The 57,047-nt window shown below is 59.9% G+C and carries 52 protein-coding genes (2 of these 52 running past the window's edge); 25 read left to right on the forward strand and 27 right to left on the reverse strand.

Going from position 1 to position 57,047, the window contains the following annotated elements:
- The 3 genes from recF to KGB25_RS02645 form a co-directional block, all read left to right on the forward strand.
- Nucleotides 1–53, forward strand: partial view of a DNA replication/repair protein RecF gene (gene recF, locus KGB25_RS02635; RefSeq protein ID WP_008041454.1) — the end only. The gene continues 1,051 nt to the left of window position 1, outside the view; 53 of the gene's 1,104 nt are visible here — the last part of the coding sequence; its start codon lies off the left edge, out of view; its stop codon occupies nt 51–53.
- A 5-nt stretch (nt 54–58) separates the two neighbouring features.
- Entirely contained in the window at nt 59–2,476 is a 2,418-nt protein-coding gene (gene gyrB, locus KGB25_RS02640) for a DNA topoisomerase (ATP-hydrolyzing) subunit B (protein ID WP_008027559.1), read from the forward strand.
- Nucleotides 2,477–2,712: 236 nt separating this feature from the next.
- Nucleotides 2,713–3,231, forward strand: coding sequence for an Hcp family type VI secretion system effector (locus tag KGB25_RS02645; protein WP_032832632.1), 519 nt, complete (start codon nt 2,713–2,715; stop codon nt 3,229–3,231).
- 185 nt (nt 3,232–3,416) lie between these two features.
- On the opposite strand, the gene KGB25_RS02650 is transcribed toward KGB25_RS02645, so the two are convergent.
- From KGB25_RS02650 to glyQ, 4 genes are all read right to left on the reverse strand, one after another.
- On the reverse strand, nt 3,417–4,196 hold the full coding sequence (locus KGB25_RS02650; RefSeq protein ID WP_008027562.1) for a lysophospholipid acyltransferase family protein: 780 nt from the start codon (nt 4,194–4,196) through the stop codon (nt 3,417–3,419).
- An 82-nt stretch (nt 4,197–4,278) separates the two neighbouring features.
- On the reverse strand, nt 4,279–4,812 hold the full coding sequence (gene gmhB, locus KGB25_RS02655; protein WP_008027564.1) for a D-glycero-beta-D-manno-heptose 1,7-bisphosphate 7-phosphatase: 534 nt from the start codon (nt 4,810–4,812) through the stop codon (nt 4,279–4,281).
- Nucleotides 4,813–4,818: 6 nt separating this feature from the next.
- On the reverse strand, nt 4,819–6,873 hold the full coding sequence (glyS, locus tag KGB25_RS02660; RefSeq protein WP_008041461.1) for a glycine--tRNA ligase subunit beta: 2,055 nt from the start codon (nt 6,871–6,873) through the stop codon (nt 4,819–4,821).
- Nucleotides 6,870–7,823: a glycine--tRNA ligase subunit alpha gene (gene glyQ, locus KGB25_RS02665; RefSeq protein WP_003213601.1), complete on the reverse strand. Its 954-nt coding sequence runs from the start codon at nt 7,821–7,823 to the stop codon at nt 6,870–6,872. The genes glyS and glyQ overlap by 4 nt, the downstream gene beginning before the upstream one ends.
- Before the next feature lie 81 nt (nt 7,824–7,904).
- On the opposite strand from glyQ, the gene tag reads away from it, so the two are divergent.
- From tag to KGB25_RS02680, 3 genes are all read left to right on the forward strand, one after another.
- Nucleotides 7,905–8,462 (forward strand): DNA-3-methyladenine glycosylase I, encoded by a 558-nt coding sequence (gene tag, locus KGB25_RS02670; RefSeq protein WP_223434177.1) that lies wholly within the window; start codon nt 7,905–7,907, stop codon nt 8,460–8,462.
- A gap of 40 nt (nt 8,463–8,502) precedes the next feature.
- Nucleotides 8,503–9,390 carry a lysophospholipid acyltransferase gene (locus KGB25_RS02675; protein ID WP_223434178.1) on the forward strand — a complete coding sequence of 296 codons (888 nt, stop codon included), beginning with the start codon at nt 8,503–8,505 and terminating at the stop codon, nt 9,388–9,390.
- A 161-nt stretch (nt 9,391–9,551) separates the two neighbouring features.
- On the forward strand, nt 9,552–9,791 hold the full coding sequence (locus KGB25_RS02680; protein WP_008027574.1) for a PilZ domain-containing protein: 240 nt from the start codon (nt 9,552–9,554) through the stop codon (nt 9,789–9,791).
- On the opposite strand, the gene KGB25_RS02685 is transcribed toward KGB25_RS02680, so the two are convergent.
- The 5 genes from KGB25_RS02685 to def all read right to left on the reverse strand — a co-directional run bounded on the left by KGB25_RS02685 (nt 9,792) and on the right by def (nt 14,463).
- Nucleotides 9,792–10,106 (reverse strand): tetratricopeptide repeat protein, encoded by a 315-nt coding sequence (locus KGB25_RS02685; RefSeq protein WP_008027576.1) that lies wholly within the window; start codon nt 10,104–10,106, stop codon nt 9,792–9,794.
- 116 nt (nt 10,107–10,222) lie between these two features.
- A complete protein-coding gene (gene trkA, locus KGB25_RS02690; RefSeq protein WP_008027578.1) occupies nt 10,223–11,596 on the reverse strand; it encodes a Trk system potassium transporter TrkA in 1,374 nt (457 codons plus the stop codon).
- Between the two features lie 22 nt (nt 11,597–11,618).
- Nucleotides 11,619–12,929, reverse strand: coding sequence for a 16S rRNA (cytosine(967)-C(5))-methyltransferase RsmB (gene rsmB, locus KGB25_RS02695; protein WP_008041465.1), 1,311 nt, complete (start codon nt 12,927–12,929; stop codon nt 11,619–11,621).
- Nucleotides 12,926–13,885: a methionyl-tRNA formyltransferase gene (gene fmt, locus KGB25_RS02700; RefSeq protein ID WP_223434179.1), complete on the reverse strand. Its 960-nt coding sequence runs from the start codon at nt 13,883–13,885 to the stop codon at nt 12,926–12,928. Before fmt ends, rsmB begins: the two co-directional genes overlap by 4 nt.
- A 71-nt stretch (nt 13,886–13,956) precedes the next feature.
- Nucleotides 13,957–14,463: a peptide deformylase gene (gene def, locus KGB25_RS02705; RefSeq protein WP_008027583.1), complete on the reverse strand. Its 507-nt coding sequence runs from the start codon at nt 14,461–14,463 to the stop codon at nt 13,957–13,959.
- Nucleotides 14,464–14,634: 171 nt separating this feature from the next.
- Between def and KGB25_RS02710 the strand changes: the two genes are divergently transcribed.
- From KGB25_RS02710 to KGB25_RS02720, 3 genes are all read left to right on the forward strand, one after another.
- Nucleotides 14,635–15,660 (forward strand): LysM peptidoglycan-binding domain-containing protein, encoded by a 1,026-nt coding sequence (locus tag KGB25_RS02710; RefSeq protein WP_192417806.1) that lies wholly within the window; start codon nt 14,635–14,637, stop codon nt 15,658–15,660.
- Between the two features lie 80 nt (nt 15,661–15,740).
- Nucleotides 15,741–16,841 (forward strand): DNA-processing protein DprA, encoded by a 1,101-nt coding sequence (gene dprA, locus KGB25_RS02715; RefSeq protein WP_223434180.1) that lies wholly within the window; start codon nt 15,741–15,743, stop codon nt 16,839–16,841.
- Nucleotides 16,842–16,895: 54 nt separating this feature from the next.
- Nucleotides 16,896–17,453 carry an L-threonylcarbamoyladenylate synthase gene (locus KGB25_RS02720; RefSeq protein WP_223434181.1) on the forward strand — a complete coding sequence of 186 codons (558 nt, stop codon included), beginning with the start codon at nt 16,896–16,898 and terminating at the stop codon, nt 17,451–17,453.
- 111 nt (nt 17,454–17,564) lie between these two features.
- On the opposite strand, the gene KGB25_RS02725 is transcribed toward KGB25_RS02720, so the two are convergent.
- Nucleotides 17,565–18,542, reverse strand: coding sequence for an NADPH:quinone reductase (locus tag KGB25_RS02725; RefSeq protein WP_207285004.1), 978 nt, complete (start codon nt 18,540–18,542; stop codon nt 17,565–17,567).
- Between the two features lie 180 nt (nt 18,543–18,722).
- Between KGB25_RS02725 and hemF the strand changes: the two genes are divergently transcribed.
- Together hemF and aroE are read left to right on the forward strand one after the other, a co-directional pair.
- Entirely contained in the window at nt 18,723–19,637 is a 915-nt protein-coding gene (gene hemF / locus KGB25_RS02730) for an oxygen-dependent coproporphyrinogen oxidase (protein WP_008027593.1), read from the forward strand.
- A 9-nt stretch (nt 19,638–19,646) separates the two neighbouring features.
- Entirely contained in the window at nt 19,647–20,468 is an 822-nt protein-coding gene (gene aroE / locus KGB25_RS02735) for a shikimate dehydrogenase (RefSeq protein ID WP_008044029.1), read from the forward strand.
- 89 nt (nt 20,469–20,557) lie between these two features.
- Here aroE and KGB25_RS02740 read toward each other — a convergent pair whose 3' ends face one another.
- The 3 genes from KGB25_RS02740 to betC form a co-directional block, all read right to left on the reverse strand.
- On the reverse strand, nt 20,558–22,126 hold the full coding sequence (locus tag KGB25_RS02740) for a SulP family inorganic anion transporter (protein ID WP_008044030.1): 1,569 nt from the start codon (nt 22,124–22,126) through the stop codon (nt 20,558–20,560).
- Nucleotides 22,127–22,281: 155 nt separating this feature from the next.
- Nucleotides 22,282–23,202 (reverse strand): choline ABC transporter substrate-binding protein, encoded by a 921-nt coding sequence (gene choX / locus KGB25_RS02745; protein WP_207285006.1) that lies wholly within the window; start codon nt 23,200–23,202, stop codon nt 22,282–22,284.
- 16 nt (nt 23,203–23,218) lie between these two features.
- Nucleotides 23,219–24,733 (reverse strand): choline-sulfatase, encoded by a 1,515-nt coding sequence (gene betC / locus KGB25_RS02750; RefSeq protein WP_223434182.1) that lies wholly within the window; start codon nt 24,731–24,733, stop codon nt 23,219–23,221.
- 114 nt (nt 24,734–24,847) lie between these two features.
- On the opposite strand from betC, the gene KGB25_RS02755 reads away from it, so the two are divergent.
- Nucleotides 24,848–25,798 (forward strand): choline sulfate utilization transcriptional regulator, encoded by a 951-nt coding sequence (locus KGB25_RS02755; RefSeq protein WP_223434183.1) that lies wholly within the window; start codon nt 24,848–24,850, stop codon nt 25,796–25,798.
- A gap of 37 nt (nt 25,799–25,835) precedes the next feature.
- Here KGB25_RS02755 and KGB25_RS02760 read toward each other — a convergent pair whose 3' ends face one another.
- A complete protein-coding gene (locus tag KGB25_RS02760; RefSeq protein WP_008044034.1) occupies nt 25,836–26,498 on the reverse strand; it encodes an NAD(P)-dependent oxidoreductase in 663 nt (220 codons plus the stop codon).
- Between the two features lie 81 nt (nt 26,499–26,579).
- Between KGB25_RS02760 and KGB25_RS02765 the strand changes: the two genes are divergently transcribed.
- Nucleotides 26,580–26,906 carry a DOPA 4,5-dioxygenase family protein gene (locus tag KGB25_RS02765; protein ID WP_192228131.1) on the forward strand — a complete coding sequence of 109 codons (327 nt, stop codon included), beginning with the start codon at nt 26,580–26,582 and terminating at the stop codon, nt 26,904–26,906.
- On the opposite strand, the gene KGB25_RS02770 is transcribed toward KGB25_RS02765, so the two are convergent.
- Nucleotides 26,907–27,308, reverse strand: a complete 402-nt coding sequence (locus KGB25_RS02770) for a GFA family protein (RefSeq protein ID WP_223434184.1) — start codon at nt 27,306–27,308, stop codon at nt 26,907–26,909.
- 434 nt (nt 27,309–27,742) lie between these two features.
- On the opposite strand from KGB25_RS02770, the gene KGB25_RS02775 reads away from it, so the two are divergent.
- The 9 genes from KGB25_RS02775 to KGB25_RS02815 all read left to right on the forward strand — a co-directional run bounded on the left by KGB25_RS02775 (nt 27,743) and on the right by KGB25_RS02815 (nt 38,202).
- On the forward strand, nt 27,743–29,050 hold the full coding sequence (locus tag KGB25_RS02775) for a CitMHS family transporter (RefSeq protein WP_008027613.1): 1,308 nt from the start codon (nt 27,743–27,745) through the stop codon (nt 29,048–29,050).
- 85 nt (nt 29,051–29,135) lie between these two features.
- Nucleotides 29,136–29,903, forward strand: coding sequence for a TerC family protein (locus tag KGB25_RS02780; protein ID WP_192228129.1), 768 nt, complete (start codon nt 29,136–29,138; stop codon nt 29,901–29,903).
- 282 nt (nt 29,904–30,185) lie between these two features.
- The gene (locus KGB25_RS02785; protein WP_008044735.1) at nt 30,186–31,844 is read left to right on the forward strand and encodes a Na/Pi cotransporter family protein; all 1,659 of its coding nucleotides are present in this window, start codon (nt 30,186–30,188) and stop codon (nt 31,842–31,844) included.
- Nucleotides 31,845–32,025: 181 nt separating this feature from the next.
- The gene (locus KGB25_RS02790) at nt 32,026–33,414 is read left to right on the forward strand and encodes a M16 family metallopeptidase (protein ID WP_223434185.1); all 1,389 of its coding nucleotides are present in this window, start codon (nt 32,026–32,028) and stop codon (nt 33,412–33,414) included.
- A gap of 193 nt (nt 33,415–33,607) precedes the next feature.
- Nucleotides 33,608–34,636: a DUF5924 family protein gene (locus KGB25_RS02795; protein WP_192228126.1), complete on the forward strand. Its 1,029-nt coding sequence runs from the start codon at nt 33,608–33,610 to the stop codon at nt 34,634–34,636.
- Between the two features lie 54 nt (nt 34,637–34,690).
- Entirely contained in the window at nt 34,691–35,839 is a 1,149-nt protein-coding gene (locus KGB25_RS02800; RefSeq protein ID WP_032828683.1) for an ABC transporter permease, read from the forward strand.
- Nucleotides 35,836–36,639 carry an ABC transporter ATP-binding protein gene (locus tag KGB25_RS02805; RefSeq protein ID WP_008044731.1) on the forward strand — a complete coding sequence of 268 codons (804 nt, stop codon included), beginning with the start codon at nt 35,836–35,838 and terminating at the stop codon, nt 36,637–36,639. Before KGB25_RS02800 ends, KGB25_RS02805 begins: the two co-directional genes overlap by 4 nt.
- A gap of 1 nt (nt 36,640) precedes the next feature.
- A complete protein-coding gene (locus KGB25_RS02810) occupies nt 36,641–37,579 on the forward strand; it encodes an MlaD family protein (protein WP_192228125.1) in 939 nt (312 codons plus the stop codon).
- The gene (locus KGB25_RS02815) at nt 37,576–38,202 is read left to right on the forward strand and encodes an ABC-type transport auxiliary lipoprotein family protein (protein WP_223434186.1); all 627 of its coding nucleotides are present in this window, start codon (nt 37,576–37,578) and stop codon (nt 38,200–38,202) included. Before KGB25_RS02810 ends, KGB25_RS02815 begins: the two co-directional genes overlap by 4 nt.
- Before the next feature lie 115 nt (nt 38,203–38,317).
- Here the strand turns inward: KGB25_RS02815 and KGB25_RS02820 are convergent, their stop codons facing one another.
- The 4 genes from KGB25_RS02820 to KGB25_RS02835 all read right to left on the reverse strand — a co-directional run bounded on the left by KGB25_RS02820 (nt 38,318) and on the right by KGB25_RS02835 (nt 42,469).
- Complete coding sequence (locus KGB25_RS02820) at nt 38,318–39,547, reverse strand: nucleoside recognition domain-containing protein (RefSeq protein ID WP_008027633.1); 1,230 nt, start codon at nt 39,545–39,547, stop codon at nt 38,318–38,320.
- A 223-nt stretch (nt 39,548–39,770) separates the two neighbouring features.
- Nucleotides 39,771–41,102, reverse strand: a complete 1,332-nt coding sequence (gene gltP, locus KGB25_RS02825) for a glutamate/aspartate:proton symporter GltP (protein ID WP_008044718.1) — start codon at nt 41,100–41,102, stop codon at nt 39,771–39,773.
- 833 nt (nt 41,103–41,935) lie between these two features.
- Entirely contained in the window at nt 41,936–42,100 is a 165-nt protein-coding gene (locus KGB25_RS02830; protein WP_003177151.1) for a DUF1328 domain-containing protein, read from the reverse strand.
- Nucleotides 42,101–42,181: 81 nt separating this feature from the next.
- Nucleotides 42,182–42,469, reverse strand: coding sequence for a hypothetical protein (locus KGB25_RS02835; protein WP_008044713.1), 288 nt, complete (start codon nt 42,467–42,469; stop codon nt 42,182–42,184).
- A 437-nt stretch (nt 42,470–42,906) separates the two neighbouring features.
- Here KGB25_RS02835 and algB point away from each other — a divergent pair, with 437 nt between their 5' ends.
- Together algB and KGB25_RS02845 are read left to right on the forward strand one after the other, a co-directional pair.
- The gene (gene algB, locus KGB25_RS02840; protein ID WP_008044712.1) at nt 42,907–44,253 is read left to right on the forward strand and encodes a sigma-54-dependent response regulator transcription factor AlgB; all 1,347 of its coding nucleotides are present in this window, start codon (nt 42,907–42,909) and stop codon (nt 44,251–44,253) included.
- Nucleotides 44,254–44,263: 10 nt separating this feature from the next.
- Complete coding sequence (locus KGB25_RS02845; RefSeq protein WP_207285015.1) at nt 44,264–46,054, forward strand: ATP-binding protein; 1,791 nt, start codon at nt 44,264–44,266, stop codon at nt 46,052–46,054.
- A gap of 7 nt (nt 46,055–46,061) precedes the next feature.
- Here the strand turns inward: KGB25_RS02845 and KGB25_RS02850 are convergent, their stop codons facing one another.
- The 7 genes from KGB25_RS02850 to KGB25_RS02880 all read right to left on the reverse strand — a co-directional run bounded on the left by KGB25_RS02850 (nt 46,062) and on the right by KGB25_RS02880 (nt 53,397).
- Entirely contained in the window at nt 46,062–47,675 is a 1,614-nt protein-coding gene (locus KGB25_RS02850) for an EAL domain-containing protein (RefSeq protein ID WP_008044710.1), read from the reverse strand.
- A 76-nt stretch (nt 47,676–47,751) separates the two neighbouring features.
- Complete coding sequence (locus tag KGB25_RS02855; protein WP_223434187.1) at nt 47,752–48,534, reverse strand: N-acetylmuramoyl-L-alanine amidase; 783 nt, start codon at nt 48,532–48,534, stop codon at nt 47,752–47,754.
- A gap of 102 nt (nt 48,535–48,636) precedes the next feature.
- Complete coding sequence (locus KGB25_RS02860; RefSeq protein WP_223434188.1) at nt 48,637–50,700, reverse strand: GGDEF domain-containing protein; 2,064 nt, start codon at nt 50,698–50,700, stop codon at nt 48,637–48,639.
- The gene (locus KGB25_RS02865; protein ID WP_008027651.1) at nt 50,697–51,575 is read right to left on the reverse strand and encodes an endonuclease/exonuclease/phosphatase family protein; all 879 of its coding nucleotides are present in this window, start codon (nt 51,573–51,575) and stop codon (nt 50,697–50,699) included. Before KGB25_RS02865 ends, KGB25_RS02860 begins: the two co-directional genes overlap by 4 nt.
- Nucleotides 51,576–51,589: 14 nt before the next feature.
- Nucleotides 51,590–52,231 (reverse strand): thiol:disulfide interchange protein DsbA, encoded by a 642-nt coding sequence (dsbA, locus tag KGB25_RS02870; protein ID WP_223434189.1) that lies wholly within the window; start codon nt 52,229–52,231, stop codon nt 51,590–51,592.
- Between the two features lie 199 nt (nt 52,232–52,430).
- Nucleotides 52,431–53,060, reverse strand: a complete 630-nt coding sequence (locus KGB25_RS02875; RefSeq protein ID WP_008044706.1) for a c-type cytochrome — start codon at nt 53,058–53,060, stop codon at nt 52,431–52,433.
- 46 nt (nt 53,061–53,106) lie between these two features.
- The gene (locus KGB25_RS02880; protein WP_008027657.1) at nt 53,107–53,397 is read right to left on the reverse strand and encodes a c-type cytochrome; all 291 of its coding nucleotides are present in this window, start codon (nt 53,395–53,397) and stop codon (nt 53,107–53,109) included.
- Between the two features lie 191 nt (nt 53,398–53,588).
- On the opposite strand from KGB25_RS02880, the gene yihA reads away from it, so the two are divergent.
- A complete protein-coding gene (gene yihA / locus KGB25_RS02885) occupies nt 53,589–54,233 on the forward strand; it encodes a ribosome biogenesis GTP-binding protein YihA/YsxC (RefSeq protein WP_008044703.1) in 645 nt (214 codons plus the stop codon).
- Between the two features lie 378 nt (nt 54,234–54,611).
- Here yihA and polA read toward each other — a convergent pair whose 3' ends face one another.
- Nucleotides 54,612–57,047, reverse strand: partial view of a DNA polymerase I gene (gene polA / locus KGB25_RS02890; protein WP_192228119.1) — the 3' portion only. The gene runs 336 nt beyond the window's last position; 2,436 of the gene's 2,772 nt are visible here — the last part of the coding sequence; the start codon falls outside the window, past its right edge; it ends in the stop codon at nt 54,612–54,614.

Raw genomic sequence — 57,047 nt, forward strand, 5'->3', positions numbered from 1 at the left:
TGTTCCACGTGGAACAGGGCCGTATCACCCAGACCCACGACCATCGGGAGTGAAGGCATTGAGCGAAGAAAATACGTACGACTCAACGAGCATTAAAGTGCTGAAAGGCCTGGATGCCGTACGCAAACGTCCCGGTATGTACATTGGTGACACCGACGATGGCAGCGGTCTGCACCACATGGTGTTCGAGGTGGTCGATAACTCGATCGACGAAGCTTTGGCCGGCCATTGCGACGACATCAGCATCATCATCCACCCGGACGAATCCATCACCGTTCGCGACAACGGTCGTGGCATCCCGGTAGACGTACACAAAGAAGAAGGCGTCTCGGCAGCTGAGGTCATCATGACCGTGCTGCACGCCGGCGGTAAGTTCGACGACAACTCCTACAAAGTATCCGGCGGTCTGCACGGTGTAGGTGTTTCGGTAGTGAACGCACTGTCCAAGGAACTGGTCCTGACCGTTCGCCGCAGCGGCAAGATCTGGGAACAGACTTACGTCCATGGCGTCCCGCAAGAGCCGATGAAAATCGTTGGTGAGAGCGAAACCACGGGCACCCAGATTCACTTCAAGCCATCGGCTGAAACCTTCAAGAACATCCACTTCAGCTGGGACATCCTGGCCAAGCGGATTCGTGAACTGTCCTTCCTCAACTCCGGTGTCGGCATCGTCCTCAAGGATGAGCGCAGCGGCAAGGAAGAGCTGTTCAAGTACGAAGGCGGCTTGCGTGCGTTCGTTGAATACCTGAACACCAACAAGACTGCGGTCAACCAGGTGTTCCACTTCAACATCCAGCGTGAAGACGGCATCGGCGTGGAAATCGCCCTGCAGTGGAACGACAGCTTCAACGAGAACCTGTTGTGCTTCACCAACAACATCCCGCAGCGTGATGGCGGTACTCACCTGGTGGGTTTCCGTTCCGCACTGACGCGTAACCTGAACACCTACATCGAAGCTGAAGGCCTGGCCAAGAAGCACAAGGTCGCCACCACCGGTGATGACGCCCGTGAAGGCTTGACCGCGATCATCTCGGTGAAGGTGCCGGATCCGAAGTTCAGCTCCCAGACTAAAGACAAGCTGGTTTCTTCCGAAGTGAAGACCGCGGTCGAACAGGAAATGGGCAAGTACTTCTCCGACTTCCTGCTGGAAAACCCGAACGAAGCCAAACTGGTCGTCGGCAAGATGATCGACGCGGCACGTGCGCGTGAAGCAGCACGTAAGGCCCGTGAGATGACCCGCCGCAAAGGCGCGCTGGACATCGCCGGCCTGCCGGGCAAACTGGCTGACTGCCAGGAAAAAGACCCTGCCCTTTCCGAACTGTACCTCGTGGAAGGTGACTCTGCTGGCGGCTCCGCCAAGCAGGGGCGTAACCGTAAAACCCAGGCCATCCTGCCGTTGAAGGGCAAGATCCTCAACGTCGAGAAGGCGCGCTTCGACAAGATGATCTCTTCGCAAGAAGTAGGCACCTTGATCACCGCACTGGGCTGCGGCATCGGCCGCGACGAATACAACATCGACAAGCTGCGCTACCACAACATCATCATCATGACCGATGCTGACGTCGACGGTTCGCACATCCGTACGCTGCTGCTGACGTTCTTCTTCCGTCAGCTGCCAGAGCTGATCGAGCGTGGCTACATCTACATCGCTCAGCCACCGCTGTACAAGGTCAAGAAAGGCAAGCAAGAGCAATACATCAAAGACGACGACGCCATGGAAGAGTACATGACGCAGTCGGCCCTGGAAGATGCGAGCCTGCACCTGAACGAGGAAGCCCCGGGTATCTCCGGCGAAGCCCTTGAGCGTCTGGTGAACGACTTCCGTCTGGTGATGAAGACCCTCAAGCGTCTGTCGCGCCTGTACCCTCAGGAACTGACCGAGCACTTCATCTACCTGCCAGCGGTGAGCATGGAGCAACTGTCCGATCACGCAGCGATGCAGGATTGGCTGGCCAAGTATGAAGTCCGTCTGCGCACCGTCGAGAAGTCCGGCCTGGTCTACAAGGCCAGCCTGCGTGAAGACCGTGAGCGTAACGTCTGGCTGCCAGAGGTCGAGCTGATCTCCCACGGCCTGTCGAACTACGTCACGTTCAACCGCGACTTCTTCGGCAGCAACGATTACAGGACTGTCGTATCCCTGGGCGCTCAGCTGAGCACCCTGCTGGACGACGGCGCGTACATCCAGCGTGGCGAACGCAAGAAGCCGGTCACCGAGTTCAAGGAAGCCCTTGAATGGCTGATGGCTGAAAGCACCAAGCGTCACACCATCCAGCGATACAAAGGTCTGGGTGAGATGAACCCGGATCAGCTGTGGGAAACCACCATGGACCCAAGCCAGCGCCGGATGCTCAAAGTGACCATCGAAGACGCCATTGGCGCGGACCAGATCTTCAACACCCTGATGGGTGATGCGGTCGAACCTCGTCGTGACTTCATCGAAAGCAATGCCTTGGCGGTTTCTAACCTGGACTTCTGATCCAGCGGTTCTGCCAACAATAAAAAGGCCAGCGCATTGCGCTGGCCTTTTTTATTACGCTATTTCGCCCTTCAGCGGCGGTGCCAAATCGTATGGAACGCAGGCGTTTTGCCTCGGATCCTCACAGATAAGTCCTACATACGCTATCCCGAGTGCTCTTTATCCTACAGCCTCTTCGTCAAGTGTATGACTGACGGGAGCTATCATTTTTGGGATATCGAACAGGGAATGCAGTTATGCCAACACCCGCGTATTTAGTTATAAATGGAAATCGGCAAGGGATGATTACTGCCGGGACATTTACTCCGGAGTCGGTTGGTAACGTCTATCAGGAGGGGCACGAAGACCAAATCCTGGTCCAGGCATTCAGTCACCAAATTATCATTCCGAGAGATCCCCAATCGGGTCAGCCAACGGGCCAGCGTGTGCATAAGCCGCTGATGATCTCAAAGGTATTTGATAAATCATCACCGTTGATTTTTAACGCGTTAACGAGCGGAGAAGTGTTGAATAGCTGCCATATCGCTTGGTATCGGACTTCGTCGGCGGGGAAACAGGAACATTACTTCAGCATCGAGCTGGAAGACGCAGTGATCGTCGATGTGCAGACAAGAATGCCAAGCTGCCAGGATCCCAATATGGCCCACTTTACGCATCTCGAAGACGTGTATTTCACCTACCGAAAAATCACCTGGACTCACGAAGCCTGTGGTACTTCCGGTTCTGATGACTGGCGTGCTCCGATTATCAGCTAAGCCTCGCTGCTCAATTCGCAGGCATAAAAAAACCGGCTATATCAGCCGGTTTTTTTACGTCCGAAAAAAACTTATGCACCTTTTTCCATATTTTATGAGCTTAAGAAATATGTATATAAATCATAAGCCTACAAACTAAATACGTTACTTTTCAGCAAAACGGTACACAGGTTATCCACAGAATCTCAGACAGCCATCTGATCATTGGCAGCCGGTGCTTGCGGAGCGGGTGGGAGCGAGCCCATTTCCCGTTGCATCTGCTCGTTCCAGGCCTGAACCCGGTCATTGAGGTTGGCAATCGCGCGGGGGCCACTGCCTTCGGCGTACATCGGCTCGCCGATGATCACAGTGATGACGCCCTGCTTCTTGGCCCAACCGGTTTTCGGCCAGAATTTGCCGGCATTGTGCGCAATCGGCAGCACCGGAAGTTCGGCGTTGACGGCTAACGCCGTACCACCTCGTGAGAATTTTCCGATGGTGCCGTAAGGGACCCGCGTTCCTTCAGGGAATATCAGTACCCAGACGCCATCCTTCAGCAGTTCATCGCCCTGCTTCGCTACATGTTTGAGCGCGGCCTTCGGGTTGTCGCGGTCGATGGCGATCGGCCGCAGCATGGCCATGGCCCAACCGAAGAACGGTACAAACAGCAATGAACGCTTCAGTACCTGGCTCAACGGCTCGAAATAGGCCGAGAGGAAGAACGTCTCCCAGGTGCTCTGGTGGTTCGACTGAATCACGCAGGGCTGGTCTGGCACGTTCTCGGCACCTTTCACTTCGTAGCTGATGCCCAGAAAGACTTTGCTCAGCCACAAGGCGCAACGGCACCAGTACACGTTGATAAAACGATAGCGCGCCTTGAACGGCAGAAAAGGCGCGATAAAAAAGCTCAGGCTGCACCAAAGCAAGGAACTGGTGCCCAGCAGCAGGTAAAAGAGGAAGGTTCTGATGGCCTGCAATATCGACATGGCGACGTTTACCGTGCGGGCTCTGCCCGTCTATATAAAGCGCACTCCCGATCAATCCTTGGTCAGGAATCTCGAAAACGCTCTAATTGTGGATAAGTTCTGCGGCAATCGCCGCGAGATCGTCAAAAATCAAAGTGCCTACCGGTAGGGTTTTGCCCAAAGTCTTTTCGCCTTTCCCGGTCTTTACCAAAACTGGCTGAGAATCGACGGCTTTGGCGGCTTCCAGGTCACCAAGACTGTCGCCGACGAACCATAGATTAGTCAGCGATACGTTGTAATGCGTGGCGATGGTTTTCAGCATCCCGGGTTTTGGCTTGCGGCAATCGCAGCCTTCGTCCGGCCCGTGCGGGCAATAGACGATCAGCCCGACTTCACCGCCCTGCTCCGCCACCAACGAGCGCAAGCGCTCGTGCATGGCGTCCAGGGTGGCGACGTCGTAATAGCCGCGAGCGATGCCGGACTGGTTGGTAGCGACTGCTACCGTCCAGCCGGCTTTGCTCAACTGCGCGATGGCTTCGATCGAACCGGGGAGCGGTTTCCACTCCTCCACCGACTTGATGTAAGCGTCGGAGTCGTAATTGATCACCCCGTCCCGATCGAGAATCAGCAGTTTCAAACAGTCTTACCCCAGCAACGAAATATCGGCGACGCCGAGGAACAAGCCACGCAGACGCGCCAGCAGCGCATAGCGGTTGGCACGGACCTTGGCATCTTCAGCGTTGACCATGACGGCTTCGAAGAAAGCATCCACAGGCTCGCGCAAGGCTGCCAGACGTGCCAGCGACTCACTGTACTGACGCGCAGCTGCCATCGGTTGAACCGCTTGGTCCGCCTGCTGAATCGCCGAGTACAGGGAGAATTCGTTGGCGTTGTCGAAGTACTTGGCTTCAACGACTGTAGGAACAGAACCTTCGACCTTGCTCAGCAAGTTCGAAACGCGCTTGTTCACTGCAGCGAGGGCCGCCGCTTCAGGCAATTTGCGGAACGCTTCCACCGCTTGTACGCGCTGATCGAAGTCCAGCGCAGAACCTGGCTTCAGGGCACGAACCGACAGGTAAGTCGCCACGTCCACGCCTTCATCTTCGTAACGGGCACGCAGACGGTCGAACACGAATTCCAGTACCGAGTCGGCCAGGCCAGCAGCCTTGACCTTGGCGCCGAACGCATTCACGGCAAAGGCCACGGCGTCGTTCAGGTCGAGGTCGAGCTTCTTGTCGATCAGGATGCGCAATACGCCCAGTGCAGCACGGCGCAGGGCATACGGGTCTTTGCTACCGGTTGGCAGCATGCCGATCCCGAAGATACCGACCAGCGTGTCGAGTTTGTCGGCGATGGCCACAGCCGCACCGGTCAGGGTGGTCGGCAGTTCAGCACCGGCACCGCGCGGCATGTATTGCTCGTTCAGCGCCAGCGCGACTTCTTCCGGCTCGCCATCGTTCAGGGCGTAGTAGTAACCGGCGACGCCTTGCATCTCCGGGAACTCACCGACCATCTCGGTCGCCAGGTCGCACTTGGACAGCAGGCCGGCACGGGAAGCCCATGCCGCGTTGCCGCCAATGCGTTGCGCGATGAACGCGGCAAGCTTGGATACGCGCTCGGCCTTGTCGTAGACGCTGCCGAGTTTTTCCTGGAACACCACGTTTTGCAGGCGCAGGTTGAAGTCTTCGAGTTTCTGCTTCTTGTCTTGCTTGAAGAAGAACTCGGCGTCGGTCAGGCGTGGGCGAACCACTTTCTCGTTACCGGCGATGATTTGCTGCGGGTCTTTGCTTTCGATGTTGGCCACGGTAATGAAACGAGGCAGCAACTTGCCGTCGGCATCCAGCAGGCAGAAATACTTCTGGTTGTCCTGCATGGTGGTGATCAGCGCTTCTTGCGGCACGTCGAGGAAACGCTCTTCGAACGAGCACACCAGCGGCACCGGCCATTCAACCAGCGCGGTCACTTCGTCGAGCAGGGCTGGCGGAACGATCGCCGTGCCTTCCTGCATCGTCGCAAGTTCTTCGGTGCGCTTGCTGATAATTGCGCGACGCTCGTTGGCATCGGCCAGAACGTAAGCGGCACGCAAGTCGGTCAGGTAGTTGGCCGGCGAGGTAATGCGTACGCTTTCCGGGTGATGGAAGCGGTGACCACGGGAATCGCGGCCGGCTTTCTGGGCGAGGATCGTGCAATCGATGACCTGGTCACCGAGCAGCATGACCAGCCATTGGGTCGGACGAACGAATTCTTCCTTGCGCGCACCCCAGCGCATGCGCTTCGGGATCGGCAGGTCATTCAGGGAATCTTCGACGATGGTCGGCAGCAGGCTCGCGGTCGGCTTGCCGGCGATGCTCTGGCTGTAACGCAGTTTCGGACCGCTCTGATCGATTTCGCTCAGCTCTACGCCGCACTTCTTGGCGAAACCCAGTGCCGCTTGAGTCGGGTTGCCTTCGGCATCGAACGCCGCCTGACGTGGCGGGCCGTCGAGGTTGATGCTGCGATCCGGTTGCTGGGTAGCCAGCGCGGTGATCAGCACAGCCAGACGACGCGGCGCGGCGTAGACGGTTTTGGTCTCGTAGTTCAGGCCAGCGGCTTGCAGGCCTTTGTCGATACCGGCCAGGAACGCTTCGGCCAAGGTGTTCAGGGCCTTGGGTGGCAGTTCTTCGGTGCCCAGTTCAACCAGGAAATCTTGAGCACTCATTGTGCAGCCTCCAGCTTGGCCAGTACTTCGTCACGCAGGTCCGGGGTCGCCATCGGGAAGCCCAGCTTGGCGCGAGCCAGCAGGTAGGCTTGCGCAACGGAACGCGCCAGGGTGCGCACACGCAGGATGTATTGCTGACGCGCAGTCACCGAGATCGCCCGGCGCGCATCCAGCAGGTTGAAGGTGTGGGACGCCTTCAACACCATTTCGTAGCTCGGCAACGGCAGCGGCTGGTCAAGTTCGATCAGGCGCTTGGCTTCGCTTTCGTAGAAGTCGAACAGTTCGAACAGCTTCTCGACGTTGGCGTGTTCGAAGTTGTAGGTCGATTGCTCCACTTCGTTCTGGTGGAACACGTCGCCGTAGGTCACTTTGCCGAACGGACCGTCAGCCCAGACCAGGTCGTAGACCGAGTCCACGCCTTGCAGGTACATGGCCAGACGCTCGAGGCCGTAAGTGATCTCACCGGTCACCGGATAGCACTCGATGCCGCCCGCCTGCTGGAAGTAAGTGAACTGCGTCACTTCCATGCCGTTCAGCCAGACTTCCCAGCCCAGACCCCAGGCGCCCAGGGTCGGCGATTCCCAGTTGTCTTCGACGAAGCGAATGTCGTGGACCAGCGGGTCCAGGCCGACATGCTTGAGGGAGCCCAGGTACAGTTCCTGGAAGTTGTCCGGGTTCGGCTTCAGAACCACCTGGAACTGATAGTAGTGCTGCAGACGGTTCGGGTTTTCGCCGTAGCGGCCGTCAGTCGGGCGACGACTGGGCTGCACATAAGCGGCGTTCCAGGTTTCCGGGCCGATGGCGCGCAGAAACGTGGCTGTGTGGAAAGTCCCGGCGCCTACTTCCATATCGTAGGGCTGAAGTACCACGCAACCTTGCTCGGCCCAGTATTGCTGGAGGGCGAGGATCAAGTCTTGGAAGGTACGCACGGCTGGCGTAGGCTGGCTCACGAAATTCACCTGTTTCTTGGGCTGCGATTTAAAGAGCGGGAGTATACCCGATTCATTGCTGCGCACGCCCCCTGGAGCCTTATGCCACGCTGCTTTTGGTGTTCCGAAGATCCGCTGTACATGGCTTATCACGACCAGGAGTGGGGCACGCCGCTACGCGATGCGCAGGGTTTGTTCGAGTTGCTTTTGCTCGAAGGGTTCCAGGCCGGCCTTTCCTGGATCACCGTGTTGCGTAAACGCGAGCGATATCGCGAGGTGCTGTTCGGCTTCGATGTACAGCGCGTGGCGCAAATGAGCGACGCCGAAATCGATGAGTTGATGCTCGATCCCGGGATCATCCGCAATCGCCTCAAACTCAACGCCGCCCGGCGCAATGCCCAGGCCTGGCTGGCGCTTGAAGACCCGGTCGAGTTTCTCTGGTCTTTCGTTGGCGGTACGCCTGTGATCAATCATTTCAAGGATCGCACCGAAGTCCCGGCGGTCACGCCAGTCGCCGTGGAAATGAGCAAAGGCCTGAAAAAAGCCGGCTTCACCTTCGTCGGCCCGACCATTTGCTATGCGTTGATGCAGGCCTCGGGGATGGTCATGGACCACACCCAGGATTGCGATCGCTACGCGACCTTGTCGATCGGCGGTTAGAATAGCCGCCTCGCGCACAGCACAAGATCAGGAGTGACCTGTGGATAAGTTGAAAGGCGCCTTGCTGGTAGGCGCTCTGCGGCTGTTTGCCCTGCTTCCCTGGCGAGCAGTGCAGGTGGTTGGCTCGGCCATTGGCTGGGTAATGTGGAAAACCCCTAACCGTTCCCGTGATGTGGTGCGGATCAATCTGGCCAAGTGTTTTCCGGAGATGGACCCTGCCGAGCGCGAGCGCCTGGTCGGCCAGAGCCTGAAAGACATCGGCAAATCGCTGACCGAAAGTGCCTGCGCGTGGATCTGGCCGGCACAGCGTTCCATCGATCTGGTGCGCGAAGTTGAAGGGCTCGACGTCCTGAAAGACGCCCTCGCCTCCGGCAAAGGTGTGGTCGGCATCACCAGCCACCTCGGCAACTGGGAAGTGTTGAACCACTTCTATTGCAGCCAGTGCAAACCGATCATTTTCTATCGCCCGCCAAAGCTCAAGGCTGTGGATGAATTGTTGCGCAAGCAGCGGGTGCAACTGGGTAACAGGGTCGCCGCCTCCACCAAGGAAGGCATCCTCAGCGTCATCAAGGAAGTGCGCAAAGGTGGTGCAGTGGGCATTCCCGCTGACCCGGAACCGGCCGAATCCGCCGGGATCTTCGTGCCGTTCTTCGCTACTCAGGCACTCACCAGCAAGTTTGTGCCGAACATGTTGGCAGGCGGCAAAGCGGTCGGCGTGTTCCTTCACGCGCTGCGGTTACCGGACGGTTCGGGCTACAAAGTGATCCTCGAAGCGGCGCCAGAGGCCATGTACAGCACTGATACCGAGACGTCCTGCGCGGCGATGAGCCAAGTGGTCGAGCGCTATGTGCGTGCTTACCCGAGCCAGTACATGTGGAGCATGAAACGCTTCAAGAAGCGGCCGCCGGGTGAAGAGCGCTGGTATTGAGTTGATTGGCATGATCTGTGGATAACTTGAACCTGTAGGAGCGAGGCTTGCCCGCGAAGGCAATATCACATCCAACCTCAATGTTGAATGTAATGGCCTCTTCGCGAGCAAGCTTCGCTCCTACAAGTTATCCACAACTGTTCATAAAAAGGGCGCAGAAGATGTCCGAACACCGCAAATCGTTTCGCATCAAGATCAGTCACGAAAGCTTCGGCGAATGCCTCGGCCAGACCCGAAATCTCTCGACCACGGGCGTCTACGTCAAGCATCCGGGCTTGTCGGCGTTGCCCAAGGGGGCGGTGGTCTATGGTCAGGTACAGGATTTACCCACAGGCGCGCCGCGGGTTCGCATGGAAGTGGTGCTGGTAGACGCTGACGGCATCGGCCTGCGCTACCTCTGATCAGTGCGCCTGGCGCTCAAGTTTCTTCAGGAACACCGTCATCTCCTTCTCCGCCTGCTTGTCGCCGTGAGCACGAGCAGCTTCCAGACCCTGCTCCCACGCCTGACGCGCGGCCGGATAGTCCGCCAGCGCCAGATGAGCCTTGCCCAACAGCTTCCACGCCGCTGAATACTTAGGGTCGAATTCGACGCAACGCTGGAAATGCTCGGCGGCCTTGGCGTTTTCCCCAAGATCAAGATAACCCTTGCCGAGGCCGAAGCGCAGCAATGAGTTATCCACACCCTTGGCGAGCATTTTTTCCAGGGATTCGATCATGGTGCACCTCGGTTTTTGGGGGAGCTTCGGAATCGCCTTCGCGGGCAAGCCTCGCTCCTACAGGGAATCGCGCAAAACCTGTAGGAGCGAGGCTTGCCCGCGAAGAGGCCTTCGGATCAGAAAAAACTCAGGCCGACATGGAACAACTTCTCCACATCCCGAATATGCTTCTTATCCACAAGGAACAGAATCACATGGTCGCCCGCCGCGATCACCGTGTCATCGTGGGCAATGATCACCTCTTCATCACGAATGATCGCGCCAATCGTGGTGCCCGGCGGCAAACCGATGTTCTCGATGGCCTTGCCAATCACTTTGCTCGACTTCGCATCACCATGGGCAATGGCCTCGATGGCCTCCGCCGCACCACGGCGCAATGAATGCACGCTGACGATGTCACCGCGCCGCACGTGGGCCAGCAAGGTGCCGATGGTCGCCAGTTGCGGGCTGATGGCGATGTCGATGTCGCCACCCTGGATCAAGTCGACGTAAGCCGGGTTGTTGATGATCGTCATCACCTTCTTCGCGCCCAGGCGCTTGGCCAGCAGCGACGACATGATGTTGGCTTCGTCGTCGTTCGTCAGCGCCAGGAAGATGTCGGCGTCGGCGATGTTCTCTTCCATCAGCAAATCGCGGTCGGAGGCACTGCCTTGCAGGACCACGGTGCTGTCGAGGGTGTCCGAGAGATGGCGGCAGCGGGCCGGGTTCATCTCGATGATCTTCACCTGATAACGACTTTCGATGGCCTCGGCCAGACGCTCACCGATCTGCCCGCCCCCGGCGATGACGATGCGCTTGTAGCTCTCATCGAGGCGGCGCATTTCGCTCATCACTGCGCGAATATTCGCCTTGGCGGCGATGAAAAATACTTCGTCGTCCGCTTCGATCACCGTATCGCCCTGAGGCAGGATCGGCCGGTCACGGCGGAAAATCGCGGCTACGCGAGTTTCGACATTCGGCATGTGTTCACGCAACTGACGCAGTTGCTGACCCACCAGCGGTCCGCCGTAGTACGCCTTCACCGCGACTAGCTGCGCTTTGCCTTCGGCGAAATCGATCACCTGCAACGCACCCGGATGCTGGATCAGGCGCTTGATGTAGTTGGTGACCACTTGTTCCGGGCTGATCAGCACATCCACCGGAATCGCTTCGTTATCGAACAGCTCGGAGCGCGTGAGGTACGCCGCTTCGCGTACCCGGGCGATTTTCGTCGGGGTGTGGAACAGGGTGTGGGCGACCTGGCAGGCGACCATGTTGGTTTCGTCACTGTTGGTCACCGCCACCAGCATGTCGGCATCGTCCGCGCCGGCCTGGCGCAGCACCGTCGGCAGCGAGCCGCGGCCTTGCACGGTGCGGATGTCCAGCCGGTCGCCGAGGTCGCGCAGGCGTTCGCCATCGGTGTCGACCACAGTGATGTCGTTGGCCTCGCTGGCCAAGTGTTCCGCCAGCGAACCGCCGACCTGCCCTGCGCCGAGGATGATGATTTTCATCCAGTCACTCCCTTAAAACCGGTTAACCGCGCGCGGCGGCGATCTTGATCAGCTTGGCGTAATAGAACCCGTCGTGGCCGCCTTCCTGTGCCAGCAGCTGGCGACCGTGGGGCTGCTTGATGCCGGCCGTGGTGGCGAGGTCCAGCTCACGGGCGCCCGGCGTGCGGGCGAGGAAGGCTTCGATGACTTCGGTGTTCTCGGTCGGCAACGTGGAACAGGTGGCGTAAAGCAGAATCCCGCCGACCTCCAGAGTTATCCACATGGCATCCAGCAACTCGCCTTGCAGCACTGCCAGCGCGGCGATGTCATCCGGTTGGCGAGTCAGCTTGATGTCCGGGTGACGGCGGATCACGCCGGTGGCCGAGCATGGCGCATCGAGCAGGATGCGTTGGAACGGTTTGCCATCCCACCAGGTGGCCGTGTCGCGGCCGTCGGCGGCGATCAGTTCGGCGCTCAGGCCCAGGCGTGCGAGGTTTTCTCGCACACGCACCAGACGCTTGGCTTCCAGATCCACGGCGACGACGCCCGCGAGTGCGGGTTCGGCTTCGAGGATGTGGCAGGTCTTGCCGCCCGGTGCGCAGCAGGCGTCGAGTACTCGCTGGCCCGGCGCCAGGTCGAGCAGGTCGGCGGCCAGTTGCGCCGCTTCGTCCTGCACGCTGATCCAGCCTTCGGCGAAGCCCGGCAGGCTGCGTACGTCGGCGGCGGCGTCGAGAATGATGCCGTCCCGGCTGTAAACGCACGCCGTGGCGGCGATGCCCGCTTCGGTCAGCAGACCCAAGTACGCATCGCGAGTGTGATGGCGACGGTTGACCCGCAAAATCATCGGCGGATGCGCGTTGTTTGCCGCGCAAATGGCTTCCCACTGCTCAGGCCAAAACGCTTTCAGGGATTTTTGCAGCCAGCGTGGGTGGGCGGTGCGCACCACCGGGTCGTGTTCCAGCTCGGCCAGCAGCGCTTCGCTTTCACGTTGGGCGCGGCGCAGTACGGCGTTGAGCAAGGCTTTGGCCCACGGCTTCTTCAGCTTGTCGGCGCAACCGACGGTTTCGCCGATGGCGGCGTGAGCCGGGACGCGGGTGTAAAGCAGTTGATAGAGACCGACCAGCAGCAACGCCTCGACATCGGCGTCGGCAGCCTTGAACGGCTTCTGCAGCAACTTGGCCGCGAGCGCCGACAAACGCGGCTGCCAGCGCGCGGTGCCGAACGCCAGGTCCTGGGTGAAGCCGCGATCGCGGTCTTCGACCTTGTCCATTTGTGTCGGCAGCGAACTGTTGAGTGAGGCTTTTCCGTTGAGAACTGCAGCAAGTGCCTTGGCGGCGGCCAGACGTGGATTCATTGAGCGTCCGCCGTTTGACCGAGCACGGTGCCGACGGCGAATTTCTCACGACGGCTGTTGAACAAATCGCTGAAGTTCAGCGCCTTGCCGCCGGGCAATTGCAGGCGGGTCAGGCACAGCGCTTGCTCACCGCAAGCGACGATCAGGCCGTCCTTGCTGGCGCTGAGGATTTCACCTGGTGCGCCCTTGCCTTCGGCGAGGCTCGCGGCCAGCACTTTCAGCGCTTCGCCATTCAACGTGCTGTGGGTGATCGGCCATGGATTGAAGGCGCGGACCAGACGTTCCAGCTCAATGGCCGGGCGGCTCCAGTCGATGCGCGCTTCGTCCTTGTTCAATTTGTGTGCGTAGGTGGCGAGGCTGTCGTCCTGCACTTCGCCTTCCAGCGTGCCGGCGGCGAGGCCGGCAATGGCTTGAATCACCGCCGGCGGGCCGAGTTCCGCCAGGCGGTCGTGAAGGCTGCCGCCAGTGTCTTCAGCGCTGATCGGCGTGGTGACCTTGAGCAGCATCGGCCCGGTGTCGAGGCCCAGTTCCATGCGCATCACGGTCACGCCGCTTTCGCTGTCGCCGGCTTCGACGGCGCGCTGGATCGGCGCCGCACCGCGCCAGCGTGGCAGCAACGACGCGTGGCTGTTGATGCAACCCAGGCGCGGAATATCCAGTACCACTTGCGGCAGGATCAGGCCGTAGGCGACCACTACCAGCAAATCCGGCTTCAGCGCGGCCAGTTCGGCTTGAGCGTCTTCGTTGCGCAGGGTTGGCGGTTGCAGCACCGGGATATTGTTTTCCAGGGCCAACTGCTTGACCGGGCTCGGCATCAGCTTTTGCCCGCGACCCGCCGGACGGTCCGGTTGGGTGTAGACCGCGACGATCTCGTAAGGGCTGTCGAGCAGGGCCTTGAGGTGTTCGGCGGCGAATTCCGGGGTGCCGGCAAAGACGATGCGCAGTGGCTCAGTCATGGGAAGCTCTCATTTACAAAGCAGTCGCAAAAGAAAAAGGCTTGCCGCAGCAAGCCTTTGAAAGGAGGGCATCAAGCGTTCTGGCGATGGAGCTTTTCCAGTTTCTTCTTGATTCGGTCACGTTTGAGATTCGACAGGTAGTCGACGAACAATTTGCCGTTGAGGTGGTCGCATTCATGCTGGATGCACACGGCGAGCAGGCCTTCGGCGATCAGTTCGTAAGGCTGGCCGTCGCGGTCCAGGGCCTTGACCTTGACCTTCTGCGGGCGATCGACGTTTTCGTAGAAGCCCGGCACCGAGAGGCAGCCTTCCTGGTATTGCTCCATCTCGTCGGTCAGGGGCTCGAACTCGGGGTTGATGAACACCCGCGGTTCGGTGCGGTCTTCGGAGAGGTCCATCACGACGATACGTTTGTGCACGTTGACCTGGGTCGCGGCGAGGCCGATGCCTGGCGCTTCATACATTGTTTCAAACATATCATCGACCAACTGACGCACTTCGTCGTCCACTACGGCCACAGGTTTGGCGATAGTGCGCAGGCGCGAGTCGGGGAATTCGAGGATGTCTAAAATGGCCATAAGCTTGATTGCTGCACGTGTGAGGTAAAGTCGGGTCGATGGCCTGGCAGGTCCGAAGATGCAGGCTACCGTTGTGAAGCGTAGCTCCTTTTCTTTTTGGCAAAGAGTCGGGAGCGAGCCACGAGGGCTCTGGCGTTTCACGCGAACGCACATAATAAAGGGATTCACCGCATGAGGAAATCACTACTCGCCTTGCTCCTTCTGGCCTCGGCCGGTTTGGCGCATGGGCAAGTGCAACTCAAGGAAGGTTTTCCACAGCAATACACAGTGGCGGCGGGTGACACACTTTGGGACATCTCCGGGAAATTCCTCCGGGAACCGTGGAAGTGGCCCGAGCTCTGGCAGGCCAATCCGCAGATCCAGAACCCCAATCTGATCTACCCCGGCGATTTGCTGTCGCTGGTCTACGTTGACGGTCAGCCGCGTCTGACCCTCAATCGCGGGGCTTCCCGGGGCACCATCAAGCTCTCGCCACGGGTGCACAGTTCGCCGGTGGCCGACGCCATCCCGAGCATTCCGTTGCAGTCGATCAACAGTTTTCTGCTGAGCAACCGCATCGTCGACAAGGTCGAGGATTTCGACAAGGCGCCTTACATCGTCGCCGGCGATGCCGAACGGGTGCTCAGCGGCACCGGCGACCGGATTTTCGCCCGCGGCCATTTCGATCCGAACCAGCCGGTCTACGGCATCTTCCGCCAAGGCAAGGTTTATACCGACCCCGAGAGCAAGGAGTTCCTGGGGATTAATGCCGACGACATCGGCGGCGGTGAAATTGTCGCTACCGAAGGTGATGTCGCGACGCTTGCACTGCAACGCACCACTCAGGAAGTGCGCCTCGGCGATCGCTTGTTCAGCGGCGAGGAACGATCGATCAACTCGACCTTCATGCCCAGTGCGCCAAAAAAACCGATCAACGGCCTGATCATCGACGTACCGCGCGGGGTTACCCAGATCGGCGCGATGGATGTCGTGACGCTGAACCGGGGCCAACGCGACGGCCTCGCCGAAGGCAACGTGCTGGTGGTGATGAAAACCGGCGAAACCGTGCGCGATCGGGTCTCCGGCCAGCCTCTGAAAATTCCCGATGAACGCGCCGGTTTGCTGATGGTGTTCCGCACCTACGACAAACTCAGTTACGGATTGGTGCTCACCGCATCGCGCTCCTTGGCAGTGATGGACAAGGTGCGAAATCCGTAAGCAGGCTCCACAAGTTACCAACAGAGTTATCCACAGCTTATTCCCGTTTGAACGGGGCTCATAACGATCAAGGATGATCCATGTCGCTGTCTGCTGTTACACCGGTTTCCCCTGCGGAACTGGAAGCCCGTTTACGTCTGCATCGTTTGCCGGAGCTCGGTCCTGCGCGTTTCAGGAAGCTGCTCGAAGCCTTCGGCTCGGCGTCCAAAGCCATCAGCGCGCCGGCCAGTGCCTGGCGTTCGCTGGGCTTGCCGTTTGCTTGCGCCGAGGCTCGCCGGGCCGATGATGTCCGGGACGGCGCCAACCACGCATTGGCCTGGCTAGACCGTCCCGGCCAGCATTTACTGATGTGGGACCAGCCTGACTACCCGGCATTGCTGGCGGAAATCAGCGACGCGCCGCCACTGCTATTCGTCGCGGGCGATCCGGGCATACTGGAAAAACCGCAATTGGCGATGGTCGGCAGTCGTCGCGCTTCCCGTCCGGGGATGGACACGGCCGCCGCGTTTTCGCGCAGTCTGGCTGGCGCCGGTTTTGTCATCACCAGCGGTCTGGCGCTGGGGATCGATGCCGCCGCGCATCAAGCCGCTCTGGACGTGGGCGGGCAAACGGTCGGCGTACTTGGCACGGGACTTGAAAAGTTTTATCCACAGCGCAACCGCAGGCTTGCCGATGCCATGATTGCGTCGGGCAGCGCGGTGCTTTCCGAGTTCCCGCTGGACGCCGGGCCTACGGCCAGCAACTTCCCGCGACGCAATCGAATCATCAGTGGTTTGTCCCTCGGCGTGCTGGTGGTCGAGGCCAGTGTCGCCAGCGGTTCCTTGATCACCGCGAGGCTGGCGGCGGAACAAGGTCGTGAGGTGTATGCGATTCCGGGATCGATCCATCATCCCGGCGCCAAGGGGTGTCATCAGCTGATTCGCGACGGCGCGATGCTGGTGGAAACCATCGAACATATCCTCGAAGCGTTGCGCGGCTGGCAGCAGTTGCCGTTAGCCATGCAGGCTCCGTCGGTGGCTCATCCTCTGTTGATGCTGCTGCACGCGGCGCCGCACACCAGTGAAGCGTTGTCCGTCTCCAGCGGCTGGGCGCTGCCCAAAGTGCTGGCGGCGCTGACGGAACTGGAAATGGACGGCCGGGCGGTCTGCGAAAGCGGGCGCTGGTTTGCGCGGGTGAGCTAGGTTTTATAAGGAACATCGGTAAACTGCGCAGAGCCTTATTCCGGAGAGTTTTTCATGGTCAACAGTTGGCGTGTGCAACAAGCCGCGCAAGCCATTCGCGCAGGGGCGGTGATTGCCTATCCAACCGAGGCGGTCTGGGGCCTGGGTTGCGACCCGTGGGATGAAGAAGCGGTCGAGCGTCTGCTGATGCTCAAGGGCCGGTCGGTGGACAAGGGCCTGATTCTGATCGCCGACAACATCCGCCAGTTCGACTTCCTGTTCGAAGACTTCCCTGAGCTGTGGATGGACCGCATGGCCAGCACTTGGCCGGGGCCGAATACCTGGCTGGTGCCGCATCGGAATCAGTTGCCGCAGTGGATTACCGGCGTGCACGAAACGGTGGCGTTGCGGGTCAGCGATCACCCGTTGGTGCGGGATTTGTGCGCATTGGTCGGGCCGTTGGTGTCGACCTCGGCCAACCCGCAGGGCCGGCCGGCGGCGCGGACGCGGATTCGCGTGGAGCAGTATTTCCGCGGGCAGCTTGATTTGATTCTTGGCGGCAACCTCGGTGGGCGCAAGAATCCGAGCGTGATTCGCGATCTGGCGACCGGGAGCGTCATTCGCCCGGGTTGAGACCGCGTCATCGTTCTTCGCGGGCAAGCCAGCTCCTACAAGGTCCAAGTCGTTCGCAAAATATTCAAACGACTCGCACCTGTAGGAGCTGGCTTGCCGGCGAAGACGCCCTCAAGGCAACAAAACAGTCGAACCTGTCGTCCGCCGCGCCGACAACTCGGTCTGCGCCTTCGCCGCGTCAGCCAGTGAATACTTCTGGCTGATCTCCACCTTCAGCTTCCCGCTGATGATCATCTCAAACAACTCATCCGCCATCCGCTGCAGGTTTTCAGCGTTGTTGGCATAAGTCGCCAGTGTCGGCCGGGTCACGTACAGCGATCCCTTCGCCGACAGAATCCCCAGGTTGACCCCATCCACCGCGCCCGAAGCGTTGCCAAAACTCACCACCAGGCCCCGAGGCGCTGTGCTATCCAGCGAAGTCAGCCAGGTGTCTTTGCCGACACCGTCGTACACCACCGGGACTTTTTTGCCGTCGGTCAATTCCAGTACGCGTTGAGCGACGTTTTCGTGGCTGTAGTCGATGGTCGCCCACGCACCGTTGGCCATTGCCAACGCGGCTTTCTCCGGCGAGCTGACCGTGCCGATCAACTTCACGCCCAGCGCCTTGGCCCATTGGCAGGCCAGCGAACCGACACCCCCGGCAGCGGCGTGAAACAGAATGGTTTCGCCACCCTTGAGTTCATAGGTCTGACGCAACAGGTACTGCACGGTGAGGCCCTTGAGCATCACCCCGGCGGCCTGTTCGAAGCTGATCGCGTCCGGCAGGTGCACCAGATTGGCTTCCGGCAATACGTGAACCTCGCTGTAGGCGCCCAATGGGCCGCTGCCGTACGCCACGCGATCACCGACCTTGAAGCGGGTGACTTCGCTGCCCACCGCCTCGACCACGCCCGCACCTTCCGAACCCACGCCCGACGGCAAGGCCGGCGGCGCATAGAGGCCGCTGCGGAAATAGGTGTCGATGAAGTTCAGGCCGATGGCCTTGTTGGTCACGCGCACTTGCTGCGGGCCGGGCTCGGCCGGTTGGTAATCCACATACTCGAGCACTTCGGGGCCGCCATGGGCGCGGAACTGGATACGCTTTGCCATCAGAACTCTCCTTAGGTCTTCAGCTACTAGAGGTGTAGTGCCAAGCGCCCTATCGAACTCCCAAGCTTGATCCCCGTCAACTGTGGCGAGTCCATCTGCAATGTTATGCTACGCGCCCATTTGCGCCGGCCCCCGCTCCCATGGAGCGCCGCGTAGTTTTGCCCGATTCAAGGTGAAGACATGACGACCCGCACCGAGGCCGTAAAAGCCTACCTGCTCGACCTGCAAGACCGCATTTGCGCTGCCCTGGAAGCCGAAGACGGCGGCACGCAATTCGTCGAAGACGCCTGGACCCGGCCTGCCGGCGGTGGCGGTCGCACCCGCGTGATCGAGAACGGCGCGGTCATCGAAAAGGGCGGCGTCAACTTTTCCCACGTGTTTGGCAGCGGTCTCCCACCGTCCGCCAGCGCCCATCGACCTGAACTGGCCGGCCGTGGCTTTGAAGCCCTGGGCGTGTCGCTGGTGATTCACCCGCACAATCCGCATGTGCCGACTTCCCACGCCAACGTGCGCTTTTTCATCGCCGAAAAAGAAGGCGAAGAACCGGTCTGGTGGTTCGGCGGTGGCTTCGACCTGACCCCTTATTACGGCAACATCGATGACTGCGTGCACTGGCACCGCGTCGCCGAGCAGGCCTGCGCGCCGTTCGGTCCGGACGTCTATTCGCGCTACAAAGCCTGGTGCGACAGCTATTTCCACATCAAGCATCGCCACGAACCGCGCGGCATCGGCGGCCTGTTCTTCGATGATTTGAACGAGTGGGATTTCGACACCAGCTTCGCTTTCATGCGTGCCATCGGTGACGCTTACATCGACGCCTACCTGCCGATCGTGCAGCGCCGCAAAAATGATGCGTTCACTGCAAAACAGCGCGAGTTTCAGGAATTTCGCCGTGGCCGATACGTCGAGTTCAACCTGGTTTACGACCGTGGCACGCTGTTCGGCCTGCAATCGGGTGGGCGTACCGAGTCGATCCTCATGTCGTTGCCGCCGCAAGTTCGCTGGAGCTATGACTGGAAAGCCGAGCCCGGCAGCGAAGAAGCACGCCTGACCGAGTACTTCCTGCAAGACCGCGACTGGCTGGCCCAGGCCTGAGGATTTCTGATGGATCGTTACGTCGTTTTCGGTAACCCGATCGGCCACAGCAAGTCGCCGTTGATCCATCGTCTTTTCGCCGAGCAGACCGCTCAGCAACTGGACTACAGCACTTCGCTGGCACCGCTCGACGATTTTTCCGACTTTGCCCGGGAGTTTTTCCTGGAAGGTCGCGGGGCGAACGTGACGGTGCCGTTCAAGGAAGAGGCGTTCCGTCTGGCCGACAGTTTGACGGCGCGAGCGCAGCGGGCTGGCGCGGTGAACACCCTGAGCAAGCTCGCCGATGGCACGCTGCTGGGCGACAACACCGATGGTGCCGGGCTGGTGCGGGACCTGACGGTCAACGCTGGTTTCAGCCTCAAGGGCAAACGCATCCTGCTGCTCGGCGCCGGCGGCGCAGTGCGCGGAGCGCTGGAGCCACTGCTGGCCGAGCAACCCGCCTCGGTGATCATCGCCAACCGCACGGTGGAAAAAGCCGAGCTGCTGGCAGAATTGTTCGCGGATCTGGGGCCGGTGTCGGCCAGTGGTTTCGACTGGTTGCGGGAATCGGTGGACCTGATCATCAACGCGACATCGGCCAGTTTGTCGGGCGATGTACCACCGATTGCGGGCAGTCTGATCGAGCCGGGCAAGACTGTTTGCTACGACATGATGTACGGCAAGGAACCGACCTCGTTCTGCCGTTGGGCTACGGCGCATGGCGCTGCCGTGTCGATGGATGGTTTGGGGATGCTCGCCGAACAAGCGGCAGAAGCCTTCTTGCTGTGGCGCGGCGTACGCCCGGACACCGCGCCGGTGCTGGCCGAACTGCGCCGCCAACTCGCGGCGTAGCCCTTGTAGGAGCGAGGCTTGCCCGCGAAGTTTTTGGCGTACTTAAGGACGCCTTCGCGGGCAAGCCTCGCTCCTACAGGGTTTGATGTTCAATCTTCGAAATGAATCGGGCATTTCTCTGCGCCTTCGAGCTTTCGCAACTCTTCCACCACCGGCGGTCGCGCCCCGCGCAAGGTCAGGCTACGGTCCTGCTTGCGTAGTCGCCGCGCTTCCTGGTGCAGCATTTCCACACCCGAATAGTCGATGAAGTTGATCTGCTGCGCCTCGATCACCACCCGCGCCCCGTGCATGCGTTGCAGGCGCACTTGCAGGTAATGGCTGGCGCCGAAAAAGATCGAACCGCCGACCCGTAGAATGTCTTCATCGCCGTCGCGCCAATGCTGCACCCGTGGTTGCGAGGTGCGCTTGAGGTAGAAAAACAACGACGCGAGCACGCCGGCATAGATCGCTGTCTGCAATTCCAGCAACAGCGTGGCGACACAGGTCAGCGCCATCACCATGAACTCGGCGCGGCTGACCCGCAGCAACGCACGAATGCCGCGATGATCGACCAACCCCCAGGCGATCAGCAGGATGCTGCCAGCCATGGCCGGGATCGGAATATGCGCAATCAGGTTGGCGCCGAAGATCGCAAACAGCGCCACCCACAACGCGGAAAACACTCCCGCCATTGGCGAACAGGCGCCCGCTTCGTAGCTGAGGCCGGAACGGGTGAAGGAACCGGCAGACAGCGAACCGGAAAAAAACGCACCGACCATGTTCGATAAACCCTGCGCGCGGACTTCCTGATTGGCATCGAGCAATTGCTGCGAGCGCGCCGACAAGGAACGGGCAATCGACAGGCTCGTCACCAGCCCGAGCATCCCCACCGCTACTGCGCTGGGCAGCAATCGCAAAATCATGTCCAGATCCAGTGGCAATGGGCTGAAGGGCGGCAACCGCCCGACAAACGCGCTCACCAGGTTCACGTGGCCGAACATCGATGGCCACAGCCAAACCAGCAGCCCGGCGAGGATCAGGGTGATCAGCAGCGTCGGCCAGCGAGGCAGCAACCCTTTCAGGATTATGCCGACGACGACTGTTGCCAGCCCCAGCACGAGCGAGGGTTTATCCACCGCATCGAGGTGCTGCAGCAGCATCAAAAAGCTGTCCAGTGCGGTGGCCTGGCTGGGCAAGTCCAGCCCCAGCAGGTTGGGCATTTGACCAATGGCAATCACCACGGCGGCGCCGAGGGTGAAGCCCAATACCACCGAGTGCGAGACAAAATTCACCAGTGCGCCGAACCGCAGCAAACCCAGTAGCCACTGGAAAATGCCGGCGAGCAGCGTCAGAAGCAGGATCAGCGTGATGTAGTCCTTGGACGCAGGGACGGCCAGAGGACTGACACTGGCGAACAGGACGATGGAGATCGCTGCCGTAGGCCCACAGATCAAATGCCACGATGAACCCCAGAGGCAGGCGATCAGCACCGGGATGATGGCGGCGTACAAGCCGTATTCCGGTGGGAGACCGGCGATCAGCGCGTAGGCAATGGATTGCGGCAACGCGAGAATGGCGCCGCTGAGACCGACGATCAGGTCACGGCCGACGCTGGCGCGGGTCTGCCGGGGCAACCACGTGAGGAAGGGGAAGAGTGAATGGCGGCTGGGGAAGGCCATGGGTCCTCTCGGTTGAAAATTTTGCGCAAGGGTATCAGCACAACACCTTGTAGGAGCCAGCTTGCTGGCGATGGCGGCGCATCAGTCAACATTTAACGCGTCCGATACACCGCTATCGCCAGCAAGCTGGCTCCTACAGGTAGCCACCCAAAGGGTTAGAGCTTGGCTTTCACCGCCGGCAACGCATCCTTGCCGTCCGCGGTCTTCACGCCTTCCAGCCATTTATCCAGCACCGCCGGATTGGCCTTGATCCACGCCTTGGCCGCATCCGCATTGCTGACCTTCTTGTTCACCACATCCGCCATGATGCTGTTTTCCATCTCCTGGGTGAAACTCAGGTTGGTCAGCAACTTGCCCACATTCGGACAGGCTTCGGCGTAACCCTTGCGGGTCAGGGTATGGACGCTGCCGGTATCGCCGAAGTATTTCTCGCCGCCCTTCAGATAATGCATTTTCAGCTGCACGTTCATCGGGTGCGGTGTCCAGCCGAGGAAGGTCACGAATTTCTGTTTCTTCACCGCACGAGACACTTCGGCCAGCATCGCCTGTTCGCTGGACTCGACCAGTTTCCACTGGCCCATGTCGAAGTCGTTCTTCTTGATGATTTCTTGCAGCGAGATGTTCGCCGGGGCGCCGGAGCCGATGCCGTAGATCTTCTTGTCGAACTTGTCGGCGAATTTATTCAGGTCGGCAAAGTTATGCACACCCGCGTCCCACACGTAATCCGGCACCGCCAGGGTGAATTCGGTGCCATCGAGGTTCTTCGCCAGTTGCGTGACGTCGCCGGTGGCGACGAACTTGTCATAGAAACCCTGCTGCGCCGGCATCCAGTTGCCGAGAAACACGTCGACCTGGCCATCCTTCAACCCGCCAAAGGTAATCGGCACCGCGAGGGTGTCGACTTTGGGCTTGTAGCCCATGCCGTCCAGCAGAAACCCGGTGATGGCGTTGGTTGCGGCGATGTCGCTCCAGCCAGGGTCGGCCATTTTCACCGTCTCGCAGCTCTGATCGGCATACGCCGACGCACTGCCCAGAGCCAGCAGTCCGACCGTCAGTACTGTGGATAACTTTTGCATGGACTTCCCCTTAACATTATTGGTTTTGGCAGGGTTGTGGATAACGTGCTTTACGCTCCAGATCGTCGAGGTCGATGTGGTTGCGCATGTACTGCTGACTGGCGTCCACCAGTGGCTGGTGATCCCAGCTCTTCAGCTTGCCGATGGTCAGTGCCTCGGCGACGAAACGCCGACGACGCTGGCTCGCGAGCACCTGTTGGTGTATCGCCGGGATGTTCCATTTGGCCCGTGCTTCGGCGAGAAATTCCTCGAACAGGAGCCGATGTTGCGGTGACTGGCTGAGTTCTTCCTGTTCACGCGGGTCGTTGTGTACGTCGAAGAGCAGGCACGGATCGTCTTCGCTGTAGATGAATTTATAGGCACCGCGGCGAATCATCATCAGCGGACTGATGGTGCCTTCGGCCATGTATTCGCCGAAGACCTCGTCGTGACCGCCCTGCCCTTGCAGGTGCGGAACCAGCGACCGGCCATCCAGCGGCAAGCCTGGTTCCAGAACCCCGCCGGCCAACTCGACAAACGTCGGCAGCAGGTCGGCGGTGGAAACCGCTGCGCTGACCCGTCCGGCGCCAAACTGGCCGGGTGAACTGATCAACATCGGCACGCGCGCGGCCATTTCGTACCAGTGCATTTTGTACCAGAGGCCACGCTCGCCGAGCATGTCGCCGTGGTCGCCGGAGAACACGATGATCGTGTCGTTGATCAGCCCGGTATCTTCGAGCGTTTGCAGAAGTTTGCCGACGTTACTGTCGATATAGCTGCAAGCACCGAAATAAGCCCGGCGTGCATCGCGGATCTTATCCACAGGCAGCGGCTTGTCCCACAGGTCGTAGACCTTGAGCAAACGCTGGGCGTGCGGATCGAGCTCGGTTTGTGCCGGGGTTTCGGGCAATGGGATGTCGGCGTCGTCGTACAGATCCCAGAAAGCCTTGGGAATGGTGTACGGGTCGTGTGGGTGAGTCATCGACACGGTCAGGCAGAACGGCTGGTCGCCGTCTTCGCGGATGTGATCAAACAAATACTGCTGGGCCTTGAACACCACCTCTTCATCGAAATCCAGCTGATTGGTACGCACGCAAGGCCCAGCCTGCAGCACCGACGACATGTTGTGATACCAGGTCGGACGCACGTCCGGTTCGTCCCAGTTCACTGCCCAACCGTAGTCGGCCGGGTAAATGTCGCTGGTCAGGCGTTCTTCGTAACCGTGCAGTTGGTCCGGGCCGCAGAAGTGCATCTTGCCGGACAGCGCGGTGCGATAACCGAGGCGCCGCAGGTAGTGGGCGTAGGTGGGCACGTCGGCAGGGAAATCGGCCGCGTTATCGTAGGCGCCGATCTTGCTCGGTAACTGACCGCTGACCAAGGTAAAACGCGACGGCGCGCAGAGTGGGCTGTTGCAATAAGCGGCGTCGAACACCACGCCTTCGGCGGCGAGGCGGCTGAGATTGGGCAATTTGATCGGCGAAGGGCCGTAGAACGGCAACATTGGCGCGGCCATCTGATCGGCCATGATGAAAAGAATATTCTTGCGCTTCATGTGATCGCGGCATTCCATAGTGAATATTTATGCGAGAGTGCTGCAATCGAGCATGGAGTCCATGTGATTTGTGGTAAAGCCCATGCCAAGCAATGACTAGGATAAGCACAGCTTATGTATGACGCCCTCGGTGATTTGTCTCTGGATTTGCTTCGCGCCTTCGAAGCGGCCGCCCGCCATCACAGCTTCACCGCCGCTGCGGTAGAGCTCGGCACCACGCAACCGGCCATCAGCCAGCAGATCAAACGGCTGGAGGATCAACTCGCCACACGGCTGTTCGATCGCATTTATCGCGGGATCGAATTGACCGAGGCCGGGGCGATTCTTTTCGAGCAGGTTCAGCTCGGTTTGCAGAATATCGACGCAGGATTAAGTGCAATCAGTGCACAGCAACAGCATGAAGTGTTGCAGGTCGCCACCGATTTTGCCTTTGCCGCTTACTGGCTGATGCCCCGGTTGCATCGCTTTCACGCGGCCAATCCTCACGTGGACGTTAGCCTGGTCACCAGCGAACGCAGTCTCAACATGCTGCGCACCGATATCGATGTCGCCGTGCTGTTTGGTGACGGGCGTTTTAAACAGGGCGAAAGCCATTGGCTGTTCAGCGAAGAAGTGTTCCCGGTGTGCAGTCCGCTGCTATTGAAGGACCGTCCCCTGCCCTTGCCGCCCCAAGGGCTGCTGGAATTTCCGCTGCTGCACCTGCGTGGCGAAAACAGCAGCAACTGGTTCGACTGGAGTGGCGTGTTCCGCGAATTGGGGATTACTTCGGCGCCGGCGCCCGGGCAGTTGCGATTCGACAATTACACGCTGTTGATTCAAGCGGCGATTGGCGGCCAGGGCGTGGCGATTGGCTGGCGGCACCTTGTGGATAACTTGCTGGCGCAAGGTTTGTTGTGTCGGCCAATTGCTGAAACGGTGATGTCCCGGCAGGGCTATTACGTGGTCCTGCCCCAACGCAAACGGCGTGGGGTGTTGATTCAACAGTTCGTGGATTGGTTGATGGTCGAGCAGGCCAGCAGTGCGCAATCGCTGAATGGCCTGCCTTTGCCTTCGATTGCGGTGTGAAAGCAAAAAGGTCGTCCGGGCGCGACCCGAGCGTTCACTACTCTGAAGTCGCCACGAAATTCACGTGTTCGCCCACGTGAAGATTGAAGTGCAATTCATCGGCGATCCCTATCGCGACACGTTTCAAGCGATCCAGCGGTTCGGCCAGCCCCGGTTCCAGGCTGCTGCTGGCGTGGCTGAAATGCTCGATCGTCAGCCCCGGGATGCCACGCGGTGCATTCACCAGCGTCCAGTGCAACTTACTGCTTTGCAGGGATTCGCGGATTTCTTCGGCGGCGTGGCGTTGCAGTTGATCCTCAATCTCCGGATCGTCCAACACCTCGAAATCCCCCACCAGAAACAGTCGGGCAATGCCGGCAGCCTGCATGCCGGCTATCAGCGCATCGACGGCGAGCACCTGTTCGACCGGGCCTGGAACAATGGTTTTTTCAACGTGTTCGCTGTTGAACGGCAAGCCTGGTGCGTCTAATAGACAGATGACGGCCGAACAGCCCGCGACGCTTTGTTTGACGCGCTCGGCCTCAAACAGGTCGCCCGTCTTGGTGCGTAAACCCGGACGTGGCGCGAGTGCCGTCAAGTCATCGAGGATGGCGATCACTTCGTGTTGCCGCCGCAGCATCTCAGCCATCAGCGCACTGCCCAGGCTACTCATGGCACCATAAAGCACCACTTTTACCACCGGGGTTTCGGCATTTTTCATGGCTGGGCTCCGTTTCCTGGGTGTATAGCATTTGACCTGTGGGAGACGGTGAGGGTTCGACAGGGATTCAGAGGGTTTCAGATGCAACAGATCAAGGGTTACCACGCCCACGTGTATTTCGACGCCAGCACCATCGACCAGGCGCGAACCTTGTGTGAGCGGGCGGCACAGCTGTTCCCGCTGAAAATGGGTCGGGTGCACGAACGTCCGGTCGGCCCGCACCCGGACTGGAGTTGCCAACTGGCATTCGGGCCGGAACTCATCGGCGACGTGTTGCCGTGGCTGGCGCTCAACCGCAAGGGTTTGGTGGTGTTCCTGCACCCGGACACCGGCGACGATCTGCTCGACCACACCGAACATGCCATCTGGATGGGGGCGATCCGGCCACTGGACCTGTCTATTTTTTGATCAAAGTATTTCTTCGGCTTCGCCCGGCAGGTGTTCGTCCAGGTGCAGCCAGGGCAGACGGCTGTCGGTCCAGATGTGCCGCTCGGCCGGAGCCTGCTCGGGATGATCGAGGGTGGCGATGGTCAGGTCGATGCTCTCGGGACTGAGGTGTGTCACCAGCGCGAGTTGCGCCCCACAGTTCGGGCAGAAATATCGTACGCAACTGGATGACGAGGCGTACTGCGCCGGTGTGCCTTTCAGCCATTCAAAGGTCGATGCGGGCACGGTGATCCAGGTGGTCACGATCCCGCCGCTGACTCGTCGGCAGATTGAGCAGTGGCAGTGGGCGATGTCGTGCAGCGGGCCGCTGAATTGATAGCGCAGATGTCCGCAGTGGCAGCCGCCTGTGTGAATGTTTGCCATGCTGTTTCCTCCTGATGCGTATGCACCGACGCTATCGCGAGCAGGCTCGCTCCCACATTAGATCTTCAGTGAATACAGAATGGGGGGCGACCGAGATCAATGTGGGAGCGAGCCTGCTCGCGATCGTGTCGACGCGGTTTAAAGCCTAGCCCCCGTCCGACGACCGGTCGCACATCCGGTCAATGCTTTCATCGGCGAAAGCTGGGTGAAAGCTTCCCCGATTAGGATCGCCCCCACTACCGGCAACAGACCGGTCGGCCAATGCCAGTGTTTTATCGCTCGCACAGCCCATTTAACAACAACAATGGTGACCCTGATGTCCTTTACTACTCGCCGCTTCGCCGCAACTCCGCCCGTACGCCTCGTGCTTCCCGTTCTGCGCTGACCCACCCGGTTCGCCCATTCCCTAGCCGCGCTACGCCTGGAGTATTCCCATGCTGACTTTCCTTGGCTTCGCCATGGTCATCACGTTCATGTTCCTGATCATGACCAAGCGCCTGTCTGCGCTGATCGCCCTGATCATCATTCCAATCGTCTTCGCTCTGTTCGGTGGTTTTGCGCCGAAGATCGGCCCGATGATGCTCGAAGGCATCACCAAGCTTGCGCCGACCGGCGTGATGCTGATGTTCGCCATCCTCTACTTCGCCCTGATGATCGACTCCGGCCTGTTCGACCCGGCCGTGCGCAAGATCCTCAAACTGGTCAAGGGCGACCCGTTGAAAGTTTCGGTCGGCACCGCCGTACTGGCGCTCGTCGTCTCCCTCGATGGTGACGGCGCGACCACTTATATGATCTGCGTGGCCGCCATGCTGCCGCTCTACAGCCGCATCGGCATGAGCCCGCGGATCATGGCTGGCCTGATCATCCTCGCCGGTGGCGTGATGAACATGACCCCATGGGGCGGTCCGACTGCCCGTGCGGCCAGTGCGTTGCATGTGGACCCGTCGGCGATCTTCGTACCGATGATTCCGGCGATGGGTGCCGGTGTCCTGGCCATCCTGGCCATCGCTTACTTCTACGGCAAACGTGAACGTGCGCGTCTGGGTGAGCTGCACCTGGTGGGCGACGAAATCGACCACAGCGAAATCAGCGTTTCGCAGTTCCCGGACGCCCGTCGTCCAAAGCTGATCTGGTTCAACGGTGCCCTGACATTCGCACTGATGTGCACCCTGATCGCAGGCCTGCTGCCGCTGCCGGTGCTGTTCATGGTGGCGTTCAGTATTGCCATGATCGTCAACTACCCTTGCCTGCAACAGCAGAAGGATCGCGTTGCGGCCCACGCCGGCAGCGTGCTGGCAGTGGTCGGTTTGATCTTCGCGGCAGGCATCTTCACCGGTATCCTGTCGGGCACCGGCATGGTCGATGCGATGTCGAAGAGCCTGTTGGCGGTCATCCCGGATTTCCTCGGCCCGTACCTGGCCGTGATCACCGCGCTGGTGAGCATGCCGTTCACGTTCTTCATGTCGAACGACGCATTTTATTACGGCGTGTTACCAGTACTTGCCGAAGCGGCCAGTCATTACGGTATAACCGCGGTTGAAATGGCACGTGCCTCGATCGTCGGTCAGCCCGTCCACTTGCTGAGCCCGCTGGTACCATCGACCTATTTGTTGGTGGCCCTGGCCGGTATCGACTTCGGTGACCATCAGCGCTTTACCCTGAAATGGGCAGTGCTGGTGTGCATGTGCATACTGGTTGCAGCATTGCTGATGGGGATTTTTCCGCTGTTCAGCACTCTATAAGCCCAAGACTCACCACTGGGGGTCCAGGCTTCGTTGTTTGAAGCCCGGGCCCTTTGTGGTTTAACACTCGCTCAAAGGAATACACATGGAATGGCTGACCAACCCTGAAATCTGGGTTGCCTTCTTTACCCTGACCGCCCTGGAAATCGTCCTGGGTATCGATAACATCATCATGATTTCGATCCTGGTCAGCCGCATGCCCAAGCACATGCAGGCGCGCACCCGAATCTTCGGCCTGGCGCTGGCCATGGTCACGCGGATTCTGTTGCTGCTGTCGATCACCTGGGTCATGCGCCTCACCGCAGACTTGTTCGAAGTGTTCGGCCAAGGCATTTCCGGGCGAGACCTGATCCTGTTCTTCGGTGGTCTGTTCCTGCTGTGGAAGAGCTCGCAGGAGATGTACCACGCGCTGGAAGGTGAAGACGAAACCAATGAAGAGCCGGGCGGCAAAGGCGGCAACTTCCTCTACACCATCATCCAGATCGCGATCATCGACATCGTGTTCTCGCTGGACTCGGTGATCACCGCCGTCGGCATGGTCTCCCACGTACCGGTCATGGTCGCTGCAATCGTTGTGGCTGTGCTGGTGATGATGCTGGCTTCCGGCACCATCAGCTCGTTCATCGACAAGCACCCGTCGCTGAAGATGCTGGCGCTGGCGTTCCTGCTGATCGTCGGTACCGTGCTGATTGCAGAATCCTTCGACGTGCACGTGCCAAAAGGCTACGTCTACTTCGCCATGGCGTTCTCGCTGGCCGTGGAAGCGATCAACATCAAGATGCGCACCGCGATTGCGAAAAAGAAGAAACAGCAGGATCCGGTGAAACTGCGCAAGGACATTCCTGGGCAATAAGCCGAATGTAAAACCTGTGGGAGCGAGCCTGCTCGCGATAGCGGCCAGTCAGTCAACATCAATGTTGAATGTGACGGCCTCATCGCGAGCAGGCTCGCTCCCACATTTTTTTGTGCGGCCGCCAGGCCCTGATTTCATGACAGTTTTGTTTCAATCACCTCTTTAGCTATGCGATGCTGGCGCGCAGACCGTTAGCCAACTACAGCTTAAGTACACAACGTAGAAAGTCGCGCGGCACCGTCAACTTGCTCCTTTGGGGCGCTACCACCACAGGGGGCCCTTATGCTCACCCTGCTCAATTTGTTATCTGCCGTGGCCTTGCTGATCTGGGGCACGCACATCGTCCGAACCGGCATCCTGCGGGTCTACGGTTCCAACCTGCGTCATGTGATCGGCCAGAACATGTCCAAGCGCTGGCTGGCGTTCATCGCCGGCATAGTCGTGACCGCCATGGTCCAGAGCAGCAACGCCACCGCCATGCTCGTCACCTCCTTTGTTGGCCAGGGCCTGATGGCGCTGATGCCAGCGCTGGCGACCATGCTCGGTGCCGATGTCGGTACGGCGTTGATGGCGCGGGTACTGACGTTTGATTTGTCATGGCTGTCGCCGCTGCTGATTTTCCTCGGGGTGATTTTTTTCCTGTCGCGCAAACAGACGCGGCTCGGCCAGATGGGCCGGGTGGCCATCGGTCTGGGCCTGATCATTCTGGCCCTGCAACTGATCGTCGAAGCGGCGGCGCCGATCACCCAGGCGCAAGGGGTCAAGGTCATCTTCGCCTCGCTGACCGGCGACATCCTGCTCGATGCCTTGGTCGGCGCCCTGTTCGCGATGGTTTCCTACTCCAGCCTGGCCGCCGTCCTGCTGACCGCGACCCTGGCCGGGGCCAGCGTGATCAGCTTGCCGGTGGCCATCGGCCTGGTGATCGGCGCGAACATCGGCAGCGGCATTCTGGCGTTCATGAGCACCAGCATGCAGAACGCCGCGGGCCGTCAGGTGGCGCTCGGGAGCCTGCTGTACAAGCTGATTGGCCTGTTGCTGATCATTCCGGTGCTCGACCCGTTGGTGCACTGGATCGACAGCCTCGACTTCAGCCCCCAGGAAATGGTCATCGGCTTCCACCTGCTCTACAACACGGCTCGCTGCCTGATCTTGCTGCCGACGGTCGGGATAATGGCCAGGCTGTGCGCATGGCTTTTGCCGGAACGCCCGGAAATCAACGGCACGGCCAAACCACGGCACCTTGATCCGACGGCGCTGGTCACCCCCAGCCTGGCGCTGGCCAACGCCGTCCGGGAAACCCTGCGCATCGGCGATCTGATCGACAGCATGCTCGAAGCCATGCTCGACGTGCTGCGCGGCAAGCAAACTGCCGTCACCCAGGAAATGCGTCGCCTGACCGATGATGTGGATGCGCTCTACAACTCGATCAAGCTCTATCTGGCGCAAATGCCCCGTGAAGACCTCAGCGAGCAGGACAGTCGGCGTTGGGCGGAAATCATCGAGCTGGCGATCAACCTCAAACTCGCCAGCGACCTGATCGAGCGCATGTTGCGCAAGGTGCAGCAACAGAAAACCTCGCAGCGCCGGTCTTTTTCCGAGGTCGGCCTGGACGAATTGGCGGGGCTGCACAGCCAGTTGATTTCCAATTTGCGCCTGGGGTTGTCGGTGTTCCTCAGCGCCGACAAGGAAAGTGCCCGCCAGTTGCTGCGGGAGAAGCGTCGCTTTCGTGCACAGGAACGCCGCCTGGCCCATGCTCACGTCAGCCGGTTGCAACGTAAGATTGTGCAGAGTATCGAGACCAGCTCGCTGCACCTGGAGCTGATCGCCGACATGAAGCGTCTGAATTCTCTGTTTTGCAGCAGTGCTTACGTGGTGCTGGAAACGTCTGACACCGGTGCGCTCGCTGTAGATGATTTGGCTGACATCACACATTCGCCTTGAACGTCTGGCAGTGTGGTCAGTCAGTTATATGTATTCAGCTTGATGGCCATTCGCGAGCAAGCCCGCTCCCACATTTGAAATGCATTCCTCTGTGGGAGCGGCGGTGCGACGGTTCGACTTGCTCGCGAAGAGGCCCTGACTGACGACACGGATCTCCAAATCAGCCGTATGGAAACTCGCTATGCGTTGTTTGTTGTTCGCCTGCCTGTTGCTCGGATCATTCCCCTCCTTTGCCCTGGACCGCTTCCAGGTCGAGGGCTATACGCTGCCCAACGGCCTGCAATTGCTGCTCAAGCCCGGCACCGAGCGCGGGCATGTGGCGATTCGCCTGGTGGTCGGCGTCGGCATCGATGATTTCAACTGCGCCGACAAGGAGCTTCCGCACCTGCTCGAACACTTGCTGTTCAGTGGCATCGACGCCACCGGCGAAGGTGGTCTGGAAGAGCGCATGCAGGCGCTGGGCGGCGAGTGGAACGCCTACACCAGCAACGCCGACACCACGTTCGTCATCGAAGCCCCGGCGAAAAACCAGCGCAAGGTCCTCGACCTGCTGTTGGCGCTGTTGACCCAGACCCGAATCGACGACAACGCGATCAACGCTGCCAAGAAAGTGGTCGAGCGCGAAGACGGCGGCCATTACTCGCACCTGCAACGGTGGCTGGATCGTCAGGACCTGGGCCACACCGCGAGCAATCAACTGGCCGTGGAACTGGGCCTTAAATGCCCGGAGCGGGCCGAGGTCGATTACCTGACCCGCGAACAACTGGAGAAGGTACGCAAGGCCTGGTACGCGCCCAATAACATGACCCTGATCGTGGTCGGCGACCTCGACCGCTTGCTGCCGGGTTATCTGGAGCGGGCCTGGGGCGAGCTTGATGCGGTTGACCCTACCGATCACCCGCCGCTGCCGGAGATCAACGCCAGCGCAGCCCATGAACGCACGCTGAGCCACGGTATTGTCGGCGCGGGTGCCAAGTTGCACTGGTTGGTGCCGGAGCCCGTGCTGGCGGATCAGCACGACGAAACCTTTGACCTGCTCAAGGATTATCTGGATTGGGCGCTCTATCGCCAGATGCGCCTCGCCCATGGTCTGTCCTATGGCCCCTCCGCCGAGCGCGAAGTGTTTGGCGGCGTGGGTTTCATGAGCCTCAACGCCGACCTTGAGCGCGACGATGTGACGGCGGCGGAACAGGTGCTGGATGAGTTGAAGGCCGGGTTGCTCAAGGACGGTCTGGACGCCGGCACCTTCAACCGTCTCAAGCAGGCCGCCATCGCGCGCCAGGCCTGGGCCGTGCAAGGCAACAGCGCGTTGGCCGATTACTACTGGAGCGCGTTGAGCGACTACGAAGACGGCCGCTTCGCCGACCCGGCCAAGGAGCTCCAGGGGGTTACGCTGGAAAAAGCCAACAAGGCCATGCGTGAATTGCTCCTGCAGCCGGGTTATCTGCGTATCGAGAAGCCGTTGATGAGTTATGACCAGGTGCTGTGGGCAATTGCCGGGGCGTTCGCTTTGATGGTGCTGGGCCTGTTGGCCTGGCGCCTCCACCGCAAACACCGAGGCCCCCTGTAGGAGCCGGCTTGCCGGCGATGATCGTTAACGATAACGCGTGTTTACTGGATAAACCCGGCGCCCTTACGTCCATCGCCGGCAAGCCGGCTCCTACAGTTCGGCGTGTATCCGTGAATACGGTTGACCCTCGCCACACCGCCCCCCGGGCGGTACCCTGTCGGGGTTTTTTCCTACGACTATTGTGAACCGCCGAATGCCTACCCTGACCTTGTTCGTACAGCGCATCCTCGAACTGATGAAGCGCTATCCCGGGGTCATTGCGCTCGGCGGTTTCATTTCCGGGGTCGGCAGCTTCATGCTGGTGGATCGTCAGCAAGGCCTGGCGACGTGGATCACCATCATCATGGTGTTGAGCTGGATCTGGCTGATGCTGGAAAACAGCCTCACCAAGCTCTTCACCCGAATCTTCAAACGGGAAATTCCCCAGCCGTTGCTGCGTTATGCGACGCAGATGATTCACCAGGAAAGCCTGTTTTTTGTCCTGCCGTTCTTTTTCATCACCACCACCTGGAACAGCGGCCAGTTGTTCTTCACCGGGCTGCTGGGCATCGCCGCGCTGATTTCCATCACTGATCCGCTTTACTACAAGTGGCTGGCGCCCCGGCGCTGGGCGTTCCTGGCATTGCATACGCTGACGCTGTTTGCCGCGCTGCTGACCGCCCTGCCCGTCATCCTGCACCTGACCACCTCCCAGAGTTTCAAACTGGCGCTGGGCACCGCCGTCGTGCTGTCGTTCCCGAGCCTGGCGTCGATCTTCCCTATTCGCACTGTGCGCAACGCGCTGGCAATCCTGAGCATCACCGTCGGCATCGGCGGCGTGGGTTGGGTGTTGCGCTCGTGGGTGCCGCCAGCCACGCTGTGGATGACCGATGTGGCAATCAGCACTCAGATGCAGGACCGCACGCCGGGCAAGAGTCTGGAAGAAGTCAGCGCCGAGCAGATCCGTGGCGATGGCCTGTACGCCTACACCGCGATCAACGCCCCGCGCGGTCTCGACGAGCGCATTTACCATGTGTGGCAGTTCAACGGCAAAGAGGTCGACCGCATCGCCCTGGACATCCACGGCGGGCGCAAGGAAGGCTATCGCGCCTGGACCCACAAGCAGAACTTCCCCGGTAACCCGGCGGGCAAGTGGCAGGTTCGGGTGCTGACCGAAGACGGCCAATTGATCGGGGTGTTGCGCTTCACGATCACGGACAGCACACCGACCAAAGAAAAGTAATGCGGTTCGTGCTATTACGTAGCTCTGCGTAACAGCCGAACAAGCACGGAGCTTATGACCAGCAGCACAATGGCCGGCAATGCCCAACTGGACGCCGCTCACTCCCCCGCTCAGTTGCGGGTGACGGGTGACTGGACGCTTGCCCATTACGCCGAACTCAAGGACCTGAGCGAAAAGCTTCGCGGCCAATACGACGACAAAACCCACATCGACCTCAATGGCCTCGGCGCGCTCGACACCGCCGGCGCATCGCTGCTGGTGGAATTGCTCGGTTCGGACCGTCTCGGCAAATCCGCTGAGCATCCTGATTGCACCTTGTCTGTCGCCGATCGTGCGTTGTTGCAGACCGTTTATTGCTCGATGACCGATTTCTGCGTACCGATCAAGGAAGCGGAAATCAGCGTCGGCATTCAGTTGCTGACCCGTATCGGCCGCGCAGTGGATGCCGTCTGGCAAGACACCCTGCAGCTGCTGGGCTTCGTCGGTCTGATTCTGGAAACCATCGCCCGTGGGCTGTTCCGCCCGAAGCGCTGGCGCATCACGCCTATGGTCGCGCACATCGAACAGACCGGCCTCGACGCTGCCCCCATCGTTGCCCTGCTGACCTTCCTGGTGGGTGCGGTGGTGGCGTTTCTCGGCGCAACGGTGCTGGCGAGTTTCGGTGCGAGCATCTTCACCGTGGACCTGGTGGCGTTCTCCTTCCTCCGTGAATTCGGCGTGTTGCTGACCGCGATCCTGATGGCCGGGCGCACCGCCAGTGCGTTTACCGCGCAGATCGGCTCGATGAAGGCCAACGAAGAAATCGACGCCATCCGCACCTTGGGTCTCGACCCGATGGAGTTGCTGGTGGTGCCACGCGTGCTGGCGCTGCTGGTGGCGCTGCCGATGCTGACCTTTGTGGCGATGCTCTCGGGGATTGTCGGCGGTGGCGTGGTCTGCGCCGTGGCGCTGGATATCTCGCCGGCGATGTTCTTGTCGCTGCTGCAAACCGACATTGGTGTGCAGCACTTTCTGGTCGGCATCGTCAAAGCGCCGATCTTCGCCTTCCTGATCGCCGCCATCGGTTGCCTTGAAGGCTTCAAGGTCAGCGGCAGCGCCGAGTCCGTCGGGGCGCACACCACGTCGAGCGTGGTGCAGTCGATTTTCGTGGTGATCGTGCTCGACGCTGTGGCCGCGCTGTTTTTCATGGAGATGGGCTGGTGAGTCGTCTACCCCGAGCGCCCTCCGAGGCGGTGATAGAGGTCCGTGGGCTGTGCAATCGCTTCGGTCGCCAGAGCGTGCACGAGAACCTCGACCTGGATTTGTACAAGGGCGAAATCCTCGCGGTGGTCGGCGGTTCCGGCAGTGGCAAGTCGGTGCTGTTGCGCAGCATTGTCGGCCTGCGCCAGCCCAGCGAAGGCGTGGTGAAAGTGTTTGGTAAAAACCTGCCGACCCTGTCCGAACACGAGCGCTCGATGGTCGAACGGCGCTTCGGTGTGCTGTTTCAGAAAGGTGCGCTGTTCTCTTCGCTGACCGTGACCGAGAACGTCGCCCTGCCCCTGATCGAACACGCCGGGCTGAGCCGCAACGATGCCGAACACCTGGCGGCGGTGAAACTGGCGTTGGCCGGGTTGCCGCTGTCGGCGGCGGACAAGTACCCCGCTTCGCTGTCCGGCGGCATGATCAAGCGCGCGGCGCTGGCCCGGGCCCTGGCGCTGGACCCGGACATCCTGTTCCTCGACGAGCCCACCGCCGGCCTCGATCCGATTGGTGCGGCAGCCTTCGATCAATTGATCCTGACCCTGCGCGACGCGTTAGGGCTGAGTGTGTTTCTGGTGACCCACGACCTCGACACGCTTTACACCATCACCGACCGCGTGGCGGTGCTGGCGCAGAAGAAAGTGCTGGTGGCGGACGCCATCGACAAGGTGTCGGAAACCGACGACGCGTGGATTCACGAATACTTCCATGGCCCTCGCGGCCGCGCGGCGCTGTCAGCCGCTCAACAGCTTAACGAGGTCTGACATGGAAACCCGAGCCCATCACATATTGATCGGCCTGTTCACCGTGATTGTAGTGGCAAGCGCCCTGCTCTTCGGTCTGTGGCTGGCCAAGTCCAGCGTCGACACCGAGTTCAAGGATTACGAGATCGTCTTCAACGAGGCGGTCAGCGGCCTGTCCAAGGGCAGCGCCGTGCAGTACAGCGGGATCAAGGTCGGCGATGTGGTGAGCTTGCGCCTGGACCCGAAAGACCCGCGTCGCGTGCTGGCTCGGATTCGCCTCGGCGGCGATACGCCGATCAAGGAAGACACCCAGGCCAAACTGGCGCTGACCGGGATCACCGGCACCTCGATCATCCAGCTCAGTGGCGGCACGCCGCAGAGCCCGACGCTCAAGGGCCACGACGGCAACTTGCCGACGATTGTGGCCTCGCCCTCGCCCATCGCCCGTTTGCTCAACGACAGCAATGACTTGATGGCCGGCGTGAACGTGTTGATGCACAACGCCAATCAGATGTTTTCGTCGGAGAACGTCGAGCGCATCAGCAAGACCCTCGAGCACCTGGAACAAACCACCGGCACCATCGCCGATCAGCGCGGTGACATCCGTCAGGCGATGCAGCAACTCTCTGCCATCGGTAAACAAGCGACGGCGACGCTGGAACAGACCGCCGCCCTGATGCGCAACGCCAACGGCCTGCTCACCGATCAGGGCACGCAGATGTTCGGCAGCGCCGAGCAAGCCATGAAGTCGCTGGAACAAAGCAGCGCGACCATCAACAAGTTGCTCACCAACAACCAGGATTCGCTCAACAGCGGCATGCAAGGCCTCAATGGCCTGGCCCCGGCTGTACGTGAGTTGCGCGACACCCTGACCTCGTTGCGCGCCATCTCCCAGCGCCTGGAAGCCAACCCGAGCGGTTACTTGCTGGGCAATGACAAGAACAAGGAGTTCACGCCATGAAGCTGACTCACATCGCCCTCCTCGGCGTTTTTACGCTGACCAGCGCCTGCTCGATCCTGCCCAAGTCCGAACCGTCCGACGTCTATCGGTTGCCTTCGGTCCAGGGCAGCGTTTCGGGCAGTTATGGCACGGCGCAACGCTGGTCACTGCGCCTCACCAAACCGCAGGCCAGCGAGGCGTTGAACAGTCCGCAAATCGCCGTGATCCCCCAGGGGGATCTGATCAGCAGCTACAAGGCTTCACGCTGGAGCGATCCGGCGCCGGTGCTGCTGCGCAATCGTCTGCTCGATGGTTTCCAGCGCGACGGCCGGGTGCCGTTGTTGAGCACCGATGACAGCAATTTCCAGGCAGATCTGGAGTTGGGCGGGAGTTTGCAAGCGTTCCAGACTGAATACCAAGGCACCGCGGCGAGTGTCGTTGTGCGTCTGGATGCGTTGCTGGTGCGTGGTTACGACCAGCGCATTCTCGCCAGCCGCCGCTTCGAAGTGCGTCAGCCGCTGAGCGATGTGAAGGTGCCGGCGGTGGTGGCCGGGTTTGGCCTGGCGAGCGATCAGCTGACGGCGCAGGTGGTGGATTGGGCGGTTGAGCAAGGACAGAAAGTCGCGCCGCCAGTTAGGCCCTGAAGGTCCTGCGGACCTTATCGCCGGCAAGCCAGCTCCTACAGGTTCGGTGTTGTACGCATGGTGCGTGAACGCCACAATCCTGTAGGAGCTGGCTTGCCAGCGAAAAATCCCAAACTCACCCGAAGAACCAGTAGCAGACGCCAATCGCGCCGAGCACCCCGGCCAGCTCCGCCAGCAACGCACACCCCACCGCATGCCGTGCCCGCTGAATCCCCACCGCGCCGAAGTACACGGCCAGCACATAGAACGTCGTCTCGGTACTGCCCTGAATCGTCGCCGCTACCAACGCAGGGAAGCTGTCTACCCCGGACGTCTTCATGGTTTCGATCAGCATCGCCCGCGCGGCGCTGCCGGAGAACGGCTTGACCATCGCCGTCGGCAGCGCGTCGACGAAGCGCGTGTCCCAACCGGCCCATTCCACCAGGTGCCGAATACCGTCGAGGCCGAAATCCAGCGCACCGGACGCCCGTAGTACACCGACGGCACAGAGCATCGCCACCAGATACGGCAGCAGATTCTTCGCCACGTCGAAGCCTTCTTTCGCACCTTCGACGAAGGCCTCGTAGACCTTCACTTTGCGCAGCGCGCCGATCACCAGGAACAGCATGATTATCCCGAAGAGCGTCAGATTGCCGAGGATCGACGACAAACTGGCTAGCGCGGTGGCCGAGAGCGTTGCCAGCAACGCCATGAAACTACCAAGGATCAGGGCACCGGGAATCATATAGGCCAGCACCACCGGGTCCCAGACGCGCAGGCGTTGCATGAAGGCGACAGCCAGGAAACCGACGATGGTAGAGCAACTGGTGGCCAGCAGGATCGGCAGGAACACCAGCGTCGGATCCGGCGCGCCTTGCTGCGCGCGATACATGAAGATCGTCACCGGCAACAGGGTCAGGGAGGAGGCGTTGAGCACCAGGAACAGGATCTGCGCGTTGCTGGCAATGGTGTCGCTGGGGTTGAGCTCTTGCAGCGCCTTCATGGCTTTAAGGCCGATCGGCGTAGCGGCGTTGTCCAGGCCCAGGCCGTTGGCGGCGAAGTTCAGGGTGATCAGGCCGATGGCGGGGTGACCGGCCGGCACTTCTGGCATCAGGCGCAGGAACAGCGGGCCCAGCGCTCTGGCCAGCCACTCGACGATCCCGGCTTTTTCGGCGATCCGCAGAAAACCGAGCCAGAGGGTGAGGGTGCCGAACAGCAGGACCATGACCTCGACCGACAACTTGGCCATGGCGAAAATGCTTTCCACCATCGCCGCGAAGATCCCGGCATTACCGCCGATCAGCCACTGCGCCAGCGCCGACACGGCCGCCACAATGAAGAAGCCAAGCCAAAGGCCATTGAGCATCAGTAAATCCCCCGAAGAATGCGGCGAATGATAGCGGGGTAGCCAGAAACGACAAACCCCGGATTTCTCCGGGGTTCGTTTGTGCAATTGCGTCGTACACATAATGTACGTGCAACTGCGTCCTGTAGGAGCATGGCTTGCCAGCGAAGAACGATAACGCGGTTTAACTGAAATACCGCGGCGTCCCATTCGCGGGCAAGCCTCGCTCCTACAGGGATCTGCGTCAGTTGTTGGACACTTCGCCGACCGGCAGCTTTTCCTTGCTGCGCCAGTGCGGCAGGGAGTTCCAGTAGCGCTGGCCCTTGGCGTCGTCGTACATGCCTTCCCAACGGGCGATGACCAACACGGCCAGGGCATTGCCGATCACGTTCAGAGCAGTACGCGCCATGTCCATGATGCGGTCGACACCGGCGATGAACGCCAGGCCTTCCAGCGGGATGCCCACGCTGCCCAAGGTTGCCAGCAGCACCACGAAGGACACGCCCGGAACGCCGGCGATGCCTTTGGAGGTGACCATCAGGGTCAGGACCAGCAGCAATTGCTGGCTGATCGACAGGTCGATGCCGTAGAGCTGGGCAATGAAGATTGCCGCGATGCTTTGATACAAGGTCGAACCGTCGAGGTTGAACGAGTAACCGGTTGGCACCACGAAGCTGCAGATGGCCTTCGGCGCGCCGTAGGCTTCCATCTTCTCGATCACACGCGGCAGCACGGTTTCGGAGGAGGCGGTGGAGTAGGCCAGTACCAGCTCATCCTTGAAGATGCGCATCAGCTTGATCACCGAGAAGCCGAACAGGCGAGCGATCAGGCCCAGCACCACGAAGGCGAAGAAGGCGATGGCGACGTAAACCAGGATCACCAGTTTGGCCAGCGGCAGCAGGGACGCGAAGCCGAAGTTGGCTACGGTCACCGCGATCAGTGCGAATACGCCGATCGGGGCGTAGTTCATGATCATGTGGGTGACCTTGAACATGCTTTCCGACACGCCCTGGAACATCGTTACCAGCGGGTCGCGCAACTCGGGCTTGAGGCTCGACAAACCGAGACCGAACAGCACCGAGAAGAAGATGATCGGCAGCATTTCGCCGCGGGCCATGGCCGCGAAGATGTTGGATGGGATCAGGTTGAGGATGGTTTCGATGAACGCGTGTTCATGCTGTACCTCGGCGGCGGTCGCCTGGTACTTGGAAATATCCACGGTACCCAGGGTGCTCATGTCGATGCCGGCACCCGGGTGGAACAGGTTGGCGAGCAGCAGGCCAACGACGATGGCGATGGTGGTGACGACTTCGAAGTAGATGATCGTCTTGAGGCCGATGCTGCCGAGTTTCTTCGCGTCACCGACGCCCGCAATACCGACGATCAACGACGAGATCACGATCGGGATCACGATCATCTTGATCAGACGGATAAAGATATCGCCTGCTGGTTGCAGAACGTTGCTGATCCACCAAGCCTTCTCGGCACTGAAATGGTTGAGCAGCGCACCGATTGCAATCCCCAATACCAGACCGATTAGGATCTGCCAGGCGAGGCTAAGCTTTGCCTTCTTCATATCTTTACCCTTACTTGCGTTTGACTCAGGCAGATGCGGGAACTGGAACGCTTTTGGCGAAAAAGTCTTGTGCATCTGCCCCCGTATAAGGTGCCCCGGAGCGAGTATTTATGGCTCTCTGGCAGGCGAAAAAAGGCGCAACTATTCCGATGCAAGGATGCGACGTCTAATGCCGTAAACGCCTACCCTATGCCGAATCGGCATGAGGTTTTTTCACTGAAAGCGACGTCGCAAACGGTTCGAATATGACATTTCGGCAGGCATATGTGCCGTGAACCGGCCATCTCCGGGCAGGCTGGGTGTTTTTTGATCAGTGGTGCGGGAGGGGGATTTCAGAAAAATCCGACAATCAGAGGTGAGAAATCGCTGCAAAATAAGGCGGTTTTTTCTCGATGTACGGTCACGAAAGAAACACCGGGAAAAGTATTTTCCGGTCAATAGTCGTGCGAATGAGAGGTTGGAACAGCGAAACCGGATGGATCGCTCTATTTCAAAGCGTTGCGCGCAAGCTCTTCGCAAGCCCGTCGAGCCACGGAGGGACGACGAACTTGCGTCGCAGCTTTTTCCTGACCCGGCCCTTTCGCAGGTACTCCCTGTACCCGTAGGTCACTCCACCCCTGAAACAGGCAGAACGTCCCGACCCCTTGGTCATGCGTCTACCTTCCTCAGGTAGCGCATTGGAGAGAAGCAATGTTGCTTCTTTCGTGTGACAAATTCGGTACCAGCCCGGATCTTTCTTCAGTTGTTTTCTTCGCCGTGCCTGGCCGCCATCGCGATGGCACTGCCGCCCGGGAGCAGGGCGGCTGCCAACGTTTTGGGTGAAACGCTCATCTTCAACCTCGACCGCGACGGCCAAAGAAGAACGAAGCAATGAACATCACCAGGAACACGACAAAGAGAATCTTGGCGATACCCGTGGCGGTGCCCGCGATACCACCGAAGCCCAGTACTGCAGCGATGATGGCAATGATCAAGAATGTGATTGCCCAGCTCAACATGGTGATTCTCCTTACGCTTCTATTTAGAGAGGCTACTTGTGGTGCGTTTCCCGGCGCCGCGAGCGCGCCAAGTTCGTGTGTCTAGAACACCCAACGCTCCTGACGTGTCAGCTCGTCCGCAGGCTGAGCCTGGTCGACATCCATCATTCGCGTCGGGGCGCTGTCAGCGAAGCTGCTGCTGACGGCGCTGAAGTGGGTTTGGGTCGGATGCTGAATCGACACGCGTGGCGCTTCTTGCTGCTGGCTCTGCTCCCAACGCTGAAACTGCTGGCCGCCGATCAAGGTGATCAAAAGCGCCAGAACAGCAAACAGGCCTTGCTGGATATGCAGTGGCGAGATACGCAATTGGGCGGCACGTTGGCGATTCATCCTGAAGCTCCTCCCACTCTGTAGTGATCTTGTTATGGGCCTCGTTTCTGAATGCCCTGGTTAATCAGGTTGTTGCAGCCTGCATGCCAGCTTTTAACGACGATAAATATCAATAAAATCAGCTAGTTATGATTTTCATGAAAATCATGCCGGACGCATCCTGCACGATGGCTCTTCCACAGTCGTGCGTAATGCACGATGGATTTGTAGGAACTTTCATTTTTTTTGAATTGCGGGGAGGGCGCGGATGTCACAAGGAAAGATGGGGAATCAACTGAAAACCGGCTATCTGATAAAAAAACAACAAAATCAGGTGATTAGCCGTAGGGTGAGGGGCGAGCTACCCTGCTGTAGCCGGAATCGACCAGAATCAACCATGCAACTTGCCCGATTATTCCGGGACTAAACCAAGATCATTCTTTAAGGAGCGTAGGAAAATGGAATCAGCCACTGAGCATCAAGGCCGCATTCTGCTGGTGGACGACGAATCCGCCATCCTGCGAACGTTCCGATACTGCCTCGAAGATGAAGGCTACAGCGTCGCCACCGCCACCAGCGCGGCGCAGGCCGATGCGCTGCTGCAACGCCAGGTGTTCGACCTGTGCTTCCTCGATTTGCGCCTCGGCGAGGACAATGGCCTCGACGTGTTGGCGCAGATGCGCATTCAGGCGCCGTGGATGCGCGTGGTGATTGTCACCGCACATTCGGCTGTGGACACCGCGGTGGATGCCATTCAGGCCGGCGCCGCTGATTATCTGGTCAAGCCGTGCAGCCCCGATCAATTGCGCCTTGCCACCGCCAAGCAACTGGAAGTGCGGCAACTGTCGGCCCGTCTGGAGGCGCTGGAAGGTGAAGTGCGCAAACCCAAGGACGGTCTGGATTCCCACAGCCCGGCGATGAAAGTGGTGCTTGAAACCGCCCGCCAGGTGGCCAGCACGGATGCCAACATCCTGATCCTCGGCGAGTCCGGTACCGGTAAGGGGGAGCTGTCCCAGGCCATTCATGGCTGGAGCAAGCGCGCGAAAAAATCCTGCGTCACCATCAACTGCCCATCGCTGACCGCCGAACTGATGGAAAGCGAGTTGTTCGGTCACAGCCGTGGCGCGTTCACCGGCGCCAGTGAAAGCACGCTCGGGCGAGTGAACCAGGCTGACGGCGGAACGCTGTTTCTCGACGAGATCGGCGATTTTCCCCTGACATTGCAGCCAAAGTTGCTGCGATTCATCCAGGACAAGGAATATGAGCGCGTCGGCGACCCGGTCACCCGCCGCGCCGATGTGCGCATCCTCGCGGCCACCAACCTCAATCTTGAAGACATGGTCCGCGACGGTCGCTTCCGTGAAGATTTGCTCTATCGCCTGAACGTCATCACCTTGCACCTGCCACCGCTGCGCGAACGGCGGGAAGATATTCTGAACCTGGCTGAGCGTTTTCTGGCCCGGTTCGTCAAGGAATACGCACGTCCCGCGCGGGTTTTCAGTGAAGAAGCCCGTGAAGCGCTGCTCAGCTATCGCTGGCCCGGGAACATCCGCGAGTTGCGCAACGTGGTCGAGCGGGCGAGCATTATTTGTCCACAGGAACGGGTTGAAATCAGCCACTTGGGCATGGCCGAAACCCCCGTCAACAATGCGCCACGCATCGGCGCTGCGCTGAGCCTGGATGAACTGGAGAAGGCCCACATCGGTGCGGTCCTCGCCACCGCCGACACCCTGGATCAGGCCGCCAAGACGCTCGGCATCGACGCTTCGACGCTCTACCGCAAACGCAAGCAGTACAACTTGTGAGCCCTGCGCGATGAAACTGGCGATGAAGTTGCGTACTCGGCTTTTTCTGAGTATTTCCGCCTTGATCACCGTGGCGCTGCTGGGGCTTTTGCTCGGTCTGGTCAGCGTGATGCAGATGGCGGGAACCCAGGAAGCGCTGATTCGCAACAATTTCGTCACCCTGGATCTGGGCCTGAAGATGCGCCAGACCCTGGGCGATCAACTGATCCTCATGCTGGGCGAAAAATCGGATCCAGCGGCGTTTGAAACGTCCAGGCTGCATTATCTTCAGTTGGTGGATGAAGGCATCGCCCATGAGCAGAATCAAGAGGGCGGCCAACACGGTTTCAGGCAGGCCAAGGACGATTACCTGCGGTTTCTTCAGGCGCTGGACCAGGCACACGATCCGTCCCATGTACTGAGTGGCAACGAAGACCTCGCCGAAAAACTCAACGTGTTGCGCAACGGGCTGATTACCGAGCAAAAGCGAGCGCTGGATACCATCAATGAAACGCAACGTCAGGCGCGGGAACGAGCGCTGCTGATTGCCGGCCTGCTCGGTCTGGTCGGGTTGGCGGTGCTGATCATCGGTTTCATCACTGCTCATGCGATCGCACGTCGTTTCGGCGAACCGATCGAGGCGTTGGCGCAGGCTGCCGACAACATCGGCCAAGGCAATTTCGAGGTAACCCTGCCGATTTCCTCGGCGGTGGAAATGAATCTGCTGACCAAGCGTTTCGGGATCATGGCCGAGGCTCTGCGTCAGCATCAGGCCACTAATATCGACGAACTGCTCGCCGGCCAGCAGCGTTTGCAGGCGGTGCTCGACAGCATTGATGACGGGCTGCTGATGATCGACCGCGACGGCCATCTGGAACACCTCAACCCGGTGGCGCAGCGCCAGTTGGGTTGGGACACCGATCGTCTTGGTCAGGGGCTGGGTGCCGCGCTCGAACGCCCCGAGCTGGATCAACAGCTGCAACTGGTGCTGCGTGGCGGCACGTTGGAGCGGGCGCCGGAGGACCTGAGTATCGAGGTCGATGGCGAGTCGCGGTTGCTCACGTACAGCCTGACGCCGGTCAGTCATACCCAGGCCCAGATTCTGGGCGCGGTAATGGTGTTGCATGACGTCACCGAGCAGCGTGCTTTCGAGCGAGTGCGCAGCGAGTTTGTGTTGCGTGCGTCCCATGAGTTGCGAACGCCGGTCACCGGGATGCACATGGCATTCGGCCTGTTTCGGGAGCGCACGCACTTTGCGCAGGACTCGCGAGAAGCGGACCTGCTGGACACCGTCAATGAAGAGATGCAGCGTTTGATGCAACTGATCAACGACTTGCTGAACTTCTCCCGCTACCAGAACGGTCTGCAGAAACTCTCGCTGGCGCCGTGTTCCATCGAGGAGCTGCTTGAGCGGGCCCGGTCGCGGTTCGCTGATACAGCGCAAGAGAAGGGCATCAACCTGCTGGTGGAGGTGCAAGGTCCGTTACCGTGGTTGCAGGCCGATCAACCGCAACTGGACCGTGTGCTCGACAACCTGATCGACAACGCCTTGCGCCATACCGGCCCTGACGGCCAGATACGCTTGCAGGCACGACGTCATGGGGAGCGGGTGATCATCAGCGTCGAGGATAATGGCGAGGGCATCGCCTACGGCCAGCAGGGGCGGATCTTCGAGCCTTTTGTGCAGGTCGGGCGCAAGAAGGGGGGCGCGGGGCTCGGCCTGGCGTTGTGCAAGGAAATCGTGCAGTTGCACGGTGGGCGGATGGGGGTTTATTCGCGGCCGGGGCAGGGCACGCAGTTCTACATGGCGTTGGCGGTTTAACGCGCGTTTACGCTTCGTCGTCCAGGCGTCGACCGGCCAGTCGCCGGCCCCGGGTAATCAGCTCGATGAACTGTACGGCGCTCAATGCATGGGCGAACAACCAGCCCTGACCGAACTTCACCCCTTCACTGCTCAAAAATGCGGCTTGGGCTTCATGTTCGATGCCTTCGGCAATCACCTTCAGGTGCAGCGACTGGGCCATGTGAATGATATGCGGCGCCACGCCACTGCTGGCGGCGTCATGCCCCAGCGCATCGATGAACGCCTTGTCGATTTTCAGGCAGTCCACCGGCAGGGTTTGCAGATAGGCGAGGCTGCAATAGCCGGTGCCAAAGTCATCGATCAACACCTGATGCCCGACATCGCGCAAGGCCTGCAGGTTTTCCCGGGCCACCACCACGTCAATCAATCCCCGCTCGGTCACCTCAAAGGCAATCTGCTTGGCCGCGACCCGGTGCAAGGTCAGCAGGCGCGCCATCACCTGACCGATTCGCGGCACCATGACATCGCACGCTGCGAGGTTGACCGAGATGTACAGCTGCGGATTGGCCCGCAACAACTGCCCCAATTGCTCCAGCAGGCGTTGCAGGACGAAGTCGGTCATCTGACGGATCTGCCCGGTGTTCTCCGCCATCGGAATGAACAGGTCGGGGCTGGTCAGGGTGCCATCCGGCCGGCGCCAGCGCAGCAAGGCTTCGGCTCCGACGCAGTTGCGGCTGTCGAGGTCGAAGATCGGTTGATACAACACCTGCAACTCGCCACGTCGTATCGCACCGGTCAATTCGGCGTCCAGCGACTGCCGCTGACGCACCAGCAGAAACACCATGAAGCCCACCAGTATTCCCAATGCCAGGCTGGCCGGCACCAGCCACCACCAGGCGGTGGGCACATTCACGGCGGTGCGCGGGGTGATCAGCACCAATTGGTATTCGGGGCTTTTGGTCGGCATGAGGTAAATCAAGCGAGTCGGGGTGACTTGCAAGGCTTCGCTGCTCTTCGGTGGCCAAGGCACGGTCGGTGGCCAGGCTTGCGGGGAGCCCAGCACCGGAATCGCGCGGGTGCCGTTGTCGAGTATCACCAAAAGACTGCTGCCCGGCGACAGGTCGACCATGTCGGTCAAATGTCCGCGAGAGGTTGCGACTCGGAAGTTGCCCCGTCCGAGCATGAGTGCGGCGCGGTTTTCATCAGGTTCGGTGGTGGTGTTCAGCCAATAACTGTAAGTGGGGTCTTGAATGTCCGGTGCTCGTGTCAGCGACAGTCCTTCCTGGCTCGGTCGGTTGGAGCAGATCTTCGAGGCATCCATATACGCGGCCTCGTAAACGAAGCGGTAATTGAAGGTGACCTGCTGCAAAGTGGCGATCATGTCTTTGTCGCAGGTTCGCAGCGGTTGGGCCTCCAGATCATCAAGGCCTTCGCGCAGTTGCCCGAACAACTGCTCAAGGCGCGAAAGAAATCGCTCACCTTGTGCGTTCATTTCCAGGCTTTCGTTTTGCTCGATCTGATGAATGGCCACGAACAGGCTAAGCGCTAATAGCAACACGCTGCTCAGGGCGGCCGCCAGCATCGCCAAAAACCATGGGCGATAGAACCAGCTACGAAGCGTCTCTCGAGCAGCAGGCATATGGGAATATCCGAAGAATTACCAATGAGTTATAGCTGCTGATTGGGAAAAAGCCCGCACCGTCGGGCGGGCGTCATTATTTTGTCTGATTCAACACCTGGAGAAGCGCAGCTGTCTGCGCATCCGGCATGCCGTCGAAGCGCGACGGCCGGAAATGCATTTGAAAGGCGCCGATCACGTGACGCGTCGCAACGTCCAGCTCGCCGGTTTGCGGCGTGGCGTAACCGAGGCGGGCCAACTGCGCCTGAAACCAGCTGACGCTCGGCAGTTTCGAGTCGAACTGCACTTGTTGCCGCGCCACGGCCTGCTCGTCTGGCCAAACACCAAGGCCTTCGGCGGCGAGGCGCTTCCAGGGGAAAAGCGGCCCCGGGTCCAGCTTGCGGAATGGCGCGATGTCGCTATGGCCGATAATGCTGTGAGGGTTGATGGCGTGACGTTTGCTGATGTCTTTTAGCAAGACGATCAAGGACTGGACCTGAGCTTCGCTGTAGGGATACCAGTAACGCCCTCCGGTCGGGAGTTCCTTGAATCCTGGGTTGACGATTTCAATGCCGATGGAGCTGGAATTCAACCAGGTCCGACCCTGCCACTCACTCTCTCCGGCGTGCCATGCCCGTTGGTTCTCGTCCATCAACTTATAGATAGTGGCGTTTGTGTCGTCGCCGATCAGGTAATGGCTGCTGACTTCGCCGTGGGTCAGCAGTTGCAACGAGCGCTCCAGCGATGCCGAGGTGTAATGCACCACCACGAATTGAACGCGGCTGTCGTGATTGGCCGAAGGATGGCTGGTGTCGAACCGAGGTCCGCTGGCGCAGCCGGCCAACAGGATCAGCGACACGAAGAGGGTGAGAAATTTCATGGTAGAGACAGTACGCGCAAGACAGTAATGCAACAGTGTAACGTACTGCCTTGCGCGAGAATGGTCGGCGCGAGCTTTTAAACAAAATGGAACAATTGGCTGTCAGCCCAGTTCCACTCGGTTACGCCCGGCATGTTTTGCGCGATACAGCGCCTGATCGGCTCTTTTAAGCACCAGATCGCTGTGTTCGCCGGGTTTGAACGCTGTCAGTCCCATGGAAATGGTGATGGTCACCGGCTCGCTTTTGAAATGGAACGGGCAGGCTTCGACCGCCGCTCGCAAGCTTTCCAACAGTTTTGCGCCGACGGCCGGCACCGTACCGGGCATTAACAGGACAAATTCTTCTCCGCCAAAGCGTGCAATGAAATCTGTCCCGCGCAGGCGCTTGCGCAGCACCGTGGCGATGATTTTCAGCACTTTGTCGCCCGCCAGATGACCATAGTTATCGTTGATGCGTTTGAAATGGTCGAGGTCGAGCATGGCCAGCAGAAGGGTGTTGCCGTGCTGCTGCCACTGATGGATTTCGTGGTCGAGTCGCTCGCTCCAGGCCGCCCGGTTCGGCAGCCCGGTCAGCGGGTCGATCAAGGCTTTCTGGCGCTGCTCTTCAAGATGTTCGCGATAACCCTGGGCTTCCTGCTCCATGTGCGCCACCCGTTCGGCCAGGCCTTTCAGGCGGGCGGCCACTTCCTGTTCGCGTTCGTCGCGCTGCTTCTGGTGTTGGTCCATGGTGCCCAACAGGCCTTCGAGGTGGTTCTCCAGCACATGCTTGAGGTCGTCCAGGTCGGCGGCTTCCTGCATGCTGCTCTGCAAGCCGTCGACTTGTTCGCGGATCTGCGTGTCCATTTGCCGTGCCGCAGATTGGTTGTCGGCATGGCCATCGCTGGCGGCTTGCAAGTTGCTCTGGAACGACTCGAGGCGTTCGTTGAGTTGCTGCAAATAAACTTCGAACTCGTGCTGTCCGCTGTTGTTGATCGCCAGCATCAAAGTTGCCAGATCGTCGAGGATCGGCAGTAGTTCGTACCAGTTCAAGCCGTTTTGCAGGCGATCACGCATCGCTTCGGCTTGTGGGCGATGACGTTCGGGGAGCGACAGGTCGTCGAGCAGGCCCAGTAGCGTGTCTTCGATGTGCTTGGCCACCGAGCTGTAGGACGGCTCGGGCGAGTCCGGAAGGGCGTAGAGAATATCGTGTTCAGGTTGTTCCGGATCGACGGCGGCCAGCGCCTGGGCCACGGCCGAGGGCAGGGGCAGGCTGTCGAGAGGCACCACCGGGGTGAGTTCGTCGGGATTGCCAGGCGGTTGAGCCTCGACAACCGGTGTCATCGCGGCGGGTGCGGGTTGTTCCGGTTGTTGAGCCTGCGGCTGGGCCGGTGTTTCCACCTCGGGCGCCGGCTGAGGCTCAACAACTGGCGGGACAAACGCCACGACGGCAGGCGGCGGGGCGTCTGTCGGCGTTTCGATCACCGGCGGCTCGGGTGCGGCCACGGGCGTGTCAGGCGCGGTTACTGGTGGCTCAGCGGCGACTGGCGCGGATTCGACGGCGACTCGCGGCGTCTCGGCAGGCAAAGCAGCAATGGCTTCTACAGGCGCTGGAGCGGACGCCTGGACCTGCGAAGCCGCAGCTTCCGGAGTGGCTTCATCCGCTTCACGACTGCCGAACAGTCGTTGCAGCAAGCCCGGACGTCCGGGTTCTGTCGGGGTCTCCAGCTGATTCAAGGCTTTGCCTTGCAGGCCGCTCAGTTCGCTGAGCAGCAACGGGATCTCGCGCGCCTGGCTGACGCGTCCGTCCAGTGTTTTGGCAAAGTTCTTGAGTGGCCGGCTCACTTCCCGGGGCAGCGGCAACGTTTGCAGTTGCGTTACCAGCGAGGTCAGTGCGGCACTGGTCTGATTGACTCGGGTTTCGCGACGCTGTTCGGAGTCGAGTACGGCTTTTTCCAGTCGCGGAAGCAGCGCCGCCAGGCCCGCATCCATGTCATTGGTGCGGATGACCTCGCGCATTTCTTTCATGCACTGGTCAACAGCGCGGTCAGTGCCCTCGGCCGCCAGCGTACTGCGCACCAACCCCCGACGCAGCAAGTCGAGTCGAGCGTCCCAGCGACGCTCGAGTTTTTCCTGTTGTTCGATGCTTTTGAGGTATTTCTCTTTCCAGCGCTGTGCTTCGTCGCTCATTCAGGGGTTCCGCGAGGGGCAGGACTCAACGCGGGGAATGCATCGGCCGTGAGCGAACCCGGCAGACGAATTTCTACCGCGACCGGCAGGTGATCGGAAATGGGTTGAGCCAGCACTTCGACCTTTTCCAGCGTCAGGGTCGGGCTCAGCAGAATGTGGTCCAGGCAGCGCTGCGGGCGCCAGCTGGGGAAGGTTGCTTCCAGTTGCGGCGCCAGCAGGCCGAGGTCGCGCAACGGGGAGTTTTGCAGCAGATCACTGGCATGAGTGTTCATGTCACCCATCAGCACCTGGTGTTTATAGCCGCCAATCAACTCGCGGATGTAAGCCAGTTGCATGCTGCGGGTGCGTGCGCCCAGCGCCAGATGCATCATGACCACCACCAGCGATTCCGGACCTTCGCCGAAGCGCACCAGGATCGCCCCGCGACCCTTGGGCCCCGGCAGCGGGTGATCTTCAATCGCCCACGGGCGCAGGCGGCTGAGCACGCCATTGCTGTGCTGGCCGAGACGACCAAGGTTGCGATTGAGTTGTTGATACCAGTAGGGGAAGGCGCCAAGTTGCGCCAGGTGTTCCACTTGATTGACGTAGCCGGATCGCAGGCTGCCGCCATCGGCTTCCTGCAGTGCAACCAGATCGAAGTCGCCCAGCAGATTGCCGATTTTTTGTAGATTGTCGGCACGCCCGGTGTGCGGCAATAGGTGTTGCCAGCCCCGGGTCAGGTAGTGCCGATACCGCTCGGTACTGATACCCACCTGGATATTGAAGCTGAGCAAGCGCAGACGGCTGTCTGCGGGCAGGCCCGTCGATTCCAGGTGATGCTCGTTGACCTGCGGATCATGCAGGCCAACGACGCGTTCAGTACCCCAGCGGCGCATGGCAGGCCTCGCGCTTAGTGGGCAACAGCCTTGATAGTCGCTCGCTCTTTGTCGACCAGTTTGTCGGCCAGTTGCAGCGCTTGCTCGGCACCGCCGGCAGAGCCCACGTCAAAGCGATACTTGCCGTTGACGATCATGGTTGGGACACCGGAGATTTCATATTTCTTGGCCAGTTCTTTGGCCTTGACGATTTGGCCTTTAATGGCGAAGGAGTCGAAGGTCGCCAGGAACTTGTCCTTGTCTACGCCTTGAGTCGCCAGGAAGTCGGCCATTTCGTTTTTATCGGTCAACTTTTTGTGTTCTTTCTGAATCGCGTTGAACACCGCTGCGTGAACCTTGCTCTCGACGCCCATGGCTTCCAGGGTCAGGAACATCTGGCCGTGTGCGTCCCACGGGCCGCCGAACATTGCAGGAATACGCACGAAATTCACGTCGGACGGCAGCTTCTCGACCCAGGGATTGATCACTGGCTCGAACGCGTAGCAATGCGGGCAGCCGTACCAGAACAGCTCCACCACTTCGATCTTGCCAGGCACTGCAACCGGAACCGGATTGCTCAGTTCGACATAAGGGGCGGCGGGGGCTTCGGCGGCTTGGGCAGTCATGCCGAACAGGCTGGCAGCGACGAGTGCGGCGCTGATGATCAGATTACGCATGCTTTACTCCTGGACAATTTGGGTCGCCTCGCGCGACCTGTTTTCAGACAGGTCATGGCGGGCTTGAGTTCTGTAGTGTAACGGCAGCAGGCACAAAAAAGGGTGGCCTGAGCCACCCTTTTTATACTTGCTGCGACGGATTAATAGAGCGTTAACGTTGCAGGAGATGTACATCCCGCGCGGCGCCCGCTTCGCCGTCTTAGTGCAGGCCTTGAATGTAGCTGGACACCGCTGCGATGTCTTCGTCGCTCAGCTTTTTGGCAATGGTCTGCATGGTTTTGGTGTCGCCGTCGTTGTTGCGACCGCCTTCTTCCTTGCGGAAATCGGTCAGTTGCTTGGCGACGTATTGAGCGTGCTGGCCACCCAGGTGCGGGAAACCGGCGGCGGCATTGCCCGCGCCATTTGGCGAGTGGCAACCGGTGCAGGATGGAAGGCCCTTGGCCAGGTCGCCACCACGGAACAGTGCTTCACCGCGAGCCACGACTTTCGGGTCGGCGGCGCCAACGCTGCCTTTCTGACTGGCGAAGTAGGCGGAGATATCAGCCAGGTCCTGATCGCTCAGGTTGGTCAGCAGGCCGGTCATTTCCAGAACGGTGCGCTTGCCCGACTTGATGTCGTGCAATTGCTTGGTCAGGTAGCGTTCACCTTGTCCCGCCAGTTTTGGAAAGTTTGGCGCCATGCTGTTGCCATCCGGGCCGTGGCAGGCGCCACATACGGCGGCTTTGGCCTGACCGGCTTTTGCATCACCCGGTTGTACTGCCTCACCTGCAGCATGGGCCATGCCGGAGATGCCCACGGTCAACAGCAGACTCACGATCAATTTGTTCATCAGCTAATCCAACTACGGCTAAGGGTTAAAGAGTTATGGACCGGGATCACTCGCTCATCCACTGGATGATGACTTGGTAATCCTCGGCACTGCAGTCCATGCACAAACCACGCGGCGGCATCGCCTTGAAACCCTGGGTCACGTGTTGCACCAGCGTCTCCATACCTTTCGCCAACCTCGGCGTCCAAGCTTCCTGATCGCCCTTTTTGGGCGCCATGGGTAGTTGGCCGGAATGACAGGCACCACAAACACGGTTGTACACAGCTTCCGGATCCTGTGTAGCCTGAGCGCTGTAAAGCGGTATCAAGACACCGGCAGCTAGCAGCCATTTCGTCATAAAACGACCTTTTCAGGGTTGAGAGCGTTCTGCGTTCTAATGCGCAATCAAGGTCAATCGCTCTCGTGAACTTCATCCTACGCTGGGACAAAGCGCACACAAAATCTGCGGCATTATATACTGGCGTCACTGAAACGGAAACGACACCGCTTGCCGCGTCCATTCCCGGCGCCGCCCACATCGGAAATCCCATGCAACTCAAGAACCCCATCCTCGGCCTGTGCCAACAGTCCACCTTCATGCTCAGCGCTGCCAAAGTCGACCAATGTCCCGACGACGAAGGCTTCGAAGTGGCCTTCGCCGGGCGTTCCAACGCCGGTAAATCCAGCGCTTTGAACACCCTGACGCATGCCAGCCTGGCGCGGACCTCGAAAACCCCGGGTCGCACGCAACTCTTGAACTTCTTCAAGCTAGACGATGATCGGCGTCTGGTCGACCTGCCGGGGTACGGTTACGCGAAAGTACCTATCCCGTTGAAGCTGCACTGGCAGCGTCACCTGGAAGCTTATCTGGGTGGTCGCGAGAGTTTGAAAGGTCTGATTCTGATGATGGACATCCGTCATCCAATGACCGACTTCGACCTGCTAATGCTCGATTGGGCCGTGGCCAGCGGCATGCCGATGCACATTCTGCTGACCAAAGCGGACAAATTGACCTACGGCGCAGCGAAGAACGTCCTGCTCAAGGTGCAGTCGGATATCCGCAAAGGCTGGGGCGATGCGATCACCATTCAGCTGTTCTCGGCGCCAAAACGCCTCGGTCTGGAAGAGGCCTACACAGTACTGGCAGGCTGGATGGAGCTGGCGGACAAGGGCGCTGAACCCGTCGAGCAATAAATCTCAGGCAAAAAAAACCCCGGACTTCTTATGGGGAGGGGGAAGTTCCGGGGTTCAAGTTCCGGACCGCTAGGGCGGGGTCCAGATTATCTGCCAACACTTAACACAACATAGGAGCATCGAAGGGCTTCACCAGCCATTCAGTAACTCTGAGTGGCGCTTCACAGGTTTAGTTCCGGTGTTTCCAAAACCATTTGAAATAAGCCGGCTCGCTATCAGAAATAAGCGCTCTTCGTCCCTTCTGCCGCGGCACTATGCCGCAGCGAAATACCCTGTAGGAGCGAGCCTGCTCGCGATGGTCGTTAACGATAACGCGTTCATCCTGAATGAACGCGTTGCTTGTCAGTTCATCGCGAGCAGGCTCGCTCCTACAGTAGATCAGTGAGCCTCATCCCAGTTATTTCCTACGCCCACCTCGACCAGAAGCGGTACATCCAGCTTCGCAGCGTCGCTCATGTGCACGCGAATTTCCTCGCGAACCTGATCGACCAGGTCTTCACGCACCTCAAGCACCAATTCATCGTGCACCTGCAGGATGACTTTGGCGTCGAGGCCTGACGACGTCAGCCAGTTATCCACCGCCACCATGGCTTTCTTGATGATGTCTGCCGCAGTGCCTTGCATCGGTGCGTTGATCGCCGTGCGTTCGGCGCCTTTGCGCAGGGCCGGGTTTTTCGCGTTGATTTCCGGCAGGTACAGACGACGACCGAAGATGGTCTCGACAAAACCTTGCTCGGCCGCCTGGGCGCGGGTGCGCTCCATGTATTCCAGGACGCCTGGGTAGCGGGCGAAATAGCGGTCGATGTACGCCTGGGACTGTTTGCGGTCCACGCCGATCTGCTTGGCCAGGCCAAACGCGCTCATGCCGTAGATCAAACCGAAGTTGATGGCTTTGGCGCTACGACGCTGATCAGTGGTGACCTCTGCCAACTCGACGCCGAACACTTCGGCGGCCGTGGCTTTGTGCACGTCCAGGTCATTGCGGAAGGCGTGCAGCAAACCTTCGTCCTTGGCCAGGTGAGCCATGATGCGCAGTTCGATTTGCGAGTAGTCGGCGGCCAGCAGCTTGTAGCCTTTAGGCGCCACGAACGCCTGACGGATCCGCCGACCTTCGGCGGTGCGGATCGGAATGTTCTGCAGGTTCGGATCGCTGGACGACAAACGCCCGGTCGCTGCGACAGCCTGATGATAAGACGTGTGAATCCGCCCGGTGCGCGGGTTGATTTGCTCCGGCAGGCGGTCGGTGTAGGTGCTTTTCAGTTTGCTCATCGAGCGGTACTGCATCAGCACTTTGGGCAGCGGGTAATCCTGCTCGGCCAGTTCCGCCAGCACCGCTTCGGCAGTGGAAGCCTGACCCTTGGCGGTTTTGCTGAGGATCGGCAAGCCGAGTTTTTCGTACAGGATCACGCCCAATTGCTTCGGCGAGCCGAGGTTGAATTCCTCGCCGGCGATGGCAAATGCCTCACGCTCCAGCGCGACCATCTTCTCGCCCAACTCCACGCTCTGGATGCCCAGCAGGTTGGCGTCGACCAGCGCGCCCTGACGCTCGATCCGTGCGAGCACCGGCACCAGCGGCATTTCAATGTCGCTCAGGACTTTGCTCAGGCTCGGAATCGCGTTGAGCTTTTCCTGCAGGGTTTGATGCAGGCGCAGCGTCACGTCGGCGTCTTCGGCGGCGTACGGTCCGGCCAGTTCCAGGGAGATCTGGTCAAAGGTCAGCTGCTTGGCGCCTTTGCCGGCGATGTCCTGGAAGCTGGTGGTGGTGTGATTCAGGTACTTGAGCGCCAGGCTGTCCATGTCGTGGCGGGTCGCGGTCGAGTCCAGTACGTAGGATTCGAGCATGGTGTCGAAGGCGATGCCTTGCACGGTGATGCCGCAGCTCTGATCGCCACCGATGGCGCAGTTGGCCAGGATGTTCATGTCGAACTTGGCGTGCTGGCCGACCTTGAGTTTGTTCGGGTCTTCCAGGATCGGTTTCAGTGCGCGCAGCACGGTGTCGCGATCCAGTTGATCCGGTACGCCCATGTAGGAATGGGTCAGTGGAATGTAGGCCGCTTCGTTGGCCTGTACGGCGAACGACAGGCCGACCAGTTGCGCCTGCTGCGCATCGATGCCGGTGGTTTCGGTATCGAAGGCGATCAGCTTGGCGTCGTTGAGCTTCTTCAGCCACAGGTCGAAATCGGCCTGGGTGAGGATCGTGGTGTATTTGAGTTCGCTCTCGACGGCGGCTTCCTCAGCCACCGGCGCGGTGACTTCCTGACCGGAGCGCTTGGCGTCGCGCTGGTTTTCTTCAAACCAGCTTTTGAACTCGAGCAGGGTGTAGAGCTCGGCGAGCTTGTCGTGATCCGGCTTGCCCATTTGCAGGTCATCAAGGCCGATGTCCAGCGGCACGTCGATCTTGATCGTCGCCAACTGATAGGAGAGGAAGGCCATCTCCTTGTGCTCTTCGAGCTTGGCCGGCAGGGTTTTCGCACCGCGAATCGGCAGGGTCGGGACGATGTCGAGCTGTGCATACAGCTCGGTCAGGCCGCCGTTTACGCCTACGAGCAGGCCGGAAGCCGTCTTCGGACCAATGCCTGGAACGCCCGGAATGTTGTCGGAAGAATCGCCCATCAGTGCCAGATAATCGATGATCTGCTCGGGAGCGACGCCGAATTTCTCCTTCACGCCCTCCACGTCCATGCTGCTACCGGTCATGGTGTTGACCAAGGTAATGTGGCCGTCGACCAGTTGCGCCATGTCCTTGTCGCCGGTGGAGATGATCACCGGGCGGTCGGCCGCCGCGCTGCTGCGGGCCAGGGTGCCGATCACGTC

The organism is Pseudomonas sp. BF-RE-21 (assembly GCF_019947305.1).
In the GTDB taxonomy this organism is placed as follows: domain Bacteria; phylum Pseudomonadota; class Gammaproteobacteria; order Pseudomonadales; family Pseudomonadaceae; genus Aquipseudomonas; species Aquipseudomonas migulae.

Bases quoted from the DNA above. Each gene is read 5' to 3' on its own strand.
- KGB25_RS02775 (WP_008027613.1), top strand. From the start codon at position 27,743: ATGCTGACTTTCCTTGGCTTCGCCATGGTCATCACGTTCATGTTCCTG.
- KGB25_RS02680 (WP_008027574.1), top strand. From the start codon at position 9,552: ATGTCCGAACACCGCAAATCGTTTCGCATCAAGATCAGTCACGAAAGC.
- KGB25_RS02685 (WP_008027576.1), bottom strand. From the start codon at position 10,106: ATGATCGAATCCCTGGAAAAAATGCTCGCCAAGGGTGTGGATAACTCA.
- KGB25_RS02820 (WP_008027633.1), bottom strand. From the start codon at position 39,547: ATGCTCAATGGCCTTTGGCTTGGCTTCTTCATTGTGGCGGCCGTGTCG.
- KGB25_RS02770 (WP_223434184.1), bottom strand. From the start codon at position 27,308: ATGGCAAACATTCACACAGGCGGCTGCCACTGCGGACATCTGCGCTAT.
- glyS (WP_008041461.1), bottom strand. From the start codon at position 6,873: ATGAGTGCTCAAGATTTCCTGGTTGAACTGGGCACCGAAGAACTGCCA.
- KGB25_RS02785 (WP_008044735.1), top strand. From the start codon at position 30,186: ATGCTCACCCTGCTCAATTTGTTATCTGCCGTGGCCTTGCTGATCTGG.
- hemF (WP_008027593.1), top strand. From the start codon at position 18,723: ATGACGACCCGCACCGAGGCCGTAAAAGCCTACCTGCTCGACCTGCAA.
- betC (WP_223434182.1), bottom strand. From the start codon at position 24,733: ATGAAGCGCAAGAATATTCTTTTCATCATGGCCGATCAGATGGCCGCG.
- def (WP_008027583.1), bottom strand. From the start codon at position 14,463: ATGGCCATTTTAGACATCCTCGAATTCCCCGACTCGCGCCTGCGCACT.
- choX (WP_207285006.1), bottom strand. From the start codon at position 23,202: ATGCAAAAGTTATCCACAGTACTGACGGTCGGACTGCTGGCTCTGGGC.
- dsbA (WP_223434189.1), bottom strand. From the start codon at position 52,231: ATGCGTAATCTGATCATCAGCGCCGCACTCGTCGCTGCCAGCCTGTTC.
- KGB25_RS02650 (WP_008027562.1), bottom strand. From the start codon at position 4,196: ATGTCGATATTGCAGGCCATCAGAACCTTCCTCTTTTACCTGCTGCTG.
- gltP (WP_008044718.1), bottom strand. From the start codon at position 41,102: ATGAAGAAGGCAAAGCTTAGCCTCGCCTGGCAGATCCTAATCGGTCTG.
- tag (WP_223434177.1), top strand. From the start codon at position 7,905: ATGCCACGCTGCTTTTGGTGTTCCGAAGATCCGCTGTACATGGCTTAT.
- KGB25_RS02815 (WP_223434186.1), top strand. From the start codon at position 37,576: ATGAAGCTGACTCACATCGCCCTCCTCGGCGTTTTTACGCTGACCAGC.
- yihA (WP_008044703.1), top strand. From the start codon at position 53,589: ATGCAACTCAAGAACCCCATCCTCGGCCTGTGCCAACAGTCCACCTTC.
- KGB25_RS02845 (WP_207285015.1), top strand. From the start codon at position 44,264: ATGAAACTGGCGATGAAGTTGCGTACTCGGCTTTTTCTGAGTATTTCC.
- KGB25_RS02645 (WP_032832632.1), top strand. From the start codon at position 2,713: ATGCCAACACCCGCGTATTTAGTTATAAATGGAAATCGGCAAGGGATG.
- trkA (WP_008027578.1), bottom strand. From the start codon at position 11,596: ATGAAAATCATCATCCTCGGCGCAGGGCAGGTCGGCGGTTCGCTGGCG.
- KGB25_RS02725 (WP_207285004.1), bottom strand. From the start codon at position 18,542: ATGGCAAAGCGTATCCAGTTCCGCGCCCATGGCGGCCCCGAAGTGCTC.
- KGB25_RS02835 (WP_008044713.1), bottom strand. From the start codon at position 42,469: ATGAATCGCCAACGTGCCGCCCAATTGCGTATCTCGCCACTGCATATC.
- KGB25_RS02850 (WP_008044710.1), bottom strand. From the start codon at position 47,675: ATGCCTGCTGCTCGAGAGACGCTTCGTAGCTGGTTCTATCGCCCATGG.
- fmt (WP_223434179.1), bottom strand. From the start codon at position 13,885: ATGACTGAGCCACTGCGCATCGTCTTTGCCGGCACCCCGGAATTCGCC.
- KGB25_RS02875 (WP_008044706.1), bottom strand. From the start codon at position 53,060: ATGAACAAATTGATCGTGAGTCTGCTGTTGACCGTGGGCATCTCCGGC.
- KGB25_RS02765 (WP_192228131.1), top strand. From the start codon at position 26,580: ATGCAACAGATCAAGGGTTACCACGCCCACGTGTATTTCGACGCCAGC.
- KGB25_RS02860 (WP_223434188.1), bottom strand. From the start codon at position 50,700: ATGAGCGACGAAGCACAGCGCTGGAAAGAGAAATACCTCAAAAGCATC.
- KGB25_RS02855 (WP_223434187.1), bottom strand. From the start codon at position 48,534: ATGAAATTTCTCACCCTCTTCGTGTCGCTGATCCTGTTGGCCGGCTGC.
- KGB25_RS02795 (WP_192228126.1), top strand. From the start codon at position 33,608: ATGCCTACCCTGACCTTGTTCGTACAGCGCATCCTCGAACTGATGAAG.
- KGB25_RS02830 (WP_003177151.1), bottom strand. From the start codon at position 42,100: ATGTTGAGCTGGGCAATCACATTCTTGATCATTGCCATCATCGCTGCA.
- KGB25_RS02810 (WP_192228125.1), top strand. From the start codon at position 36,641: ATGGAAACCCGAGCCCATCACATATTGATCGGCCTGTTCACCGTGATT.
- aroE (WP_008044029.1), top strand. From the start codon at position 19,647: ATGGATCGTTACGTCGTTTTCGGTAACCCGATCGGCCACAGCAAGTCG.
- KGB25_RS02760 (WP_008044034.1), bottom strand. From the start codon at position 26,498: ATGAAAAATGCCGAAACCCCGGTGGTAAAAGTGGTGCTTTATGGTGCC.
- KGB25_RS02755 (WP_223434183.1), top strand. From the start codon at position 24,848: ATGTATGACGCCCTCGGTGATTTGTCTCTGGATTTGCTTCGCGCCTTC.
- rsmB (WP_008041465.1), bottom strand. From the start codon at position 12,929: ATGAATCCACGTCTGGCCGCCGCCAAGGCACTTGCTGCAGTTCTCAAC.
- KGB25_RS02790 (WP_223434185.1), top strand. From the start codon at position 32,026: ATGCGTTGTTTGTTGTTCGCCTGCCTGTTGCTCGGATCATTCCCCTCC.
- dprA (WP_223434180.1), top strand. From the start codon at position 15,741: ATGTCGCTGTCTGCTGTTACACCGGTTTCCCCTGCGGAACTGGAAGCC.
- KGB25_RS02710 (WP_192417806.1), top strand. From the start codon at position 14,635: ATGAGGAAATCACTACTCGCCTTGCTCCTTCTGGCCTCGGCCGGTTTG.
- KGB25_RS02800 (WP_032828683.1), top strand. From the start codon at position 34,691: ATGACCAGCAGCACAATGGCCGGCAATGCCCAACTGGACGCCGCTCAC.
- KGB25_RS02780 (WP_192228129.1), top strand. From the start codon at position 29,136: ATGGAATGGCTGACCAACCCTGAAATCTGGGTTGCCTTCTTTACCCTG.
- KGB25_RS02720 (WP_223434181.1), top strand. From the start codon at position 16,896: ATGGTCAACAGTTGGCGTGTGCAACAAGCCGCGCAAGCCATTCGCGCA.
- KGB25_RS02865 (WP_008027651.1), bottom strand. From the start codon at position 51,575: ATGCGCCGCTGGGGTACTGAACGCGTCGTTGGCCTGCATGATCCGCAG.
- algB (WP_008044712.1), top strand. From the start codon at position 42,907: ATGGAATCAGCCACTGAGCATCAAGGCCGCATTCTGCTGGTGGACGAC.
- KGB25_RS02880 (WP_008027657.1), bottom strand. From the start codon at position 53,397: ATGACGAAATGGCTGCTAGCTGCCGGTGTCTTGATACCGCTTTACAGC.
- KGB25_RS02740 (WP_008044030.1), bottom strand. From the start codon at position 22,126: ATGGCCTTCCCCAGCCGCCATTCACTCTTCCCCTTCCTCACGTGGTTG.